Raw genomic sequence first — 52,719 nt, forward strand, 5'->3', positions numbered from 1 at the left:
TCAGCGCGGCGATGTACGGTGCCGGGTCGATCTTGTAGAGGCGCTGGCCAGCCTTGACGTCGGTGCCTTCGGTGAATTCACGGCGCAACACGATGCCGTCGACCCGCGCGCGCACCTGCGCGACGAGGAACGCACTGGTGCGGCCCGGCAGTTCGGAGAAGACCGGTACGGATTGCGGCTGGACGGTGACGACGCCGACTTCCGGCGTTTGCGGCGGCGGTGCCGATTCTTTTTTCCCGCACGCGGCCAGGAAAACGGCGGCCGTCGCGACAGTGATTAAGCGGTATGGAACCCGTTCGACGCGCATGGAGCGACCTCTGTGTATAACCAATGGAATAAGTGCCACACCCGACCGTCGGGAGTGCAACACGGATGCGCCTCGCGGCGCAGATCGAATACCTGAATTACTGGACTACTGGATACGGCACGTCGGCACGCGACCTCCATGCCGACGGGATGCAGCGAACTGCGGACTGGTGCTTGGGCGGGAATCAGCAGTGTGGGATATTAACTGATTGCCACTTGGGTCATTCGATCGTAGGGTGGTATTGTATATACATTCACGAATGTATGTAAAAAGCCCGTTTATGCCCCGCCAACGGTCCAGTCTTACGGATTGTTACCAATCGCAAGCATAGCCCGTCTGCACGACGGCGGCGAGGGTCACCGACCCTATATTCATCTACGATCGATCCAATCAGGCCTGCACATGGTCAGACGTACCAAGGAGGAGGCGCTCGAGACGCGCAATCGCATCCTCGACGCCGCCGAGCACGTGTTCTTCGAGAAGGGCGTGTCGCACACGTCGCTCGCGGACATCGCCCAGCACGCCGGCGTGACGCGCGGCGCGATCTACTGGCATTTCGCGAACAAGAGCGAGCTGTTCGACGCGATGTTCGACCGCGTGTTTCTGCCGATCGACGAGTTGAAGCGGATGCCGCTGGACGCGCCGGGCGGCCATCCGCTCGAGAAGATCCGCCAGATCCTGATCTGGTGCCTGCTCGGCGTGCAGCGCGACCCGCAGCTGCGCCGCGTGTTCAGCATCCTGTTCATGAAGTGCGAATACGTCGCGGACATGGAGCCGCTGCTGCAGCGCAATCGCGCGGGGATGAGCGAGGCGCTGCACGCGATCGACGCCGATCTGGCGGCGGCCGTGCGGCTCAAGCTGCTGCCCGAGCGGCTCGATACGTGGCGCGCGGCGCTGATGCTGCACACGCTGGTCAGCGGCTTCGTGCGCGACATGCTGATGCTGCCCGACGAGATCGATGCCGAGCAGCATGCGGAAAAGCTCGTCGACGGCTGTTTCGACATGATGCGCTACAGCCCGGCGATGCTGAAGGCCGCCGACTGACGGGCAGGGCCATCGCCTGCCCGCCGCGGTTTGCGTTTCTCCGGACGGCGGGCGGCAACGCGCCGCCCGCCCGGTTCAGGCCGCCTTCACGCGCCGCTCGCGGGCCCGCCCGTTCGACGCGACCACCGAATCGCACTGCGGCATCGGCGCGCCGGCCAGTCCGGCGATCCACGCGTCGGTCGACATCACGGCGGCAAAATTCGACTGGAACACCACCGCGTACGCGCGGTGAATCTCCTCGGCGCTCGCCGCGCCCGCTTCGTTCTCGTACGGCAGCGCGCCCGTCGCGTCGTTCAGGTATTCGACCTTCAACGCCGCGTGTGCCGCGTGATAGACCGTCGATGCATTGCAGTTGTGCGTCATGTAGCCGGCCACCGCCAGCGTGTCGACACCGTGCGCGTCGAGCCACGCGGCCAGATCGGTCCCGGCAAACGCGCTCGCCTGCGACTTCTCGATCAGATGCGCATACGGCCGGCTGGCGACCACCGCATGCAGCGCGGCGCCGTCGGAACCGGGCGCGAAGATCGGTGCGCCGGCCGGCGCGACGTGCTGGACGACGATCACCGGCACGCCGGCCGCATGCGCGGCATCGATCGCGCGGCCGATGTTCGCGAGCGACACGTCGAGCGGCGGATACTCGATCGGCAGGTTGCCCGTCACGTATTCGTTCTGGACGTCGATCACGATCAGCGCCCGGCGGGCGGCGGGACGGGAGGCGGATTGAGAGGCGGGATGCGGGACGGCGTTCGACATGGCGGGCTCCGGGTCGGTGGAGCGCGGCGCCGCCCCGGAACGGGACGGCCAGCCGCGCGATGCGATGCATTGTCGGGCCGCGTCGCCCACGCGGACAGTGGCCCGATAGCCATTCTTCGATAGAATCGGGCCATCGCCATTCCGGAGCCCGCCATGGCCGCCGCCGTCTCGCCCGCCCCGCCCCGCCCGACCGTCGTCGCCGTGATCGCGTACGACGGCGTCAGTCCGTTCCACCTGTCGGTGCCGTCCGTCGTGTTCGGCAAGGAACGCGACGCGGCCGCGTCGCCCGTGTTCGAATTCCGCGTCTGCTCGGCCGAGCGCGGCCCGCTGTCGACGACGGGCGGCTTCACGATCACCGCGCCGTACGGCCTCGACGGGCTCGACGACGCGGATATCGTCATCGTGCCCGCGTGGCGCGACCCGGACGAAGCGCCGCCCGACGAGCTGCTCGACGCCGTCCGCGCGGTTGCCGCCCGTGGCGCGCAACTCGTCGGGCTGTGCCTGGGCGCTTACGTGCTCGCCGCCGCCGGCCTGCTCGACGGCCGCCCGGCCACCACGCACTGGGCCTGGGCCGACGACTTCGCGCAGCGCTTTCCGCGCGTGAAGCTCGATCCGGACGTGCTGTACGTGGACGACGGCAACCTGATGACGTCGGCCGGCACGGCCGCGGGGCTCGACTGCTGCCTGCACGTCGTGCGGCGGCGCTTCGGCTCCGACGCCGCGAACCAGATCGCGCGCCGTCTCGTGATCCCGCCGCACCGCCAGGGCGGGCAGGCCCAATACGTGCCGCAGCCGGTTGCCGCGCACCCGCGCGACGCACGGCTCGCGGGCCTGCTCGACTGGGTGCGCGCACGGCTCGATACCGCGCACAGCGTCGATTCGCTCGCCGAACGCGTGCTGATGAGCCGGCGCACGTTCACGCGGCACTTCCGCCAGGCGACCGGCACGACCGTCACCGCATGGCTGCAGGCCGAACGGCTCGCACGCGCGCAACACCTGCTGGAAACCACCGGACAATCGATCGACGCGATCGCGCAGGCGGCCGGCTACGGATCGAGCGTGTCGCTGCGCCAGCATTTCGCGGGCGCGCTCGGCACGTCGCCGTCCGCGTATCGAAGGGAATTTCGCGGCGCCGGAAGCGGCGCCGAGGCAGGACGCTAGCGCCCGCCCCGCGAGCAACGGCGCAACGGGCAGGCCGTGAAGCAGCGCAGGCGGCCGAACGGGGCGGCCGCTCAGCCGCCGTTGATCCAGCGCGTCGCGTAAAGCAGCAGCGCGACGAACACGATCATCGCGGCCCACGCCCACACGGGCACCGTACCGGAACCGCGATGCGGGAGCGCGCTGGCCGCGCGCCCGGTCAGCGCGCCGCCGAGATGCGGCAGCGGACGCTTCGTCGCGGCCATCAGCGACGCCGGCCGCAGGAACACGTGCTGGCGCCGGTGCGCGGCCGAGCGCGCGCGATTCGGCGCGAGACCGTGCTTCGCCTGCACGACCGCGCAGAATTCACGGAAGAAATCGTCGGTCCATTCGCGCAGCGCGTTGTCGATCTGCCGCCCGGGCAGCTCCGCGAGCGGTCCGCTCGCCGTCGCCCAGACCACGTACGACAGACGCGTCGCGCCCGCGTCGTCATCCGGCATCAGCACGAGCTCGACCTGGCCGCGCAGCGCGCCGAGGCCATCGGCCCGCGCCTTGAAATTGATCACGCGGCGCGGCTGCCCTTGCGCGTCGTCCCGTTCGGCGGCCGCATGCGCCCGCACGTCGTAGCGGGCACGCAACGGGCCGAGCGGCACCGTGATCGTCAGCGCGAACTCGCCGTGCGCCAGCTTCGCGAACGATTCGCAATGGTCGAAGCTCGCCCGCAGCAATGCGAGATCCTCGAAAGCCTCCCGCACGACAAGCGGCGCGAGCGGTACGCGTAACGTGTCGTTCAGTTCCATGACGCCTCCCCGATGAACGCGCGCCGCATCAGGACGTCTCGACGAGACTGTCGATCCGTGCGACATCGAAGGCGACGTAGTGCGCGAGCGCGGACGCCGCCCCCTCCGGTTCTTCGTAACTCCATGCGGCGCGCTCGATCACGCCGTCTTCCGTCTGCAAATCGAAGTGCACGGCCTGCCCCCTGAACGGACAGGTCGTCGTGATGGCCGATTTCACGAGCCGGCGCATGTTGACGTCGCGGCGCGGCAGGTAGTGGATGTCCGGCAGTCCGGATTCGCGCACGGTCAGCGCGCCATGCGAATCGGCGTACGTGATGCCGCGATGGATCACGCGCACGCGATGGCGGTTCGGCACGATTTCGAGTCGAGGATCGGCGGCATCGGACATCGTTTCTCCTTCGGGCGGCCCGGCGGGCAGGCCGGGCGCAGGAAACGAAAAAGCCACGGCAGGGTGCCGTGGCTTCATTATGGGCGAAACTTCGTCCGAATGCGCGACCCGGGCCGGGGCCGCAGATAGCCGGCTACTGCGCGCTCCACTGGAACGCGGTTTTCGTGCCGCCCTTCGCCCCGACCGTGACGGCGTGCGATTCATCGTTGCCCTGATACGACGCATGCACCGTGTAACGCCCCGGCGGCACCTTCACGAGCATGTACGGCCCGCGCGCGTCGGTTTTCAGCACGTCGGCGCCCTTGCCGTCAACGATCCGCACGTGAACGTCGGCCAGGAACTCGCCGCCCTTGCCGGTGAAGCGCAGCGCCAGCGGCCATTTCGATTCGTTGCGCTGGAAGGCAGTCGACTCGTCCTGCCCGACGCCGCCGGACACGAAGCTGACGTCGCCCTGCTGGCGTGCGGCAGGCAAGCCGTCCTGCGCGTACGCGCCGGTCGCCCCGGCTGCGAGGCCGGCGGCCAGGGCCGCGGCGACGGCAAATCGGGACACGTTGCGTAGATGGTGCATGGCTCTCTCCTTGGGGTCGGAACAGGGGCCGGGCGCGGCGCCGCGCGAACGAACGGCGGCGGCGCCCGTCGTGGCCGGTCAGCTCAGGTCGACCGGCACGAAGATCTGGGCATTATCGCGCTGGATCAGCAACGCCAGGCTGTCGCCCGCGTTCTTGACCGCATCGCGCAACTGCTCGGGGCTCGTGACCGGGCGGCCGTTGACCGCGAGGATCACGTCGCCGGGCTGGATGCCCGCGTTGGCGGCCGGCCCACCGGCCTGCTGCACGATCAGCCCGTGCGACAGGTTGTCGGCACTGCGCTCCTGCGGCGACAGCGGCCGCACCGCGACACCCAGGCGCCCCTGCTCGACCGGCCCGCCGTCGTTCGACGCCAGCTTCGCGTCGGCCATCGCGCCGAGCGTCACGCTGACCGACTTCTTCGACTTGTCGCGCCAGATCTGCAGATCGGCCTTCGAACCCGGCTTCAGGTTCGCGATCTGCGCGGGCAGCGACGTCGAATCGGCGACCGGCGAGCCGTTGACCGACAGGATCACGTCACCCGGTTGCAGGCCCGCCTTCGCGGCCGGGCCGTTCGGATCGACCGAGCTGACGAGCGCGCCGTCCGGCTTCTGCAGCCCGAACGAACTCGCGAGCGTCTGGTTCAGCCCCTGCACGGCGACGCCGAGACGGCCGCGACTCACGTGCCCGGTCTTCACGAGCTCGTCCTTCACCTTGATCGCCTCGTTGATCGGGATCGCGAACGACAGGCCCTGGAAGCCGCCCGTCTGCGAGTAGATCATCGAGTTGATGCCGATCACCTCGCCCTGCAGGTTGAACAGCGGGCCGCCCGAGTTGCCGGGGTTCACCGGCACGTCGGTCTGGATGAACGGCGTGTAGTTCTCGTCCGGCAGCGCACGCGACTTCGCGCTGATGATGCCCGACGTGACCGTGTTGTCGAAGCCGTACGGCGAACCGATCGCGACGACCCACTGGCCGACCTTGCTCTGGCCCGGATCGCCGATCTTCACGGTCGGCAGGCCGCTCGCGTCGATCTTCAGCACCGCGACGTCGGACTGCTTGTCGGAGCCGACGACCTTCGCCCGGTATTCGCGCTTGTCGGTCAGCTTGACCGTGACGACGTTCGCGCCGTCGATCACGTGCGCATTGGTGAGGATGTAGCCATCGGAACTGATCACGAAACCCGAACCGAGGCTCGCGCTCGGCTGGTCGTCCTGCTGCGCGTCGCCGCCCATCCCCGGCACCTGGCCGTAGAAGTGCTTGAAGAACTGGTAGAACGGGTCGCTCGGATCGATCGGCAGTTGCGGCTGCGGCACGCGCCGCGACACCTGCTTCACGACGTGCTTCGCGCTGATGTTCACGACCGCCGGGCCGTAGGTCTCGACGAGCCCGGAGAAATCGGGGATGCCAGTCTTGGCGGCCGCTTCGGCCGGCATCAGCGCGGCGGCCTGCGCGGGCGTGATGATCTGCGGATCGGCGCGGCGGGTGCCGGCGACGTAGCCAGCGGACAGGGCAGCCGCCACGGCGACCGCGACGGCGCCGCGCGCAAGGAATCGGGTGTTCATCGTAGGACCTCCTCTTTGTTGGAATGCAGCGTAACGACCCTGACTTAAAGGAGGCTTAATCAGCCTTGAGCGAAGCTTAGGGCCGGCTCGCGCGCACAACGGGCTCGCGAACGCGCGTTGCCGGCCGCGGTGCCAGGCGCGCTCCGCTGCCCGGAACGATTCATCCGTGAGGCTGGCCCGCCATTCGCGCGCACAGGCCCCGGGCCACCGCCCGGAGCTCCCGTCAGACGGCTTCCTGCTCGCGCGGCGCCTGGGCCGGCAGGTCGGCGTCGCGGAACACGACGCTCACGAGCAGGCCGCCCGCGGCCGCGTCGCCGAGCGACACCGTCGCCCCCTGCTGCGCGGCCACGCGCTTGACGATCGCGAGCCCGAGCCCGCTGCCGGACACGTCGGTGCGCGCCCGCGCGGAGCTGTCGCGGTAGAAGCGGTCGAACACGCGCTCGCGTTCGTCGGCCGGAATGCCCGGCCCGCTGTCGCCGATCTGCACGCATGCGCGGCCGGCCGCGTCGCGGGTCAGCGACACGTCGATGCGGCCGCCGTCCGGCGTGTACTTCACCGCGTTGTCGAGCAGGTTGCCGAACATCACGCGCAGCGCGCCGACGTCCGCGACGACGCTCGCCGCACGCGCCTCCTCGAAGCCGAGATCGATATCGCGGCGCTGCGCGAGCGGCGCATGGGCGGCCACGCATTCGGCGAGCAGCGCCTGCAGATCGATCGGCTCGCGCATCGTCGCGCCGTCCGGTTCGGCGCGCGCGAGCGCGAGCAGCTGCTCCGCGAGGCGCGTCGCGCGCGTGACGCCGTCCTGGAGATCCGCGACCGCCTCGCGGCGGGACGCGTCGTCCTTCGCACGGGCGACGAGCTGCGCCTGGATCTGCACGGCCGCGAGCGGCGTGCGCAGTTCGTGCGCGGCGTCGGCCACGAAGGCCTTTTGTGTATCGAGCGCGGCCGACAGCCGCGCGAGCAGCCCGTTCAGCGCGCGCACGAGCGGCTGCACCTCGAGCGGCAGGCGCGCGTCGGGCAACGGATCGAGCGCTTCCGGCCGGCGCGCTTCCACCGCGCGCGTCACGCGGCCCAGCGGCGCAAGCCCGCGCCCGACGATCACCCACACGGCCGCGCCGAGGAACGGCAGCAGCACGATCAGCGGCCACAGCGTGCGCAGCGCGACGTTCGCCGCGAGGCGGTTGCGCACCGACACGGGCTGGGCGAGCTGCACGACGTTGTCGCCGACGATCGCGCCGTACACGCGCCATTCGCCGCGGTCGGTGCGCTCGGTCGAGAAGCCGAGCTCGGCGCGCGGCGCGATAGGCGCACGCGGATGCGAGAAGTACATCAGCACGCCGTTGCGGTTCCAGATCTGGATCACGATGCCTTCGTCGCCGTTGGTGCGCGAGCCGAACACCTGCGAGAAGGGCTCGGACGGCAGCGCCGCGGCGATTTCCTGCAACTGGTAGTCGAACAGTTCGTTCGCCTCGGCGAGCGCCTGCCGATAGATGAGCCAGCCCGCGATGCCCACGCCCGCGACGACGATCGCGAGTAGCCAGATCAGCAATTGATGACGAATCGACCTCACGCGTCAGCTTTCCTTGACGACCATGTAGCCGAGCCCGCGCACGTTGCGGATCAGGTCCGAGCCGAGCTTCTTGCGCAGCGCGTGGATGTACACCTCGACCGTGTTGCTGCCGATCTCCTCGCCCCAGCCGTACATCTTCTCCTCGAGCTGGCTCTTCGACAACACCGCGCCGGGCCGCGCGAGCAGCGCTTCGAGCAGCGCGAACTCGCGCGCGGACAGCGCGACCGGCGCGCCGTCGAGCGTCACCTGGTGCGAAGCGGGATCGAGCGTCAGCGCGCCGTGGCGAATCAGCGATTCGCTGCGCCCGGCCTGACGGCGGATCAGCGCGCGCATCCGCGCGCCCAGCTCGTCGAGATCGAACGGCTTGACGAGGTAGTCGTCGGCGCCCGCGTCGAGCCCCTTCACGCGATCGGCGACCGCGTCGCGCGCGGTGACGATCAGCACCGGCAGCGCCAGGCCGCGCGCGCGCAGCGTGCGCAGCACGTCGATCCCGTCGCGCTTGGGCAGGCCGAGATCGAGCAGCAGCAGATCGTACGTCTCGCCGCCGAGCGCGGTGAGCGCCGCGTCGCCGTCCTGCACCCAGTCGACCGCGCAGCCGTCCGAGCGCAGCGCCTTGCGCACGCCCTCGGCAATCATTCGATCATCTTCGACAAGCAGAATCCGCATCGGGACAGGCATCCATGGGGCGAGTCAAACACGCCGATCATTGTAGCGCCGCGAATCGCGTGCGCGGCATGCCCGTGGCAAAGATGCGCGCGGGCGCTTCTGCAATGCAACAGAAAGGTGGATTGCAAGGGGCCTGTCCGGACTTGTCTCTACAATGGGCGCTTCGGCGCCCCGCGCGCCCTGCCCGAACCCCGCGCTTCCCCCGTATTCGCCCATGCCGATTTCCGAACTTTCCACCCGGTTTGCCCCCAGCACCCGCGCCTGCCTGCGCGCGGCCACCGTCATCGCCACCTGCGCGGCCCTCGCCTTCGCGCCAGCCGCGCAGGCCCGCAAGAAATCCCACAAGGACGCGCACAAGACCGCCGTCGTGTCGCCGGCCGCGCGCGCGGCCGGCCTGCCGGCGTCCGTGCTCGTCGCGTTGCAGCGCGCAAAGGTGCCGGCGTCGGCGATGAGCGTCGTCGTCGAGCGCATCGGCGATCCGGAACCGCTGATCGCGTGGAATGCGAGCCGGCCGATGCTGCCGGCGTCGACGATGAAGCTCGTGACGACCTTCTCGGGCCTGTCGATCCTCGGTCCCGACTACCGCTGGCACACGACCGCCTACACGGACGGCACGGTCGACCCCGACGGCACGTTGCAGGGCAACCTGTACATCAAGGGCACCGGCGATCCGAAGCTCGTGCCCGAGGAACTGGTCGACCTCGTCGACAAGCTCCGCAAGGCCGGCGTCAAGCGCGTGGCCGGCGGCCTCGTGCTCGACAAGAGCTATTTCGCGCCGTCGACGCGCGACCTGCCGTCGTTCGACGACGATGCGAGCGCGCCATACAACGTCGGCCCCGATCCGCTGCTGTATGCGTTCAAGGCCGTGACGTTCACCGTCACACCGGGCGACGACGGCAAGGTGGCCGTCGACGTGCTGCCGCCGCTCGCGAACCTGTCGGTCGACAACCAGCTCGTCGAAGGCACCGGTTCGTGCAGCGCGGCCGCCGCGGCCGCGCGGCCGACACTGACGGACGGCGGCGGCGGGATCATGACCGCATCGTTCGCCGGCGACTATCCGCTGCGCTGCGGCGCGCACACGACCAACCTCGCGATCCTCGATCACACGACGTTCTTCGCACGCGGCTTCCTCGCGCTGTGGCAGCAGGACGGCGGCACGATCACGGGGCCCGTGAGCGAAGGCAAGGTGCCCACCACCGCGCGCCCGCTGGCCGTGCATCACAGCCCGGTGCTCGGCAGCATCGTCTACGACATCAACAAGTTCAGCAACAACGTGATGGCGCGCAACCTGTTCCTGACGATCGGCGCGGTCAGCGGCAAGCCGCCCGCGACACCCGAGCAGTCGAGCCGGGTCATCCAGGCGTTCCTGCAGAAGAACGGCATCGCGATGCCCGACCTCGTGCTCGAGAACGGTTCGGGGCTGTCGCGCGAAGAGCACGTGAGCGCGCTGTCGCTCGCCGCGCTGCTGCAGGCCGCGAACGCGAGCCCCGTTGCGCAGGCATTCATCGATTCGCTGCCGATCGCCGGCATCGACGGCACGATGAAGAACCGCCTCACCAACGCCGGCGTGCTCGGCAACGCGCACATCAAGACCGGCACGCTGCGCGACGTGCGCGCGATCGCCGGCTATGTCGCCGGCGCCGACGGCCAGAGCTACGTCGTCGTCAGCTTCATCAACGACGATCACGCGGAAGCCGCGCGCGCCGCGCACGACACGCTGCTCGAGTGGATCTACGCGGGCGCGCACTGACGAGCCGCGCGGGACGGCGCCGCCGGCTGCCGGCGTGCGTCGACCAGCGCCGCGCGGCGCGCCACCCCGTGCAACGGGCCGCCCGCGCGGGCGGCCCGCACCCCGATTCCCGCCCCCCCGCGGTTTGAAACGCGGGCCGCCACCGGTGCGCGACGCACCGCGCGCCAACCGCGCCCATAAAACAGGGCCATACCGCCCGCCCCCGTGCCACGCGGCTTCCGTAGAAACCCTGTCCTCAGAGGGAACCCTCTACGCTCCCCTCTCGCCTAGCGCGTGGCGATTGCGTAGGCTGTTGGCCTGACCGATATCTACAACGGGCCACACGCCCGGCCTCACGGCTTGCAGGGGAAAGAAGGAGACACGCCCATGCGATTCGACGTCGAATTGCTTCTGCTCGCGCTGGCGCCCGTCTTCCTGCTCTGTATCGCGTGGGAGGCCTGGCACCTCGCCCGCACTCGTGCGCAGGACCACGTCTATGCGTGGCGCGACACGCTGTGCAACGCGGCGCTCGCACTGATGCACCAGGGCGCCGACAAGCTCGCGTGGCTGTTCGTGATCCCCGTCTACGCATACTGCTACCGGCACTATCGCCTGTACACGTGGCACGACGGCTGGCTGTCGTTCGCGGTGCTGTTCGTCGCCCAGGATTTCCTCTACTACGTGTTCCATCGCGCCAGCCATCGCGTGCGCTGGCTGTGGGCCGCGCACGTCGTCCACCACTCGTCCGAGCGGATGAATTTCTCGACCGCGTTCCGCCAGAGCCTGATGTACCCCGTCGCCGGCATGTGGGTGTTCTGGCTGCCGCTCGCGTTCGCCGGCTTTCCGCCGCAGCAGGTCGTCGGGATCGTGCTGATCAACCTCGCGTTCCAGTTCTTCGTGCACACGCAGGCGATCGGCAAGCTCGGCTGGCTCGAATACGTGCTCAACACGCCGTCGATCCACCGTGCGCACCATGCGCGCAATCCGCGCTACATCGACCGCAATTACGCAGGCGTCCTTGTGATCTGGGATCGCCTGTTCGGCAGCTATGTCGAGGAAACGCCCGACGATCCGCCGCAGTACGGGATCGTCGAGCGGCTCGGCTCGAACAACCCGCTCGTCGCGACCTTCCACGAGTGGATCGCGATGGCCGCCGACGCGTTGCGCGTCGACGGCTGGCGCAACAAGCTGCGCGCGATTTTCGGCCCGCCCGAGTGGGCGAGCGCTTATCATGCGCAGATTGCCGAGGCCGCGAACCCCGATCCGCGCGCCGTGCCGCTTGCGGCTGCGCGCGACCGATAAACCGTTTCAGCCAACGGCCGCCGCGCAGCCCGGAACCGAGCAGGCACGCGGCAGATGAGAAACACATCAGGCCATATCTACGAGGAGATAGAACGATGCAGACACAACAACACGCACCTTTCCGCACCCGGCAGCGCATGCTGCGCACCGCGCAGGTCGCGATCGCCGGCGCCGCGTTCGCCCTGCTCGCCGCGTGCGGCGGCGGCGACGACAACAACAGCGGCAGCGCATCGAACACGCCGCCGTCCGGCGTGAACATGCAGATCGTATCGTTCGGCGACAGCCTGTCCGACGTCGGCACCTACTCGCAGATCAAGCTCGGCTTCGGCGGCGGCCGCTTCACGACCAACCCGGGCCAGGTTTGGACGCAGAACGTCGCGCAGTACTACGGCAATACGCTGCAGCCCGCGAACCAGGGCGGCTTCGGCATCCCGCTGCAGGCCACCGGCGGCCTCGGCTACGCGCAGGGCGGTGCACGCGTGACGCAGCAGCCGGGTATCGGCCATGCGGCCGCAAGCGTCCCGAACGCCGACTACGCACAGGCAACCACCACGCCGATCGCGAGCCAGCTCACGCAATACGTGCAGCAGCACGGCAGCTTCAACGCGAACCAGATCGTGCTGCTGAACGGCGGCGCGAACGACATCTTCTACCAGGTCGCGGCCCTGCAGGCAGGCGCCATCACGCAGGCGCAGCTGCAGCAGAACATCGGCACCGCCGCGCAGCAGCTCGCGGGCCTCGTGCAGCAGATCATCGCGTTGGGCGCGACCCACGTGTTCGTGTCGAACGTGCCGGACATCGGCGGCACGCCGCTCGCGGTCCAGGGCGGCACGCAGACGACCCTCACGCAACTGTCGATGCTGTTCAACGGCACGCTCGCCGCGACGCTGCAGGCGCTCAAGGTCGACACGACCAAGTACGTGCTGGTCGACACGTTCACCTGGCAGGACGGCATCCTCGCGAACTACCAGGCCAACGGCTTCTCGGTGTCGAACACCGGCACCGCGTGCAACCTGCAGGCGATGGTCACGGCCGCCACCCAGTACGGCGTGTCCGACCCGAGCGCGTTCGGCTCGTCGCTGTTCTGCTCGCCGCAGACCTACACGGCCGCGAACGCCGACCAGACCTACATGTTCGCCGACACGGTCCACCCGACGACGCACCTGCACGCACTGTTCGCGCAGTACGTCGAGCAGCAGATCGCGAAATCCGGCGTCGGCAAGTAAGCAGCCGCCCGCCCAAACAGAAACGCCCGACCGGTTCGCCGGTCGGGCGTTTTTTGTTTCCGGTGCGCCGGACTGCGTCAGTCGTGCGCTTCGAACGCGGCCGCCGCGCGGCCCAGGCGATCGTTGACCGCGATCCATTCGACGGTTTCCGGCAGCTTCTCGACGAGAATCCGTGCGACCTGCGCGCGGTCGAGCGCGCGCAGCATTCCGTACAGGTCGCGCGCGTAGGCCTGCGGATCTTCCGGCGCCGCGACGAAATGCACGCCGTCGGCCTGCGCCCAGCGTCCCGCACGCGACGCGCGCGCGACCAGCGCGACACGCTCGCCGTCGGTCTGGGCGGCCGCGAGCAGCGGCTCGAGCGTATCGAACGGCAGCAGCGCGAGCGGCGTGCGCGGCGCGTAATGCGCCTTCAGCGTGCCCGATGCACGCGGCGCGGTCGCGTCGCTGCCGTCCGGCAGCCGCGGCGCGCGGCCGAGCACGTCGGCGATCTGCTGCGGCGTCACGTGGCCCGGGCGCAGCAGCGCCGGGAAGCCGCGCGACAGGTCGAGAATCGTCGACTCGATGCCGACTTCCGAAGCGCCGCCGTCGAGCACGTGCACGGTGTCGCCGAATTCGTCGCGCACGTGCTGCGCGGTCGTCGGGCTCACATGGCCGAACCGGTTCGCCGACGGTGCGGCCACGCCGCCGTGCCCGCCGCGCCGCGCGCTGAACGCGGCCAGCAGCGCCTGCGCAACCGGATGCGACGGGCAGCGCAGCCCCACCGAATCCTGGCCGCCGCTCACGGCGTCCGGGATGCGCGCGTGACGCTTCAGGATCAGCGTCAGCGGCCCCGGCCAGAATGCATCGATCAGCGCCTGTGCGTCGGCCGGCAGGTCGTCGGCCCAATAGCCCGGGTCGCCGCCCGGCGGAAGGTGCACGATCACCGGATGATTCGCGGGCCGCCCCTTCGCCGCGTAGATCCGCGCGACGGCCTCGGGATTCGCCGCGTCGCCGCCGAGCCCGTAGACGGTTTCGGTCGGAAACGCGACGAGCTGGCCCGCGTCGAGCAGCGCGGCGGCCGCGTCGATCTGCGCGGGCGTCACGGAGGTCGGGAGATCGATGGACATCGGCCGGCGCCTCAGTCGAGCGGCACGCGCAGCAACTGCGCGCACGCGGTGGCCGCGGCAACGGCTTCGTCGCGCGTCGGTGCCGTGAAGTTCACGTGGCCCATCTTGCGGCCGACGCGCGCCTCTTCCTTGCCGTACAGGTGCAGGTGCGCGGTGGGCATCGCCGCGACCGTGTCCCACGGCGGCGTGACGGCTTCGGCCGCCGCACCGTCCGGGAACCACACGTCGCCGAGGATGTTCAGCATCGCGGCCGGCGAATGCTGGCGCGGGTTGCCGAGCGGCATGCGCGTCATCGCGCGCACCTGCTGCTCGAACTGGCTCGTTGCGCACGCATCGACCGTGTAGTGGCCGGAGTTGTGCGGGCGCGGCGCCATCTCGTTCGCGACGAACGAACCGTCTTCCAGCACGAAGAATTCGACGCACAGCACGCCGACGTAGCCGAGCGTATCGGCGATCCGCACGGCCGCCTGCTGCGCCTCTTCGACGCGCGCGGCATCGGCGGCCGGCGCCGGCACGACCGTCAGCGCGAGGATACCGTTGTGGTGCACGTTCTGCGCGAGTGGGAACGCGGCGGAGCGGCCATCCGCGCCGCGCGCGATCAGGGCCGACACTTCGTATTTCAGCGGCAGGCGCTTCTCGAGCACGCACGGTACGCCGTTCAGCGCCGCATGCGCGTCGCGCGCTTCCCGGGCGGTGCTCACGCGCACCTGGCCCTTGCCGTCGTAGCCGAGGCGCGCCGTCTTCAGGATGCCCGGCAGCACCGCATCGAGCGCGGCATCGTCGAGCGCGGCGAGCGCCGCCGACGATTCGATCACGACGTGCGGCGCGACGGGCACGCCCGACGCCTCGATGAAGCGCTTCTCCGCGATCCGGTCCTGCGCGACCGCGACGCAGCGGCCGGCCGGCGCGACGAACGTCGTGCGCGCGAGGAAATCGAGGCTCGCGGCCGGCACGTTCTCGAATTCCGTCGACACCGCGTCGCACAGGTCGGCGAGTTCGGCGAGCGCGGCTTCGTCGTCGTAGGCCGCGCGCAGGTGGCGGTCGGCGACCGCGCCGGCGGGGCTCGTCGGATCGGGATCGAGCACGGCGACGCGATAGCCCATCGACTGGGCGGCAAAGCAGAACATGCGGCCGAGCTGGCCACCGCCGACCATGCCCAGCCACGCGCCGGGCAGGATCGGGGAAACGAAATCAGGAGTTGCGGTCATGTCAGTGGTCGGTCGCGGCGGGCGCTGCCCGCCGCAGTGGGGAAGATCAGGCAGCCGCGCCGCGCGGCCGCCGGTGCGCCGTCATTCCAGCGGCGGCAGGACCATCGCGTGCGCGGCTTCGTTCTGGCGCACGCGGAACGCGGCGAGCCGGTTCGCGTAATCGACCGACGTGCCCGACAGGATCGACACCGCGAACAGTGCGGCATTCGCGGCGCCGGCCTCGCCGATCGCGAACGTCGCGACGGGCACGCCCTTCGGCATCTGCACGATCGAGTGCAGCGAATCGACTCCCTTCAGATACTTGCTCGCAACCGGCACGCCGAGCACCGGCACGGTGGTTTTCGCGGCCAGCATGCCGGGCAGGTGCGCGGCGCCGCCGGCGCCCGCGATGATCGCGCGCAGCCCGCGCTCGCGCGCTTTCTCCGCATAGTCGAACATTTCGTCGGGCATCCGGTGCGCGGACACGACCTTCGCTTCGTACGGCACGCCGAATTCCTGCAGGATGGCGACCGCGTGCTTCATCACGTCCCAGTCGGAACTCGACCCCATCAGCACGCCGATAAGCGGCGCGCTGTGCGTGTGGGCAGTCTGAACTTCACTCATTTCGTGGATTCCCTGTCGACCGGAGTTAGCGCTTTAGCGCTTACTCCGGTCCCATGCAAAGCGGTCGACCCGAGTTGGCGCTTTAGCGCTTACTCCGGTCCCATGCAAAGCGGTCGACCGAAGCTGGCCCTTCAGCGCTTGCTCCGATCCCCTGCAAGGCAGTCAACCGAAGCGGGCCCATCAGCGCCTGCTCCAGCCTCCTGCCACGCTCGATCACGCGAGCGACTGGCCCGTGATGCGTTCGAGCGCTTCCTGGTACTTGGCGGCCGTCTTCTCGACGACGTCGGCCGGCAGCGCCGGCGCCGGCGCCGTCTTGCCCCACGGCTGCGCCTCGAGCCAGTCGCGCACGAACTGCTTGTCGAACGACGGCGGGTTCGTGCCGACCTGGTACTGGTCGGCCGGCCAGAAGCGCGACGAGTCGGCCGTCAGCACTTCGTCCATCAGGTACAGCTTGCCGTGGTTGTCGAGGCCGAATTCGAACTTCGTATCGGCGATGATGATGCCGCGCGTCGCCGCGTAATCGGCCGCTTCCTTGTAGAGCCGGATCGAGATGTCGCGGATCGTCGCGGCCAGCTCGGTGCCGATGCGGCGCTCGGTTTCCTCGAACGTGATGTTCTCGTCGTGCTCGCCCATCTCGGCCTTCGCCGCCGGCGTGAAGATCGGCTCGGGCAGCTTCTGCGCGTTCTGCAGGCCTTCCGGCAGCTTGACGCCGCACACGGCGCCGCTTGCCTGGTATTCCTTCCAGCCGCTGCCGGCCAGATAACCGCGCACGACCGCTTCGATCATGATCGGCTCGAGGCGCTTGACGACCACGCCGCGACCCTTCACCTGCTCGACCTCGTCGGCCGCGACGACGGCTTCCGGCGCATCGCCCGTCAGGTGGTTCGGCACGATGTGCGCGAGCTTGTCGAACCAGAAGTTCGCCATCTGGTTCAGCACGCGGCCCTTGTTCGGAATCGGCTCGCCCATCACCACGTCGAATGCCGACAGGCGGTCGGTCGTGACGATCAGGAGCTTGTCGTTGCCGACCGCGTAGTTGTCGCGGACCTTGCCGCGACCGAGGAGCGGCAGCGAGCGGAGCGTGGATTCGTAGAGGGTAGACATCGTCTTTTCGCAGATAAGGAGCCAAACAAAAAGGGAAACGCCGTTCCCCGCGGCAGGCGGGAACGGCGGCCTTGCAATACGTCGGCGAACCGGCCGGGCGACGGCGTCCGGGCGGTTGCCGGCCGGCCCTCGTTCGGCCGGACGGAACGGCTGTCGGGGCCGGATCGGATCCGGCAGCCGGGCAGCCAGCCCCGGCCTTTCGGCGGGGCAATCGTACTACAGTCTCAACGCACGACCTGCGCGAGCGCGCCGGACTTGTACTGCTCGGCGATCTTGTCGAGCGACACCGGCTTGATCTTGCCGGCCTGGCCTTCGCAGCCGAACGCGAGGTAGCGGTCGACGCACACCTGCTTCGCCGCTTCGCGCGCCGGCTTCAGGTAGTCGCGCGGGTCGAACTTGCCCGGGTTCTCGAACAGGTAGCGGCGGATCGCGCCGGTGATCGCGAGACGCAGGTCAGTGTCGATGTTGATCTTGCGCACGCCGTGCTTGATGCCTTCCTGGATTTCCTCGACCGGCACGCCGTAGGTTTCCTTCATGTCGCCGCCGAATTCGCGGATCTCGGCCAGCAGTTCCTGCGGCACCGACGACGAACCGTGCATCACGAGGTGCGTGTTCGGGATGCGCGCGTGGATTTCCTTGATGCGCTCGATCGACAGGATGTCGCCCGTCGGCTTCTTCGAGAACTTGTACGCGCCGTGCGACGTGCCGATCGCGATCGCGAGCGCATCGCACTGCGTGAGCTTCACGAAGTCGGCCGCCTGCTCCGGATCGGTCAGCAGCTGCTCGCGGGTCATCGTGCCTTCCGCGCCGTGGCCGTCTTCCTTGTCGCCCTTCATCGTCTCGAGCGAGCCGAGCACGCCGAGTTCGGCTTCGACCGTCACGCCGATCGAGTGCGCCATCTCGACGACCTTGCGCGACACGTCGACGTTGTATTCGTACGACGCGACCGTCTTGCCGTCGGCCTCGAGCGAGCCGTCCATCATCACGCTGGTGAAACCGCTGCGGATCGCGGCCATGCAGACCGCCGGCGACTGGCCGTGATCCTGGTGCATCACGACCGGGATGTGCGGGTACGACTCGACTGCCGCTTCGATCAGGTGGCGCAGGAACGGCTCGCCCGCATACTTACGCGCGCCGGCCGATGCCTGCATGATCACGGGCGCGCCGACCTGGTCCGCCGCCGCCATGATTGCCTGGACCTGCTCCAGGTTGTTCACGTTGAAGGCCGGCAGGCCGTAACCGTGCTCTGCCGCGTGGTCCAGCAATTGACGCATTGATACGAGAGGCATTGTGGAACTCCTTGGAATGAAAACCGGTGCGCCCTGACGCCGGCGCGGCGCTCGCTCCCGGTCGAACCCGGGGTGGCGCGGCGCGGCTGAGCGTCGAATAGCCGCATTTTATCGCGAAGCGCCTCCGATTCCGACCGCCCCGTGGCACCTGCTCGCAATTTGTTACGTTCGCACGGCACAATCCGGGCAAAAAACAGAAAAAAAGCCGCGCGGGGCGCCAGGCCCCGCGCGGCTTTCGTCTGAAAAAACGGTGCCAGATCGAAACCGGACTATCCGGGCAGCCGGCCCGCTGGCCGGCCGGCGCTCAATAGTGTTCGCCGACCCGCACGATCTTCAGCGTATTGGTGCCGCCCGCCTGCCCCATCGGCTCGCCGACGGTCAGCACCACCATGTCGCCGTGCTGCACGTAACCCTGCTTGACGACGATCTCGAGCGCCGCCTGCAGCGCGGAATCGCGATCGCTGTTGAAGTCGACGTGCAGCGGCGTCACGTTGCGGTACAGCGCCATCGTGCGCTCGCTGCCGACGCGCGGCGTCAGCGCGAAGATCGGCACGTGCGTGTAGTGGCGCGACATCCACAGCGCGGTCGCGCCCGATTCGGTCAGCGCGATGATCGCCTTCGCGCCCAGGTGGTACGCGGTGAACAGCGCGCCCATCGCGATCGACTGGTCGATCCGCGTGAACGTGCGATCGAGGAAATCCTTGTCCAGCTCGACCTGCTCGGACTTTTCCGCCTCGACGCAGACGGCCGCCATCGTCTCGATCGTGACGACCGGATACTTGCCGGCGGCCGTCTCGGCCGACAGCATCACCGCGTCGGTGCCGTCGAGCACCGCGTTCGCGACGTCCGACACTTCCGCGCGGGTCGGCACGGGCGCGTGGATCATCGATTCCATCATTTGCGTCGCGGTGATCACGAGCTTGTTCGACTCGCGCGCCATCCGGATCATCCGCTTCTGCAGCGCCGGCACGGCGGCGTTGCCCACTTCCACCGCGAGGTCGCCGCGCGCGACCATGATGCCGTCGGATGCGTCGAGGATGCTCTGCAGTGCCGGGATCGCCTCCGCGCGCTCGATCTTCGCGATCATCTTCGGCTTGATGCCGTAAGGCGCGCCCGCGATGTTCGCCAGCTGGCGCGCCATTTCCATGTCGGTCGCGTTCTTCGGGAACGACACGGCGACGAGGTCCGCGCCGAGCGACATCGCGGTGCGGATGTCTTCCATGTCCTTCGCGGTCAGCGCGGGCGCCGACAGGCCGCCGCCCTGGCGGTTGATCCCCTTGTTGTTCGACAGTTCGCCGCCCACCTTGACGGTCGTGTGGATCTCGTCGCCGAGCACGCGCTCGACGGTCAGCACGATCAGGCCGTCGTTCAGCAGCAGCAGATCGCCCGGCTTCAGGTCGCGCGGCAGTTCCTTGTAGTCGAGGCCGACGCGCTCGTCGTTGCCGAGCTCGCAACCGGCGTCGAGGATGAACGGCTGGCCCGGCGTCAGCGTCGTCTTGCCGTTCTCGAACTTGCCGACGCGGATCTTCGGGCCCTGGAGGTCGGCCATGATCGCGATCTCGCGGCCGACCCTGCGGGCGGCCTCGCGCACCATTTCGGCGCGCTGGCGGTGATCGTCGGCCGTGCCGTGCGAAAAATTGAGCCGCACGACGTCGAGGCCCGCCTGCATCATCTGCAGCAGAATCTCCGGCGAACTGGAAGCCGGGCCGATCGTGGCGACTATCTTGGTGGCGCGCTGCATGAAACTCCTCATCTGGATCAAGGTGGATGCGCTGGGTGAAACGCTGCGAGAGCCGGAAGCGGCGGGCCCAGCGGCGGCCGTTCCGGGGGGCGTGCCGGTGCTTGCGCCCGGCATCGCTTTGTTCTGAATCTCGTGGTGCTGCCCGACCGCGTCGCCGGCGGCCGCCGGTGCGCGCGAGGTGGAGTTCGCCCGCGCGGGCGCGCGTTTGCGCTTGCCCGCGCCGGCCGCCGGCTCCGCTTTCGCGGAGCGCGCGGCCTTCGTCACCCCTGCGCGCGCCGCCACGCTCAGGCCGCCCGCGTTTCCAGCACTTCCACCGCCGGCAGCTTCTTCCCCTCGAGGAACTCGAGGAAGGCGCCGCCGCCCGTCGAGATGTAGCTGACCTGGTCGTGGATGCCGTACTTCGCGATGGCCGCGAGCGTGTCGCCGCCGCCCGCGATCGAGAACGCGGACGATTTGGCGATCGCTTCGGCGAGCGTCTTGGTGCCGTTGCCGAACTGGTCGAACTCGAACACGCCGACCGGGCCGTTCCACACGATCGTGCCGGCCTTCTCGAGCTGGCTCGCGAGCGCCTTGGCCGTATCGGGGCCGATGTCGAGGATCATGTCGTCCGCCTCGATGTCGGCGACTGCCTTCACCGTGGCCGCGGCCGTCGGCGAGAATTCCTTCGCGGTGACGACGTCGGTCGGGATCGGCACCGACGCGCCGCGCTCGCGCGCTTCGTCGATGATCGCCTTCGCCTCGTTGACGAGGTCGGCTTCCGCCAGCGACTTGCCGATCGACAGGCCGGCCGCGAGCATGAACGTGTTCGCGATGCCGCCGCCGACGATCAGCTGGTCGACCTTGCCGGCCAGCGACTTCAGGATGGTCAGCTTGGTCGACACCTTCGAGCCGGCGACGATCGCCACCAGCGGGCGGGCCGGGTTGCCGAGCGCCTTGCCGAGCGCGTCGAGTTCGGCGGCCAGCAGCGGGCCCGCGCACGCGACCGGCGCGTACTTCGCGATGCCGTGCGTGGTCGCTTCCGCGCGGTGCGCGGTGCCGAACGCGTCGTTCACGTACACGTCGCAGAGCTTCGCCATCTTCTGGGCGAGTTCGTCCGAATTCTTCTTCTCGCCCTTGTTCACGCGGCAATTCTCGAGCAGCACGACCTGGCCGGGCGCGACGTTCACGCCGTTCTCGACCCAGTTGGAGACGAGCGGCACGTCGCGGCCGAGCAGCTCGGCGAGACGCTGCGCGACCGGCGCGAGCGAGTCTTCCGGCTTGAATTCGCCTTCGGTCGGGCGGCCGAGGTGCGACGTGACCATCACGGCCGCGCCGGCGTCGAGCGCCGCCTGGATGGCCGGCACGGATGCGCGCACGCGCGTGTCCTCGGTGATGTTGCCCTGGTCGTCCTGCGGGACGTTCAGGTCGGCGCGGATGAATACCCGCTTGCCGGCGAGCTGGCCGGCGGCGATCAGGTCGGTAAGACGCTTGACTTGGCTCATGTTGAACAGATTGAAGTGGTGGATGGGGAAAGGGGGTTCACGCTGGACGTGCGCGGGCTGCCGCAAAAGGGCGCCGGATGCGGCCGTGGCTGGCGGTTCGCATGACGCGCACGGGTAAAAAATCTCGAACGGGCATTCTAGCCGATCCGCCCGGCAGACTGACCCGTGCAGCGGCGAATTCCGCCTATTTGGGATCGCGCGGGGCAACGGACACATTGCCGCAACGCGGCACCGCACGCGTGCGGGCGGCCGGCGCCCCGCAGGTGTGAGCGGCGGCCCATCAGAAGACGAGGCGCAGCACGGTGAACACGAGCATGCCGACGACGATCGTGCCCAGCATGCTGCGCCGCCACAGGAACCAGCCGAGGCCGGCGAGCGCCGCGTAAAACGGATGGTTGGACAGCGCGAACGACAGCCCGGCCGGCGTTTCGAGCACGTCGGGCAGCACGACGGCGACCAGCGCGGCGGCCGGCGCGTAGCGCATGGCGCGCTGCGCGCGCTCGGGCAGCACGGTGCGTTCGCCGCCGATCAGGAACAGCGCGCGCGTGAGGGCCGTGACGACCGTCATCCCGATGATGACGATCCAGATTTCCGTCGCGCTCATTCGCGTTCCCTTTCTTGCACGGTTTCGGTGCGGATGCGCCGCCAGTCGGCCCGCTCGACGAAGAAATCGGTGGAGCAGCCCGCCGCAAGCGCGGCGAGCACCGCGAGCGGCAGCGCGAGCCGGTACGGCAGGTCGAACGCGACGAGCGACACGACGCCCGCGACCGCGACGGCCGCGAGCGTCGAGCGGTTCGCCACCGCCGACACCATGATCGGGATCAGCGCGAGCGTGCCGGCCAGCTCCAGCCCCCAGCTCGCGGGAAAGACGCTCGCGAGCAGGATGCCGGCGAGCGACGACACCTGCCACGACAGCCAGCTCGCGAGCGCCATCCCCCAGAAATACGCTTCCTTGCCCGGCACGCGGCCGTATGCGAAGCCCTGTTTCTGGAACAGCAGATAGATCACGTCGCCGTTGAAATAGCCGATCGCGAGACGCCGCCACAGCGGCAGGTAGGAAAAATGGGGCGCCAGCCCGGCGCTGAAGATCACGAAGCGCGTGTTGACCATCGCCGCCGTGAGCAGCACGGTCCAGATCGGCAGCTTCGCCGCGAGGAGCGGCAGCACCGCGAGCTGCGACGAGCCCGCGTAGACGAGCAGCGACATCGCGCTCGCCTGCCCGATCGTCATCACCGACTTGCTCATCGCGATGCCCGTGACGAGCCCCCACGAGAAAATCGCCATCAGCGTCGGGGAATAGTCGCGCGCGCCCTGGATCAGCGCGAAGCGGTCGGTGGCGGACAATCGAGCGAGCATGGGCAGGCGGGCCGCGGCGGGCGGTTCGTCGGGACGCCGGCGCCTCCTGCCGGTGCGGCCCGTCATTATTGGAATCGGTACCGGACGATTATAGCGCCGCCCCCGCGCGGTCCGACCGGATCGTCGCCAAATGACGCTAAAATGAGCGTCTTTCCGGCTCAACGCTGCATACAACCGCATCCCAGGAGAAATCTATGTCAATGGCCGACCGCGACGGCAAGATCTGGATGGACGGCAAGCTGATCGACTGGCGCGACGCCAAGATCCACGTCCTGACCCACACGCTGCACTACGGCATGGGCGTCTTCGAGGGCGTGCGCGCGTACAAGTCGGCCGACGGCAGCACCGCGATCTTCCGCCTGTACGAGCACACGAAACGTCTGCTGAATTCGGCGAAGATCTTCCAGATGGACGTGCCGTTCGACCGCGAAACGCTCGAAGCCGCGCAGCTCGAGGTCGTACGCGAGAACAAGCTCGAATCGTGCTACCTGCGCCCGATCATCTGGGTCGGCTCGGAAAAGCTGGGCGTGGCCGCGAAGGGCAACACGATCCACGTCGCGATCGCCGCATGGCCGTGGGGCGCGTACCTCGGCGAGGACGGCCTCGCGAAGGGCATCCGCGTGAAGACGTCGTCGTTCACGCGCCACCACGTGAACGTGTCGATGGTGCGCGCGAAGGCGTCGGGCTGGTACGTGAACTCGATCCTGGCGAACCAGGAAGCGACGGCCGACGGCTACGACGAAGCGCTGCTGCTCGACGTCGACGGCTACGTGTCGGAAGGCTCCGGCGAGAACTTCTTCCTGGTGAACAACGGCAAGCTGTACACGCCCGACCTGTCGTCGTGCCTCGACGGCATCACGCGCGACACCGTCATCACGCTCGCGCGGGACGCCGGCATCGAGGTCATCGAAAAGCGCATCACGCGCGACGAGGTCTACACGGCCGACGAAGCGTTCTTCACCGGCACGGCCGCCGAAGTCACGCCGATCCGCGAGCTCGACAACCGCACCATCGGCAGCGGCGCGCGCGGCCCCGTCACGGAAAAGCTCCAGTCGGCGTTTTTCGATATCGTGTCGGGCAAGAATGCGAAGTACGCGCACTGGCTGACGAAGGTCTGAGCGCGCCGCGCCACCGACCGCCCCACAAAAGAGTGATAAGAGAAAGTCTCATGAGTGAAATCAAGGAAATGCCGCTGGTCGAGCTGACGGCCAAGGATCTTCCCGCCTACTGCCCGAACCCGGCCATGGCGCGCTGGAGCGCCCACCCGCGCGTCTTCATCGACGTTTCGCACGGCGAGGCGCGCTGCCCGTACTGCGGCACACGCTACAAGCTGCGCGACGGCGAGGTCGTCAAGGGCCACTGAGCCCCGGCGTCCGGGCCCGTGGGCCCGCCGACCCGCAAGGCGGCGCAGCCGGATTTCCGGCGCGCCGCCGTTCTCCATTCTGGCAACCCGAACGCGGCGCCCGAGCGCCGCGCTTCATCAAGACATCGGAAGTCGACCTGATGCGTCGAGCGCTGGTTATCGCACCGAACTGGATCGGTGACGCATTGATGGCGCAGCCGCTTTTTGCGCTGCTGAAAAAGCTCCATCCCCGCATCGCGATCGATGCCGTCGCACCCTCGTGGGTCGCGCCCGTGCTCGAGCGGATGCCCGAGATCCACGATGTCTACGCGACCGACCTCGCGCACGGCAAGCTGCAGCTGCTGCGCCGCTGGCAGCTCGCGAGCGACCTGCGCGACGTCGGCTACGACGCGGCGTACGTGCTGCCGAATTCGCTCAAGTCCGCGGTCGTCCCGTGGCTCGCGAACATCCCGCTGCGGATCGGCTACACCGGCGAGCACCGCTACGGGCTGTTGAACGTGCGCCACGCGAACCCCGACAAGTCGGGCGAGCGGCCGCCGATGACGACCCACTACGCGGCACTCGCGTACGCGCCGGGCGCGAAGCTGCCCGAGTCGATGAAGACGCTGCCCGCGCCGCGCCTCGACGCCGACCTGAACGAGACGGCGCGCGTGTCCGCCCGTTTCAATCTCGATACGCGCAAGCCGCTCGTCGTGTTCTGCCCGGGCGCCGAATACGGCCCGGCCAAGCGCTGGCCGCCCGAGCATTTCGCGTCGCTCGCCAACATCGTCCACCAGTCGTTCCCGTATACGCAGATCGTCGCGCTCGGCTCGCAGAAGGACGCCGCCGCCGCGCAGGCGATCGCCGACCATGCGCCGAACGTGCGCAACCTGTGCGGGCAGACGTCGCTGTCCGAGGCGTGCGCGCTGATCGCGCGCGCGAATGCGGTCGTCACCAACGATTCGGGGCTGATGCACGTGGCTGCCGCGCTGCGCCGGCCGCTCGTCGCGTTGTACGGATCGACCGATCCGCGCCACACCCCTCCGCTGTCGGACCTGGCGAAGGTACAATGGCTGCATCTCGAATGCAGTCCCTGCTTCGAACGCGAGTGCCCGCTCGGCCACCTGAAGTGCCTGCGCGAACTCGGTCCCGAGCAGGTATTCGGCGATTTGCGCGGCATGCTCGTCGGGCAGCGCTGACCCTGGCCGGCAGCGTCGCACGACGCGCCGGGCAATCCGATTCACCGGTGTGCGGCGGCCCCATGCGGGCCGCCGTGCTGAATACGGCGCGCGACGCGCGCGAGAGATAACCCCGATGCCACGTTTTGCCCGCCTCTTCGAAGCCGCCGCCGATACGCTGAACGCCTACTACCAGGCCGTCGCCGATGCCAATCTCGACGCGCTGCTGGGATTGTGGATCGACGAGGATTTCGCCAGCTGCGTATGGGCGGACGGCGAGCATCTGCACGGCCTCGACCAGATTCGCAGCGGGCTCGCCAACCGGCTCGCCACGCGCCCCGTGACGATCGAGCCGCTCGACATCCGCGTGTACGACAGCCTCGGCACCGTCGTCTATACGATCGCCGAGGCGCATCAGCAGGCCGACCTGACGGCCGAACCCGACATGGTTTTCGCGACGTACGTGATGATTCACGAACGCGGCGAGTGGCGCATCGCGCATATTCACGCGAGCCCGATTCCCGAACAGGCGGCCGGGCAGTTCGCCGCCAAGATCCGTCATGGTCAGGGCCCGCTGCACTGACGAAAAGACGCAACAACGCATACGCGGGGCGATCATGAGTACGGCTTCTCCGCCCACCTCGCCGCTGACCGGGGCCCCGGCCCCCGACGACGACACACTGCGCTATCGCGCACCGCGCTGGCTGCCCAACAGTCATGCGCAAACCATCGTGCCCGCGCTGTTCGCGCGACGCCCGGTCGTCGCCTACCGACGAGAGCGCTGGGAAACCCCCGATCACGACTTCATCGATCTCGACTGGGTCGCCCATCTCGACAGCGCGGCGCCGCCGCCCGACGCGCCGCTGTTCGTGCTGTTCCACGGCCTCGAAGGCAGCTCCGGCTCGCACTACGCGCTCGCGATGATGGCCGCCGCGCGCGCGAAGGGCTGGCATGCCGTCGTGCCGCACTTCCGCAGCTGCAGCGGCGAGATCAACCGCCAGCCGCGCTTCTACCATCTCGCCGACAGCGCCGAAGTCGACTGGATCCTGCGCCGGCTCGCCGCGCAGCATCGCGGGCCGCTGGTCGCGGCCGGCGTGTCGCTCGGCGGCAACGTGCTGCTGCGCTGGCTCGGCGAGCATCGCAGCGACACGTCGATCCTGCGCGCCGCCGCCGCGATCTCGACGCCGATCGACGTCCACGCGGGCGGCCGCGCGCTGTCGCAGGGGTTCGCGATGGTCTACACGCGCAGCTTCCTGAAGACGCTCAAGCGCAAGGCGCTCGCGAAGCTCGACCAGTACCCGGGGCTGTTCGACCGCGAGGCGATGCTGCAGTCCGTCACGATGCGCGACTTCGACGAGGTCGTGACCGCGCCGCTGCACGGCTTCGCGAACGCGGACGACTACTGGACCAAGGCGACGACGCGGCCGCTGCTGCCGGCGATCGACGTGCCGACGCTGATTCTCAACGCCCGCAACGACCCGTTCCTGCCCGAATCGGCGCTGCCGGGGCCGGCCGACGTGTCGCCGGCCGTCGAGCTCGACCAGCCGGCGGACGGCGGCCACGCGGGATTCATGACCGGGCCGTTCCCCGGCCGTCTCGACTGGCTGTCGGCGCGGGTGTTCGGCTATTGCTCCAAATTCGTCGACCATGGATGACATCGTCAGGCAGGCAATCGCGAAGTGGCCGAACGTGCCGCACTGCACGGGCTGGCTGCTGCTCGACCGGCGCGGCGAGTGGCGGCTGCGCGACGACGCGGCGCAGGCGGCCGGCGAGCTCGGCTCGCCCATCCGGCATGCGGCGCTGAACGCGTTCATCGGCCGCAACTACGAATGCGACGCGCAAGGCCGGTGGTTCTTCCAGAACGGGCCGCAGCGCGTGTACGTCGAGCTTGCCTATACGCCGTGGGTCGTCCGGCTCGCCGAACGCGACGGGGCGCTCACGCTCGCCGACCAGACCGGCGCGCCGTTCGAGCCGGATGCAGGATGGCTCGACGACGCGGGCGGCGTGCTGTTCCGCGCGGCCGGCTCGCCGGCGCGGGTCGCGGCGCTGCACGATCACGACCTCGGGCTGTTTGCCGACCACGCGGATTTCGACGCCGCGCCACCCGTGCTGCGCTGGCGCGACGGCCGCACGCTGCCGCTGGGCAGCATCGCGTGCGCTGACGTGCCCGCGCGGTTCGGCTACGTCGCAAGCCCGGCGCGGCAGGCATGCGACGCAGCCGGCGACGGCTGACCCGCAGCCCGCCCCGCGCGCAGGCCGCTACCCGCGGCCGTTCTTCTCGTCGTCGCGCTCCTCCTTGTAACGCGCCTCGAATTCCAGCAGCCGCGCGCCGATGATCGACTGCTCGTAGAACGAGACGTCCTTCGTGTCGCGCGCTTCCTTCAGCTGGCGAATGGCCGACGGCCAGGCGCCGTCGAGCGCGAGTTTCTCCGCGAGCGCCCGGCGCCGCGCGAGCACGTCGCCCTTGCCATCGCTCGCCTTCGCGAGATAGTCCCACCAGTCCGGCTGCTCGGGATCGGCCTTCGCCTGCGCGCGGGCGAGCGCCTGCGCTTCGGCGAAGCGGCGCGCGGCGATCAACGCCTGCAGGTGCGCGACGATCGCCGCGTGCGACGCCGGCCAGCGCCGCTGCGCGAGCGCCGCGAGCCGCACCGCGTCGTCGGTCCGCCCCGCGCGGCGCGCGATCTCGGCGGCCAGCACGTCGAGGCTCGGCGAACTCGTCGCCGGATCGTCGTCGCGCCGCTCGCGCGCCTCGAACGCGGTGCGCGCCGACGCGAGCGCCTTGCCGGCCGCGTCGTATTCGCCGAGCTGCGCGCTCGCGAGCGCGATGCCGTACCAGTTCGCCGCGACGTTCGGCGCCGTGCGATCGCCGATCTCGAACTGCATCCGGCGCGCCTCGACCGCGATGTCGGTCGGCGCGCGGTTCTGCAGGACGCGCAGCCGGGCGCGCACGAAGCCGTACTCGGCCGACTGGCGCGGCTGCCGGTAAGGCGCGCGGCGCGCGCGATCCTCCATGTCGGCGATCCGTTCGCCGGTCAGCGGGTGCGTGCGCGCATAGGCCGGCACGCCCGCATCGCCCATCGACGCACGGTCGAGCCGTTCGAAGAAGCCCGGCATCCCGTAAGGATCGTAGCCCGCGCCCGCGAGCAGCTGGAAACCGACGCGATCGGCCTCGCGCTCGGCCGACCGCGAGAAACGCAACTGGTTGTCCACCGCGTAGGCCTGCCCGCCCACCGCGATCGCGCTGCCGAGGTCGCCGCTTCTCGCGAGCACGCCGGCCAGCACGCCGAGCAGCATCGTCGCGAGCGCCGTATAGCCGGTCTTCTCGCTCGCGCCGATCATCCGCGCGATGTGCCGCTGCAGTACGTGGCCCATCTCGTGGCCGACCACCGACGCCAGCTCCGACTCCGTCTGCGTCGTGACGACGAGCCCGCTGTTGATCCCGATGAAACCGCCCGGCATCGAGAACGCGTTGATCTGCGGATCGCGCACCGGGAACAGGTCGAAATCCGGCATATAGCCGCCGATGAAGCGCGCGGCGGCCGCGGCCGCGAGCCGCACCGCCATCGCGTTCAGATAGTCGCGCACGAGCCAGTCGTCGAGATAGTCGGGATCGCGCCGCACCTCGCGCATCACGCGCTCGCCGAGCTGACGCTCGGCCCGGGGCGTCAGCGAGCCGCCGGAACCGTCGCCGAGATCGGGCAGTTCGAGCGCGCGAAGCGGCGCGCGCAGGCTCGCGGCCGGCGCCGACGCGCCGCCCGCGCCCGACAACCGGCTCTCCGCGCCGCCGTACGTGCCGAACACGCCGGTCGCGATGCCGGACGGCACGGTGGAAATCGACGGCGCGCCACCGGCCCCCGGCTCGAGCGGCGGCGCGGACGCACGCTGCGCATGGCTGCTCGGCGGCAATGCGAGCACCGCCGACAGCGACACGGCAAGCAACTGTTTGACACGCATGGCAGGATGAAAACGACGCCGTCCGCGCGCCGGGCGCGCATCGCGGCGTTTGGTCTGAATATTCGGGTCATTGTACCGGCGGCGCGGCGACTGTCCCGTGTCGCACGGGCGTCGTCTGCGCCCCCGTCAACGCGGACGCCGCTGCTATGATAGGCGCCCGTTGCAACGGAGCACGACATGTCAGGACTCACCCATTTCGATGCCGCCGGCCATGCGCACATGGTCGACGTCGGCGACAAGCAGGAAACCCGGCGCATCGCGATCGCGCGCGGCACGATCCGGATGCTGCCGGCCACGTTCGCGCTCATCCGCGACGGCAAGGCCAAGAAAGGCGACGTACTCGGCGTCGCACGCATCGCCGCGATCCAGGGCGCCAAGCGCACGGCCGACCTCATCCCGCTGTGCCACCCGCTCGCACTGACGCGCGTGGCCGTCGACTTCGAACTCGACGACGCGCTGCCGGGCGTGCACTGCGTCGTGCAGGTCGAGACGTTCGGGCGGACCGGCGTCGAAATGGAAGCCCTGACCGCCGTGCAGGTCGGGCTGCTGACCGTCTACGACATGTGCAAGGCCGTCGATCGCGGGATGGTGATCACCGACGTGAGCGTGCGCGAGAAACGCGGCGGCAAGTCGGGGGACTGGAAAGCCGAAGACGTGGCGGGTTGAACGCCAGTGGCCGCGACGGCGGCCACTCACGGAGCAACGTCGGCCGTAACGATTGCCCGTTCGAACGATAGAAAACCACAAGAACAGTCACAACAATGAAGAATCCCGCGCTGAAATACGCCGCACCGCTGCTGTGCGCGCTCTCCCTGCTGCCGGTCGCCGCTTCGGCCGCCGGCGCCTGCCCCGCCGCCGACACCGCCGCGCGCGCGGCCATCGACGCGCAGCACCGCGTACAGAAGATCCGCAATCCGCAGAGCGACGGCGGCGGCGTCCCCATTTCTCCGCCACTGCGCGACGCACTGCGTGCGTACAAGCAGGCGCTCGTCGGCGCGATCGATGCGCGGCTCGCGTGCAGCGACGAACAGGCCGACCCGGCCGTGCTGAAACGCACGCTCGCAGCTGCGCTCGGCGTGCCGGCCCGGCCCGTCCAGCCGAAAGACGGCGAATCGGCGTTCGGCCGCAATCCCGAGATCGAAGTCGAACGCGGCGGCACGTCGCGCCCGCTGATCTTCGTGCGCGCCGGCTTCGACATCGAATGCGGCGACGACAACCTGCTGACCGCCTACGCGTGGGAAAGCGGCGGCTGGCGGCGCGTGCTGCGCTGGCAGGCCGACGACTACAAGGACATCGACGGCGCGTACGGCAGCGGTTTCTGGTTCTCCGCGCTGCCCGGCGGGCAGGTCGCGGTCGTCCACGGCACGCCGTGGTGCGCGTCGCGCTGGAGCCAGTTCGGCGCGGACGTGATCGCGCCGGCCAACGGCTCGACCGCGCAACGCACGCTGTTCCATTCCGCGAACGACTACGTGATCGACGAAAACCCGATCCGGTTCAAGGTGCGCCCCGACGGCTTCGAGGTGCGCATGATGGTCAGCTCGAGGGACACCGAGGTGATGACGCGGCCGGGCATCTTCCGCTATCGCGTCGACGGCGGCGCCGTGCAGCGCGTACAGCCCGTCGCCGTCAACGGCCGCGATTTCGTCGACGAATGGCTGAAGGTCGACGATGCGCAGGCGCGCGAATGGAGCGAGCCCACCACCGCCGCCGCCGCGCAGAAAGGCCGGCAGGCATTCGACAAGGCCAGCAAGGTATCCGGTATCGGGTTCGCGTACGGCCCGGTGCGCAGCTGCTCGGACAGCAAGGACCGCTTTCAGGTCGAACTCGACCTGACGGGCACGACCGGGGACACGATTGCGCGGCACTATGCGCTGATTCGCCAGGAACGCAACGGGTTCACGCTGCTCGGGCTGAGTACGACGGCCGAGCCGGCTTGCCGCGGCGCGGACCTGATGCCGAAGCGCTGAACGTCGGGCGCGCGCCGCAACGACTGTCGACGGCGACGCCCGCTGGCGCGGCTGGCCGGGAACGAAGCCGGACGGCGCGCCGCCCGCACGTCATTCGCCGCGCTGCGGCTCGAATATGAACGGCTGGGTCAGCAGGAACGGGTTCGCGGTCGCGCCCGTCTGCACGCAGGTCGCGTGCGTCATTGCGTCGACGGCCGCACGATCGGCCGCCGCATTGCGGCTGCTCGTCGTCACGGTGACGTTCTGCGCTTCGCCGGACGTCGTCATCAGCGCGCGCACCAGCACGGTCGCCTGGCGCGTGAGCGGCTTCGCGGTGTCCGGATAGACGGCGCGCGGAATGTGGCAGGTCAGCTTGCTTTCCTGCGACGACGACAGCATCGCGCAGCCGGAAAACAGCATCGCGACGGCTGGCAGGATCAGGTAGGTCGGGCGAATGGCCATGGTCGAATATCGTGCTTCAGCACTGTTTCGGACGATCGCGCCGCGCACCGGAGAACATTGCCCGGTACGCATCGCATGCGTCACACCGCGCCGCGGCCATCGGACCGGCGCCCCGTTACGGCCGCACGGCCGATCGATGCCCGGCCGCGATCCTGCGTAGCGACTTCCCCGGATGGCCGGGGTGTTGCCTGTACGTGCGCCGGCCGGACCTCATGCGGGCCGGCCCGCGAACGCTTGCGCGCATTGTGCACGCGCCCTTCGATACATGGCGGCGATTTGACAATGGTTGACGCGAATCGCCGCACATTCGGCCGGAATCCGCGCAAACCACGAGGTAATCGCTGCCGGGCCGGATTCTCGCCGGGCTGCATGGCCCGACACGCGCGCCCGCTTCATCGCGAAACCGCGAACGCCGGCACGCCCGCTCCGGCAAACGCCGCGCGCGTCAATCCGAATCGTCGTCGTCCGTATCGTCGGCCGCGTCGTCCGGCACCTCGCCGTACTTCGCGACGACGGCCGCCTTGAACGTCTTCAGTGCCGGCTGCTGGTCGCACAGCCTGTACAGCGACGCCAGCTGTTGCGGCCAGTCCTTCAGTTCCTTCGCAAACACGTGCAGGCGCGCGACGGTATCGAGCGCGTCGGCCTGGCGGCCCGCCAGCGCCTGCAGCACCGCATAGCGGCGCAGCACCGTCTCGCCGGGCAGCAGCGCGATCGCACGCTCGTGCGCGGCGAGCTTGGCCGGCAGGTCGTCCGGCGAAAGCGGCAGCAGCGTCGCCGCGCCGTAATTGCCCCAGGCGCCGAACAGCAGCGACGGCGCGTCGCGATATTGCGCGGCCGGATCGCTGCCGTAATACAACACTTCCGCGCGCTGGTAGTCGCGCAGCACGGGCACCGCCGCCAGCACGCCGCCGACCGACAGCACCGCGAACAGCCCGAACGCCGCGCGCCCCGGCAGCAGGCGCAACGGCTTCACGTCGAGCAGGCCGATCACGAACATCGCCGGCAACAGGAAGAACATGTACTGCTGCGGATACTCGACCAGCGCATGCATCAGCACGATGCCGATCAGCGCGAAACCGAACACGCGCATGCTCGACTGCGGCGCGCGCAGCGCGCGCACGAACCACATCACGAGCGTGACGACGAGCACGCCCAGGCCGACGAGCCCGGACTTCGCGAGCAGGTCGATGAAGATGTCGTGCGAGTTGTTGGCGATCTCGACGCCGCCGAGCGCGCGCACGAGCGCGAACTGGTGCGACGGGAATTCGCCCCAGCCGACGCCGAGCAGCGGATGCTCGCGGAACATCGCAAGCCCGTACTTCCACAATGCGAGGCGAGGCGCGATCTGCCCTGCGTCGCGCATCCGGTCGGCCGCCGATTCCGCGAGATTCAGGTGATAGTGCAGGTTGGCCCAGCGCACCGCGACGTTCACCACGACGAACATGAGCGCGAGCACGACCGGTATCAGCCAAGCGCGCGCATTGCCCGGCGCGCGGCGCGATTCGAGCCGCGCCATCCAGAAGCCCGCGACGACCGTCACCGCGACCTGCAGCCACGGCCCGCGCGACACCGTCAGCGCGAGACCGACCGACAGCACGACCGACAGCGCGAACCACGCCCATACCGCGAGCCGACGCGTCTGCACGAGATACAGCGCGCCCGCGAGCGCGAACGCGATGTAGCTGGCCAGGTGGTTCGCCTGTGCCATGTTGCCGTACGGGCGGCGATCGACCGCGACGTTGTACATCACGACGAACGGCGTCAAAACCGATTCGAGGTGAAACAGCTGCGCGATCTGGGTGCCGACCGCGAACACGCCGCCGATGAGCAGCGCGCCGGCCATCATCCGCGACACGGCCTCGGCCAGCCCGTCGCGCGCCAGTGCATAGCCGGACTGCATCGCGACCAGCGCGGCCGCCAGATAGCCAACCGCCAGCCAGTTCATCGACGGCACCTTGAGCGGGATCAGCGCGACCTGCGCGACCAGCACCACGGCGAATCCGAGCGGCGCGAGGAACGCCGCCGGTGCGGCAAACGGCTCGGCCGGACGCCCCGTGCGCGCGAGCAGCATGACGGACACGCCCACCAGCAGATACAGCACCAGCGCGGAAAACTCGGAATAGAAGGTCGGGATCGGATACGTGTGATTCGTGATCGCGTACGGCACGATCAGGGCGACAGCCAGCGCAACGAGCGGCAACGAACGGGAAAAAGTAGAAGGCATGAGCGAACCGGATGTCAGCAACCGGCGCACTATACAAAACTTTCCCTACTCTGTGCGGTGCCGTCGCACCGCGACGCGACTCCCGGCTGGCGCCCCGGTCGACCGAAGCGCCAGCCGGCGAGCCGCGCGCGCCGCGCCTCACCGCCGCCGGCCCTACGCGCGGCACTCGGCCGGCGCGTATTTCGCGGGCAGCGTCGCGGCGTCGCCCGGCAGCGGCCCGGCGCCCGGCGCCGGCAGCGACGACGCATCCTTGCCGGCGGCGAAGCATTCCCACGCGATCGCGCCGGCCTGCATCGCGCCCTTTTTGAGGGGTACGCGCGCGGAAGGCGCGTCGGCCTTGTCGGGCGCCGACGGCACGAGCACCAGCGTATTCGCGCCGGCCGCGGCGACGCGGGTGGTGAACGCAACCGTGATCTGACCGGTCTCGCCGTCGATCGCGACGGATTCGACGTTGCGGGTTGCAGTCGGCGGGTTGTACCCGCCGTCGAGGCTCGCGCCGCTCGCGGCGTTGTCGGCAACCGCGAGCCGCGCGGACGACGCGAGCGCCAGCCCCTCGCCGACGCGCGAACGCGCCAGGTAATCCTGGTACGCGGGAATCGCATAGGCCGCGACGACGCCGACGATCGCCAGCACGATCATCAGTTCGATCAGCGTGAAGCCGGCCGGCCGCCAGCGCGGCACAGGCCGGTTCGCGCGCCGCAGATCGGCGACGACGCGACGGAACAGGGAAACGGAAAAGGCTTCGAACATGGCAGGCTCCGGAAACGAAAAACGCCTGCCGATGGAGGCAGGCGTCTCGATCGTAGCCAGCGGGCCCCGAATCCGGCAGTCGGCCGGATGGCCAGTGTCAGCGCGCGTGCGGTGCGTCGCCGCGCCGCCTCAGCGCGGAGCCGATCGCCACGACGAACAGCGCGCCCGCGATGCTCGCGCCATAGAGCGCCGTGGGCGTATCGAGCTCCGGCCAGCGATCGCCGACCGGGTCGTTCACGATCAGCCCGCCCGCGATCCAGCCGAGCAGCGCCGCGCCGAACGTGACGACGATCGGAAAGCGGTCGAGCAGCTTCAGCACCAGCGTGCTGCCCCACACGATGATCGGCACGCTGACGACGAGCCCGAAGATCACGAGCGCGATCCGGTGCGACGGATCGGCCTGCTCGGCCGCGCCGGCGATCGCGATCACGTTGTCGAGGCTCATCACCGCATCGGCGATCACGATCGTCTTCACGGCATCCCACAGGCGGTCGGCCGGCTTGATGTGATCGTGCGCGTCGGCGGCCGGCGCCATCAGCTTGATGCCGATCCACAGCAGGAGCAGCCCGCCGCCGAGTTTCAGGAACGGCACGTCGAGCAGCGCGACCGCGAACGTGATCAGCGCGATGCGCAGCAGGATCGCCCCCGCGGTGCCCCAGATGACGCCGCGCAGCCGCTGGTTGGCCGGCAGGTTGCGGCAAGCGAGCGCGATCACGACCGCGTTGTCGCCGCCGAGCAGGATATCGATGATGACGATCTGGAGAACGGCGCCCCAGTGCAGCGACGTCAGGAATTCGAGCATGGCGGTGACAGGCAGGACGACGGCCGCCCGGCGGGCGACCTGGTTCATCGCCGGCACATGCGTGATACATGCCCGGCGCTTACAAAATCATTGCGCGAGCATAACAAAAAACGCCGGCAAAGCCGGCGTTTTCTGCAGGACGAAACCAGCGGAAATATTACAGCGCCTTTTTCAGCAGGCGCCCCATTTCCGACGGGTTGCGCGTGACGGTGATGCCGCACGCTTCCATGATTTCCAGCTTCGCCTCGGCCGTATCCGCACCGCCCGAGATCAGCGCGCCGGCGTGGCCCATGCGCTTGCCCGGAGGCGCCGTGACACCGGCGATGAAGCCGACGACCGGCTTCTTCATGTTGTCCTTGATCCACTCGGCCGCATTGGCTTCGTCCGGACCGCCGATTTCGCCGATCATCACGACCGCATCCGTATCCGGATCGTCGTTGAACATCTTCATGACGTCGATGTGCTTCAGACCGTTGATCGGGTCGCCGCCGATGCCGACTGCCGACGACTGGCCGAGGCCGAGTGCCGTCAGCTGCGCAACGGCTTCATACGTCAGCGTGCCCGAACGCGACACGACGCCGATGCGGCCCTTGCGGTGGATGTGACCCGGCATGATGCCGATCTTCAGTTCGTCCGGCGTGATCGTGCCCGGGCAGTTCGGCCCGAGCAGCAGCGTCTTGCGGCCTTCGCGACGCATGCGGTCCTTCACTTCGATCATGTCGCGTACGGGGATGCCTTCCGTGATGCAGATCGCGAGATCGAGGTCGGCTTCGACCGCTTCCCAGATCGCAGCGGCTGCACCTGCCGGCGGAACGTAGATGACCGACACGGTCGCGCCGGTTTCCGCCTTCGCTTCCTTGACGCTTGCGTAGATCGGAATGCCTTCGAAATCTTCGCCGGCCTTCTTCGGGTTCACGCCCGCGACGAATGCTTCGCGGCCGTTTGCGTATTCACGGCAGGCGCGCGTATGGAACTGACCGGTCTTGCCGGTAATGCCCTGCGTGATGACCTTCGTGTCCTTGTTGATCAGAATCGACATGTATTTTGACCTCTGTTCGATTGGCGTCGCGAGCTGACCGCGCCGCCATGCGTGTTCATTGAGCGCGCGCTTACTTGCCTGCGGCAGCCGCGACCACCTTCTGCGCGGCTTCTTCCATGCTGTCCGCCGAGATGATCGGCAGGCCCGAGTCGGCCAGCATCTTCTTGCCGAGGTCCTCGTTCGTGCCCTTCATGCGCACGACGAGCGGCACGTTCAGGTTCACGGCCTTCGAACCGGCGATCACGCCTTCCGCGATCACGTCGCAGCGCATGATGCCGCCGAAGATGTTCACGAGGATCGCCTTCAGATCCGGGTTCTTCAGCATCAGCTTGAACGCTTCCGTGACCTTCTCGGTCGTTGCGCCGCCGCCGACGTCCAGGAAGTTCGCCGGTTCGCCGCCGAACAGCTTGATGGTGTCCATCGTCGCCATCGCGAGGCCTGCGCCGTTCACGAGACAGCCGATGTTGCCGTCGAGCGAGATGTACGCGAGGTCGAACTTCGACGCTTCGATTTCAGCCGGATCTTCTTCGTCCAGATCGCGGTACGCGACGATTTCCGGGTGGCGGAACAGCGCGTTCGAGTCGAAGTTGAACTTCGCGTCGAGTGCGGTGACCGTGCCGTTGCCGGAGACGTTCAGCGGGTTGATTTCAGCCAGCGACGCGTCGGTTTCCCAGAATGCCTTGTACAGGCCTTGCAGGATCGCGCGTGCTTGCGGAATCGAAGCAGCCGGCACGCCGATCTTCGCGGCGAGATCGTCGGCCTGGGCGTCGAGCAGACCGGTCGACGGCTCCACGATGACCTTGTGGATCAGTTCCGGGTGCTTCTCGGCCACTTCCTCGATGTCCATGCCGCCTTCGCTCGAACCCATCAGGACGATCTTTTGCGACACGCGATCGACGACGAGGCTGACATACAGTTCCTGCTTGATGTCGGCGCCTTCTTCGATCATCAGACGGTTGACCTTCTGGCCTTCCGGACCGGTCTGGTGCGTGACGAGCTGCATGCCGAGGATCTGGTTCGCGTATTCGCGGACCTGCTCGATCGACTTCGCCACCTTCACGCCGCCGCCCTTGCCGCGGCCACCCGCGTGAATCTGGGCCTTCACGACCCAAACCGGGCCGCCCAGCTCTTCCGCCACCTTGACGGCTTCGTCCACCGAGAACGCCGGCTTGCCGCGCGGTACCGCGACTCCGAATTTCCGCAGGATTTCCTTACCCTGGTACTCGTGAATCTTCATGCGTGATTCCCTTCAGTCTGAGAGTTGGATGAAAAGTCGCTTAAGACGCTTCTTCGAATGATTTCCGTTCATTCCTTCGTGCTGCCCTCACCGGGCAGGTCCGGCCGGCTCGCGCCATACCAGCGCGGGTAGTACTGCCGCACGACCTCGCCGTCGAACCGCAGCGCCCGGCAGCGGCCGAGCTGGAAAGGCGGTTCGGCATGCACGCCGTCATGATCCGGCCCTTCACCGCCCTCCTCGCGCACGTTCCACACGTCACCGGCGAACGCCTGGATCGCTGCGGTCGGCAGCACGGCGCACAGTTCGGTGAGATGGGAACAGCCTGCGACGCCGGCGAGAAGCCGGCTCGCATCGCGGCGGAAATGGCGGAAGAGATTGAGCCCGATGAGGGCCCGATAGGCGGGAGGAGCGGATTGACACTGACCGGGATAGGGCACCCATTCCGAAGACGCTTCGGCGTCGACGACATTGAGTTCACGATCGATAGTCACGCGCAGCCAGAGTTCGTGGATCGGCAGGCCCTGGGGCCGGATGCCCGACGCAAGCGCGACATCGCGCGGCTTGTGGTCGGTCAGGCAGGCTTCGATATCCCACAAGCCGTCGCCGCGCTCGTAAGCTTCCGCTCGGATTGCGCGTCGATGTCGCAACTGACGGGGCACGGGCTCGGATAGCGGCATGCTGGAGGTTGAGGCCGAAGAGGAAAACCCATGAATTTTAGCATATTGGGTATTTGAGACAGTTTGACGCGACGGCGGGTATTCCCGCCTGTCCGGAAGCGGTTGCATTGCAGCAAAATCGCGCGCCACGCGCGCGATCGGCCTGCTCAGTCGTCGATCGGGAAATCGTCGCCGACCTTCAGCAACTTCACGATGGTCGCGCTCGAGAAGCCGCGCGCGGCCAGAAAGCGCGCCTGCTTCGCACGCTCGGCCGGCGTTTGCGGCAGTGCACCGAATTTCTTGCGCCAGACGGCCTGCGCACGCGCCCATTCGGTCTCGCGAAGCTGGGTACTCACCTCTTCGACGAGCGTGTCGCCGACCGCATGGCGCTTCAGTTCGCTGACGATGCGCGCGACGCCGACACGCGACCCGCGGCGATGCACGAGGCTCTCGGCAAAGCGCGCGTCGGACAGCCAGCCTTCCTTTTCGAGTGCATCGAGCACCGGCTCGATGGATTCGTCTTCGCCGGCGTAGGGTGCGAGCTTGCGTGCGAGTTCCGCGCGGCTGTATTCGCGCCTGGACAGATAGCCGAGCGCGCGGCCCTTCAACGACCGCGGCGGCTTCGACGATTTGCGCTCGCCCGTGCCCGGCGCATCGCCGGACGAAGCGCCGGCGGAAGTGCCGGACGCGCGGCGCGTGCGGCGCGGATGTTGGCTGCTGCGCGTATAGACGTCTTCCCTGGCCGGCGACGCCGCACCGGATGCACGATCGCCCGGAAAACTGACGCCGGAAACACGCCGACGGGAGCGGTCGTGCGCATCGAACGATTCGTCGTCGTCGAACGGATCGTCCGGCGCGGCAATCTCAAACGAAACGAGGGCATCGTCGGATGCCCTCGTCGCGGTGCGGCCTGCGGCATCGCTGCCTGCAGGCCGCCGGTTGGCGCCCGAGGATCCCGCTCGCCGGCCGGAGCGACCCGCCGCTTCGGGCGCGTCGCTCTCTTCCGGTTCGCCAGCCTGACCTCGGCGCCCGACCATCACTCTTCTTCGTCCATCGCCTCGGCTTCGTCGTGGCCGACACCATCCGGCATGGCGGCAACGCCGAGCGATTCACGGATGCGGTTCTCGATCTCGAGCGCGATTTCCGGATTCTCGCGCAGGAATTCACGCGCGTTGTCCTTGCCCTGACCGATCTTCTCGCCGTTGTAGCTGTACCAGGCGCCGGCCTTGTCGACGATCTTCGCCTGCACGCCGAGATCGATGATTTCGCCCTGACGCGAGATGCCTTCGCCGTACAGGATGTCGAAGATCGCTTCGCGGAACGGAGGCGACACCTTGTTCTTGACGACCTTCACGCGGGTTTCGTTGCCGATCACCTCGTCGTTCTTCTTGATCGAGCCGATCCGGCGGATGTCCAGACGCACCGACGAGTAGAACTTGAGCGCATTGCCGCCCGTCGTGGTTTCCGGGTTGCCGAACATCACGCCGATCTTCATCCGGATCTGGTTGATGAAGATCACGAGGCAGTTCGTGCGCTTGATCGTGCCGGTCAGCTTGCGCAGCGCCTGCGACATCAGGCGGGCCTGCAGACCCGGCAGCGAATCGCCCATCTCGCCTTCGATTTCGGCCTTCGGCACGAGCGCCGCGACCGAGTCGATGACGATCATGTCGATCGAGCCCGAGCGCACCAGTGCGTCGGTGATTTCGAGCGCCTGCTCGCCGGTGTCCGGCTGCGAGATCAGCAGCTCCGGCACGTTCACGCCGAGCTTCGCGGCATATTGAACGTCGAGCGCGTGCTCGGCGTCGATGAACGCCGCGGTGCCGCCGATCTTCTGCAGTTCGGCGATGACCTGCAGCGTGAGTGTGGTTTTACCGGACGATTCCGGACCGTAGATCTCGACGACCCGGCCGCGCGGCAGGCCGCCGACGCCCAGCGCGATATCGAGACCGAGCGAGCCCGTGGACACGACCTGGATGTTTTCGGTCGCCTCGCCGTCGCCCATGCGCATGATCGAGCCCTTGCCGAACTGCTTCTCGATCTGGGCAAGCGCGGCGGCCAGCGCCTTGCTCTTCTCGGCGGTCATCCCGGAGCCCTTCTTGCTATCTTCCATGAATCGTCCTTTGCTATGATGAGCAGCGTCTGTTAAAGGCGCGCCCGCTTTCAAGCGCCGCCCACGAATGCAGACACTGTATAAAAAAACAGTGTTTTGTGCAAGCCCGCAATGCAGGCTGCGTTGTACACGAATCACTTCGGAGACAGCCGGCCGGCGCGAACGCCCTGCCGGCCATCGGTCAGCACCATGCGAATTCTCATCGCGGAAGACGACAGCATACTCGCGGACGGCCTCACCCGGTCACTCCGCCAATCGGGCTATGCGGTCGACCACGTGAAGAACGGCGTCGACGCCGATACGGCGCTGTCGATGCAGACCTTCGACCTGCTGATCCTCGATCTCGGGCTGCCGAAGATGTCAGGGCTCGAGGTGCTCAAGCGGCTGCGCGCCCGCAATTCCAACCTCCCCGTGCTGATCCTCACCGCCGCCGACAGCGTCGACGAGCGCGTGAAGGGGCTCGACCTCGGCGCCGACGACTACATGGCCAAGCCGTTCGCACTCAACGAGCTCGAGGCGCGCGTGCGCGCGCTGACCCGGCGCGGCGCGGGCGGCGGCCCGACCGTCGTGCGCCACGGCTCGCTCGCGTTCGACCAGGTCGGCCGCATCGCCTATGCGAACGATCACGTGCTCGATCTTTCGGCGCGCGAACTCGGCCTGCTCGAAGTGCTGCTGCAGCGGATCGGCCGGCTCGTGTCGAAGGAACAGCTCGTCGACCATCTGTGCGAATGGGGCGAGGAAGTCAGCAACAACGCGATCGAAGTCTACGTGCACCGGCTGCGCAAGAAGATCGAACCGAGCGGCGTCCGGATCTCGACCGTGCGCGGCCTCGGCTATTGCCTCGAGAAAGTCGCGCCCGCCGCGCCGGCCGACGCGACGGCGCCCCAGCCCGCGGTGGCCGGCACGCCGCTGCGCTGACACCGCGCGTCGTCGCGATGGCCACGCCGGCCCCTTCCCGCCACTCGACCGGCGCGCCGCAGTCGGCCGCCGACGAGGCGCGCGACGCGCGCTACGAGAACCCGTTCGCGCCGCCCGACGCAACCGATGCGCCCGAGGCGCCGCGCCCGCGCTCGCTGTTCGGCGAGATCCTCGACTGGATGCTCGCACCGCTGCTGCTCCTGTGGCCGATGAGCATCGCCGTCACCTATCTCGTCGCAAAAACGATCGCGAACGGCCCGTTCGACCGCTCGCTCGAGACCAACGCCTACGTGCTCGCGCGGCAGATTCATCCGGTCAACGGCGTGGCCGAGCTGACGCTGCCGGAGCAGACCCGCGACTTCCTGCGCGCGGACAACGTCGACAGCGTTTACTTCCAGGTGCTCGGCACGCGCGGCGAGCTGGTCGCGGGCGAGGCAGACATGCCGCTGCCGCGCGACGAGGACCGCCCGCCGCCCGGCGTCGTCGTGTTTCGCGACGACCTGCTGCGCGGCAACGACGTGCGCGTCGCGTATACGACGGTCGCGCTGCCGCAAGCGAGCGGCACGCAGCCCGTGCTCGTGCAGGTCGGCGAAACGCTGGACAAGCGCAACGCGCTCGCGAACGACATCATCAAGGGTGTGATCCTGCCGCAGTTCGTGATCCTGCCGCTCGCGATCCTGCTGGTCTGGTTCGGCCTGTCGCGCGGGCTCGCGCCGCTCAACGCGCTGCAGGCGCACATCCGCGCCCGGCGGCCCGACGACCTGTCGCCCGTCGAGGCGCAGCGCGCGCCGCCCGAGATCGAGCCGCTCGTCACGTCGTTCAACGACCTGCTCGCGCGCCTCGAACAGAACATGGCGCTGCAGAAGCGCTTCATCGCCGACGCCGCGCACCAGATGAAGACGCCGCTCGCGGGCCTGCGCACGCAGGCCGAGTTCGCCCTGCGCCACCCCGTCCCGCCCGACGTGCAGCGCTCGCTCGAACAGATCGCGACGAGCTCCGAACAGGCCGCGCGGCTCGTCACGCAACTGCTCGCGCTGGCGCGCGCCGAGAACCGCGCCAGCGGGCTGACCTTCGAGCCGGTCGAGATTGCCGCGCTGGCGCGCCGCGCCGTACGCGACTGGGTGCAGGCCGCGCTCGCGAAGCGGATGGATCTCGGCTACGAAGGGCCGCCCGACGATGCGCCGCTCGACGTCGACGGCAATCCGGTGATGCTGCGCGAGATGCTCGGCAACCTGATCGACAATGCGATCCGCTACACGCCCGAAGGCGGCCGCATCACCGTACGCGTGCACGCCGACCCGACCGCGCGGTTCGCGCATCTCGAAGTCGAGGATACGGGGCCGGGCATCCCGGCCGCCGAACGCGAGCGCGTCGTCGAGCGCTTCTACCGGATCCTCGGCCGCGAAGGCGACGGCAGCGGCCTCGGGCTCGCGATCGTGCGCGAGATCGCCGCACAGCACGGCGGCACGCTGACGCTCGACGATCACGTCTACCAGCACGCGCCGCGCCTCGCCGGCACGCTCGTGCGCGTCAGCCTGCCGCTGGCAGGCACCGCCCCGGATTAACCCTGACGCGCACCGCCACGGCCCGCCGCGATCGCATCGAAACCGGCGTTTTACACGACGTTCGCACCATGATCCACACAAAAACCGGCCGATTCCGCGCGGGTTAACGCGCATTCGTTTTGTACGCGCGAGTCAGTCCGCCGTAAGTTTCCATACCAATAATCGTCGACAGGCCCGCCCACCCACGGCGGCCGCACATCTATATCAAGCGACTTGGAGACGATTCATGGCAACGTTAGGCGGGCAAATTTCGCACTCGCCGATGACGGGCGAAGAGAAGAAGGTGATCTTCGCGTCGTCGCTCGGCACCGTGTTCGAGTGGTACGACTTTTACTTGGCCGGCTCGCTCGCGGCCTACATCAGCAAGAGCTTCTTCTCCGGCGTCAATCCGACCGCCGCCTTCATCTTCACGCTGCTCGGCTTCGCGGCCGGCTTTGCGGTGCGGCCGTTCGGCGCGATCGTGTTCGGACGGCTCGGCGACCTCGTCGGCCGCAAGCACACGTTCCTCGTGACGATCGTGATCATGGGCATCTCGACGTTCGTGGTCGGCTTCCTGCCCGGCTACGCGTCGATCGGCATCGCCGCGCCCGTGATCTTCATCGCGATGCGGCTGCTGCAGGGCCTCGCGCTCGGCGGCGAGTACGGCGGCGCGGCGACCTACGTCGCCGAGCATGCGCCGGCGAACCGCCGCGGCTTCTACACCGCGTGGATCCAGACGACCGCGACGCTCGGCCTGTTCCTGTCGCTGCTCGTGATCCTCGGCGTGCGCACGTTCATCGGCGAGGAAGCGTTCGGCAGCTGGGGCTGGCGCGTGCCGTTCGTCGCGTCGATCCTGCTGCTCGCGGTATCGGTGTGGATCCGGATGCAGTTGAACGAGTCGCCGGTGTTCCTGCGCATCAAGGCGGAAGGCAAGACGTCGAAGGCGCCGCTGACCGAAGCGTTCGGCCAGTGGAAGAACCTGAAGATCGTGATCCTCGCGCTCGTCGGCCTGACGGCCGGCCAGGCCGTCGTGTGGTACACGGGCCAGTTCTACGCGCTGTTCTTCCTCACGCAGACGCTGAAGGTCGACGGTGCGAGCGCCAACATCCTGATCGCGATCGCCCTGCTGATCGGTACGCCGTTCTTCCTGTTCTTCGGTTCGCTGTCGGACAAGATCGGGCGCAAGCCGATCATCCTCGCGGGCTGCCTGATCGCGGCGCTGACCTACTTCCCGCTGTTCAAGGCGCTCACGCACTACGCGAACCCGCAGCTCGAACTCGCGACGCAGAAGGCGCCGATCACGGTCGTCGCCGACCCGGCCGCCTGCTCGTTCCAGTTCAACCCGGTGGGCACGTCGAAGTTCACGAACTCGTGCGACATCGCGAAGAGCGCGCTCGCGAAAGCCGGCCTGAACTACGAGAACGTCGCGGCGCCGGCGGGCGCGATGGCCGAGATCAAGGTCGGCGACACGGTGATCCCCGCGTATGACGGCAAGGCGACCGACGCGAAGGCGCAGGGCGCGGCGTTCGACAAGACGCTCGCGTCGACGCTGAAGGCGGCCGGCTACCCGGCGAAGGCCGACCCGGCGCAGCTCAACTGGCCGATGACGATCGTGATCCTGACGATCCTCGTGATCTACGTGACGATGGTGTACGGCCCGATCGCCGCGATGCTGGTCGAGATGTTCCCGACGCGGATCCGCTACACGTCGATGTCGCTGCCCTATCACATCGGCAATGGCTGGTTCGGCGGGTTCCTGCCGGCGACCGCGTTCGCGATCGTCGCGGCGAAGGGCGACATCTATTCCGGGCTCTGGTATCCGATCGTGATCGCGCTGGCGACGTTCGTGATCGGCCTGCTGTTCGTCAAGGACACGAAGGACTCGAACATCTACGCGCAGGATTGAGGACGTAGCGGCGGGTGGTTGCCGGTTGCCGGGCATGCGTTCCGGCGGCTGGCGGCCGGCGCTGGAACGAGGCCGCGCGGGTGCGTCGGTCACTTTTTTTACGAAAGATGAAAAAAGGTGTTGACAGCCGGGCGGTCGATCCGCATAATTCAATTCTTCGGCGAATTAGCTCAGTCGGTTAGAGCGACGGAATCATAATCCGCAGGTCCGGGGTTCGAATCCCTGATTCGCCACCAGCTTCACCAAAAAAGCCGCTGTTCCGTAAGGTTCAGCGGCTTTTTTGCTTTCCGAGCCGCGCAATTCACCTAAAACGGACGCCAACAGGCGAACATTTTAGGCGCGAGGCGGTTTTGGGAGCGTGGGTGCTACACGCCACTGCTACCTTCCGTGGAGAGCACACCGTGAAACACCCCTACCTGACCATCCGCGCCGATTCCCGCCACTTCTACTTCCGCCGCAAGGTGCCGCTCGAGCTGCGCGCCCTGTGTTCGACAAGACCGAAATCTGGCTGAGCCTCAACACGCCCGGCAAGGAGGTCACTCTCACGCGCCTGCCGCTGGCCGCCCACGAATATGGACGCCTGGTCGCCCCGGCCCGGGCCGTAGCCGACACGACCGGCGAGCGCTGGCTGCCGCATGGCCTGCGGCCCGCGAGCGACGACGCGCCCCACCCGTACCACCCGACCGTCTGCCCTGCCGGCTGGACCCCCACTGGCCGACGCCCAGATGCCGCGACTGCTCGAGCGGTATCGCGCCCACGCACTCGCGAGCGAACGCGAGTACCCTAGCGCACACTCCCATTCAAGCGCGGTGAAGCTGCCAGCATATTCGCCTGAAAGGCAGCGCCCTCCGTGCCGTGCTGCAACCGCCTGCATCATCGCCAGCGTATTGCGCCGCCTGGAATGACTACAGTGCGGGCACCATTCACCCTGTCTAATAGCTGCGGGAGTCGTACACCAACGATGTCCCTTGGCACATTGCCACTCTAGCGGCACCCCCGAGTGAGCATATTTTTCGGAAAGACATGCACCGTCTTTGCTTTCAGCAAGGCGGTGCATGTCTTCGATGGTTTTCTTCGTAGTCGTCTACAGCAAACTCGTTGATAAACCGTCCCGTGTTTGGATCGTAATACCGAGGCTCCTTGACCCGTCCAGCAGCCGGCCGATCGGGTCACAAGGATAGGCGTTCGCCGCTTGCGTTGCTACATTATTCAACAACCGCTTTGTTTAGCGCCGAAAGCATATGTTCAAATCGTTCTTTTTGCTGCTCAGCGTAGGGCCAATTTGGATACTTATCGCACGCACGCTTATTCATCCATAACTGATCTAATATTGCCGTCTTTGCTCGCCCAAGAAGCTCAATATTGATCTGACCAACGATCTTCAGCTGCCCAAAGGCCGTAGCAACGATAGCTCGACAGTCACTCTGGAAATACACCTCGTGCATATCGTCTTTGTCTAGCCACTGACGCCGCATCTCCAGATCATCACGAGTTTTCTCCCAAGGCACATCCAACCCCCAACCGGCAAGGTGGTCAGTTAAAAATTCCGTGATGCTCTGATCATCTTCTACCCCTCGATACCAGGCTTCCAGCGCCCGCAACGTGTCATGACCGTCATCACTACCAAAAGGGCTGAAATCGTCGATCACGGAATAATAAAAATACTCAGACGCGAGAGATACAAAGCGAGGATGGCTGGTCTCGCAAGTAGGCCCTTGCTCAGCAGCATCATAGTAACGTCTTTCATTTCCCATGCCAAAATCCGCCCCATATCAAACTATAGATTCACAAAACACCTTGGATCGATAAGGTAGATTTAAAAACCCCATTTCGTCAATCACTCCCACATTCTCATCAACAACCCCAATACATCTGAAATAAGTTAAATTTGGCAAATGCCTAATAAAATCAATACTTTCCGCCACCTCGAGCCATACGGTTTTAAGATTAATTTTTTTAGACAAAAAACTCCAATTTTTAATTCCACGGAACTTCTCAAACATTATGTGCTCAATCGATTTCGCCTCTAATAACGCACTAACATCCGCAAGTCTTCGACAAGAAACAACATGAACTATTGCCAAGTGCGAGAGCCGCTCAATGCCATGAAGACTTCTAACCCCTCCCTCAACAAGACACAATCTCTTTAATTTATTAAAGCCCGCCAAAGGCATAAGATCTTTCCCCGGGTAGTGATAGATAGCCAAATCCACAATATCGGGAAACCGCCCAATCCAAAACAAATCAGATTCGGAAAATAATTCGACAGCGATTTTTTTCAAGAAAGGCAATTTATCGCTTAATGGCAATCCCTCCGGAAAGCCATCTCTCACCGAGATTTCTCGTAAATTTTCGAAAACCAAGTCACTCGGAAATTTTAAAACATCACCCCTTTGTAAATTCAAATAAAGGCGCTCAATAAATTTTACTTCCACCCTCCCAAAATCAAAAATGATCGAATCGGAAGAATTATGTGAAATAGACAGTATTTTTATTTTGAAATTTGAAAGAAAATCCACATAATCATCAATTGGTGAGTTCATTATGGAAAATGAAACAAATTCCCCCAATTCGTCCTTTGCAATAGTAATCTCACCATTCTCCGAAACCATAACGGGACCATCCGGTCCCAAAAAATCAGTTCCAAATAATTTCACATTTTCCGATGACATATTACACCCCAGAGCCAACCGGTTTCACCGGAAGATTTGCAAGCAAGACTGCCGTATCCTTTGCAACCGAAGAGGACAAAGCCAAACACCCTCCCGCCTTAATCGCCTCCGCAGCTTTTTTCCAGGAGAATCAATTCTATTTAATGTTGGCTTTACCCCGGGCAAAGTCGGATACAATCTCATCGCCGCACCATCCACTATCAGCACATAATCGTCTTCTGAGACATTTACACACGGAGATTTAGTATCTATGTGCGTCCCACGAGAAACACCAGAAGGCCCGCCAGCCTCTCTATTTACCGAAGATTTATAACGGTTGCAGCCTCCCTTACCGATATAAGCCTCGCCTGAAGTCGTTTCAAAAACATAGACCCCATTGAGCCCATAAGGGTCAATCCAACTTACAGGGTTGCTGCCGTATTGATAGACGTTGATCCCGGCGGTCAGATCGATTGGATCCTTCGAGATAAACCGTCCGCTACTCGGATCGTAGTACCTGTACCGGTTATAGTGCAGCCCCGTTTCCTCGTCGCAATACTAACCTTGGAAGCGAATCGGAGTGGCACCTCCATGGTGGCAGGACTTTCCTGCCATGTGCCCCTCCTGCCACACCTCCTCTCGCCTGGCGACCAAGCACTTGCACCGACCTCGCCCTACACCGTCTGCGGCATTAATTCACACTTAACTATCCCCAATCAATCCTTGAATTTCTAAAGCCACTCTTTCTATCAATTTATCATCTACCACTATGGAAAAGTCCCAAACTTCCGGATCCTCACCAATAAGTATGTAAACACCGCTATCTTCGCCTCGCTTCCAATGAACAGGACTATTGGCCGATTCCCCAGCCAACACATAATCAATTGCCCTCCCGCCGAAATTGATCACTGCCCCAGCATCTGCAATAGAAACAAATACGTTTAATTCAACTATTGAGGCCGAAAATTTTACAAGAACAGCCTTTCCGCCATTTCGATAAAATGCGTGATCAACATAAACATCAAAATCGTCGCTCATTTATTTCACCTCAATGCGCGTTATCCACATCGATCCCAAGCCCTTCTAGCCGTCCAGCACAGTTGCACGGATCACGCTTTGACGCTCCAACAGATTTTAACCCTGACACACAACTCATCAAATTCTCTTCCGCATGCTTGCTCTTGGAAGTCGGAACCCGCGTTATTCCGAGGCTATCAGCCTTATCTCTTTTCCCGACTTCAAACCCATTACTACTGCCGGCAAACAGGACTCCTGATTCATCCTGTCCAACGGTAATCCCCCCATTTTCCACGGGGTTCAGAAGTAGGAACTAAGCGGCCATGGCCAGCCGCTGCTTTGGCGTAAATCCGCCCAGGGCCATGTTGGGGCGGTCATGATTGTAAGTCCACATCCAGTCGGTTGCGAACTGCTGCACCTGATCGAGATTTTCCCAGTGGTACAGCGATAGCCATTCGTAACGCACGGTCCGATTGAATCGTTCGACATAGGCGTTCTGTTGCGGCTTGCCTGGCTGGATATATTCGAGCTTGATGCCATTGACCGCCGTCCAGGCCGTTATCGCTCCCGACAGATATTCAGGGCCGTTATCGCACCGAATCGCCGCAGGCTTCCCGCGCCAGCCAATGATTTGGCGTAGCGCACGGATCACTCGCTCCGACGGCAGAGAGAAATCGATTTCGATGCCCAGCGCTTCGCGATTGAAGTCGTCGATCACGTTGAACAGCCGGATACTGCGACCGTCGCTTAACTGGTCATGCATGAAGTCCATCGACCAGACCTGATTGACGGCCAGCGGCACCGCTAGTGGTTCCGGTACTTGCCTCACCAGCCGCTTGCGTGGCTTGATCCGCAGGTTCAGCTCCAACTCGCAATAGATCCGGTACACCCGCTTGTGATTCCAGCCGAAGCCTTTCACATTGCGCAGATACAGGAAACACAAGCCGAAACCCCAGTTCCGGTGGTTGTCGGTCAGGCGCAGCAGCCAGTTCGCAATCTCGTCGTTCTCGGCATTCCGCTTGCCGACGTACCGGTAGCAACTCTGACTGATCCCGAACGCCTCACAGGCCAACCGGATCGATACGCCTCGGCTGGATACCGCATGCATGGCCATCTCGCGTCGGCAAGATGGCCTCAGTCTTTTTTTGCGAGTGCCTCCGCAACGATCTCCGCCTTGATCTTTTCCTCGACGTACATCTTGCGCAGCCGGGCATTCTCAGTCTCCAGCTCCTTCATCCGCGCAATCAGCGAGGTATCCATGCCGCCGTATTTCGAACGCCATTTGTAGAACGTCGCCGTGCTGATCCCCAGCTCTCGACACAGGTCCGGCACCGTCAGCCCAGCCTCCACGCGCTTCAGCGCGTCCATGATCTGGCTGTCCGTGAATCTCGACTTCTTCATGCAGTAGAACTCCCTTAACGAGAAAATTCTACTTCTAATCCCGAGGGTTCTGCGGGGGGATTACCGAAGGGCACCACAAAACTCACGCTGAACTGGAACTGCTGATCACCACCACAACATGAACAAGGGACCGCATCTGCGGCCCCCTTTTTCTACTAACGCATGTAGATTGTCTTTAGAAGCTCACCTTCTTCAACGGCGTACACATATGTCACTCCACGACCGTTCTTATACATCCCTTGATCTGCGATCTCAAACGGCACTCCATTGATCTCGTAAGCCGGAAGAGGAGTAAATGAAACGGCAACTAAATCCCTACTTTTCCCAAAATCAACTGAAACTTTATAGTCACCCAAAGACCACTTGCTCTTTGAGAGCCTTCTAAATTCCGCCAAAGCCAGACCAAATATCTCGAAACAATCTCCACGACAAGAGAAATCACTCGGATACTTAGTTGCCAACTCGAGAATATCGTCTTGACTATAGATCACGAGCACCTCCCATAACTGTATAGACCTTGATCTTACCACTTGGCGTACCCAAGTATGAGCGATGACATTTGTTCTTGAGTGCGGCAAGAGCACTGATCTCTTTATCTCTTCTTGAGAAATCGTCGCTATTGAAATCATCCCTGCTTGGATCTGACGTTCTGACAACCTCTCCGTTCGCTCCCAGTACGGAATAATCTCCATGCGTATGATAATCACCTACGATGGTCGCGCCCTTCGGTACTTGTGGCAATGCCAAAGCAGGAATGAAGGTTCGGCCCGTACCAGGAACAGGGATCGTCGCAAAATACTGCCCCCCTTTTTCATAGACTAAGCCACCGAACTCTTTGTTCATCCGGATAGACTTACCCATGACAGATTCGAGTGCGCTACGTGCGGCAGCATCGGCACACCCTCCACTATGGGGCGTTCGAGCCAGCCCAAGCGGATCAGTCCAATGAACGGGATTGTTGGCGTATTGATAGACGTTGATGCCGCCCGCCAACCCGATCGGGTCTTTCGAGATGAACCGTCCCGAGTTCGTGTCGTAATACCTGTGCCGGTTGTAGTGAAGGCCCGTCTCATGGTCGAAGTACTGCCCCTGGAAGCGGATAGGGTTGCGGATACCCGCCTTGCGCGCCGCCTCGCTGATGACTTCCTTCGCTTCACCCCACGCCTTGTAGCACGCTGACCAGGCAACCTCGCCCACCTTGTCGGCCACCTCATGCGGCGCCCCTAGATGATTCTTCCGTTACGTAAGAACGCCCACATTCAGAAATTTAATCCTTTGAATAAATTAGAATCTCCCCATCTGGAAACTCACCCTTCCATCCACAAGGAATACCACCACCCTGATAGATTTCATACATCCTATCGGCAAGCGGAAGCTGCTCATCAAAAAACGTCTTGTTTACAAGGAAAATATAGAAATTTCCACAAATAACGTCAACAATCGAGCTCGACACTCCAAATTCCTCACCCTTCGAAATTAGAGCAGACATCAACTCGCCATCAAATATTTCAGAAATATTTAGAGAAAATTCATCACCCAAATCCAAACTATCCTGCAGATCCATTTGCTCAATAGTTCTCGAATTATTCTCCAGAATACCAGTCCAATACTGATACTCACCACCTTTAATTACATCAACATCCTGATCGCAAGCAAAAATTTCCGCATCTTTTTCATTCGTTACGAGAACTTCACCTTTGCGAGGCACGACTCCACCGCGCAAAAATTTTGGTCCATTTATCAGAGAAAGAAGCTCCTCAGCACATACACGAAGCCTCATTACATACCGTTCCCGAGTAGTCACAGCACATCTCCAAATTAAAATTTACTTAAAATATCATTCCACGCTGACTGACTAGCCCCTTGGCCGTTAACTATTGGATTATCACTTCGCCTAAGTGCCGACCTCAGTGTTTCCTGCATCCCTCTCAAGGCCAATTTTCGAGAAGCACAACTCTTTATAGCACCAACCCGATCAAGCGTTGACTTAATTGCCCTGTCGTACATAGGGTGTTGCGTATTATGTTGAGACCTCCCAAAATAGCGCCCTGTTCTTGCACCTGCATTAGCTCCATCCTTGGGCAAGCCAATCATGTTGTCAGGATCATCCACACCCATGCCAGCACAAGCCAGCACAAGCCAGCATTTTCGAGTACTTGGGATCATTAAATATGTTCTGAGGAATGATGTGGTGGACTTGATACTTATCCCTTTCGGCCCCACCAACTGCATTCCAAAATACATCGCGATAATTTTCCAGGTCTAATGGGTCGATCCACTCAACAGGATTCGGAGCGTATTGATAGACATTGATCCCACCCGCCAGCCCAATCGGGTCCTTGCTGATGAACCGTCCCGACGTCGGATCATAGTACCGATGCCGGTTATGGTGCGGGCCCGCCCGTATCCGTCCTACCTTGCCTTCGCATTGCATCAGCGGGCAACTGCCATGTTGCCCGCCAACCAAGAAATCAATACAGCACTGCTACATTCAATTCAATTCAATTCAATTTAGACAGAACGAATGAAGCCCTCTCCTTAATTTTATCTGAGACATCCCCTTGCATCGCAACAAGCCGAGAAATAATTTCAGCCGCCCCCCTCCATCGCCCAGTCTTAAATTATTGATCAACACATTCCG

The 52,719-nt window shown here is 65.9% G+C and carries 50 protein-coding genes, 1 tRNA gene and 4 pseudogenes; 18 read left to right on the forward strand and 37 right to left on the reverse strand.

Annotated features, from left to right (window positions below; genetic code table 11):
• Positions 1–307, reverse strand: a pseudogene (locus GQ57_RS32255) (biotin/lipoyl-binding protein); the annotation flags it as partial.
• A 402-nt stretch (positions 308–709) separates the two neighbouring features.
• On the opposite strand from GQ57_RS32255, the gene GQ57_RS32260 reads away from it, so the two are divergent.
• Entirely contained in the window at positions 710–1,351 is a 642-nt protein-coding gene (locus GQ57_RS32260) for a TetR family transcriptional regulator (RefSeq protein ID WP_031402598.1), read from the forward strand.
• 75 nt (positions 1,352–1,426) lie between these two features.
• Here GQ57_RS32260 and GQ57_RS32265 read toward each other — a convergent pair whose 3' ends face one another.
• Positions 1,427–2,104 (reverse strand): cysteine hydrolase family protein, encoded by a 678-nt coding sequence (locus tag GQ57_RS32265; RefSeq protein ID WP_034200016.1) that lies wholly within the window; start codon positions 2,102–2,104, stop codon positions 1,427–1,429.
• A 153-nt stretch (positions 2,105–2,257) separates the two neighbouring features.
• Here GQ57_RS32265 and GQ57_RS32270 point away from each other — a divergent pair, with 153 nt between their 5' ends.
• Entirely contained in the window at positions 2,258–3,265 is a 1,008-nt protein-coding gene (locus GQ57_RS32270) for a helix-turn-helix domain-containing protein (RefSeq protein WP_034200002.1), read from the forward strand.
• Between the two features lie 71 nt (positions 3,266–3,336).
• On the opposite strand, the gene GQ57_RS32275 is transcribed toward GQ57_RS32270, so the two are convergent.
• The 6 genes from GQ57_RS32275 to GQ57_RS32300 form a co-directional block, all read right to left on the reverse strand.
• Positions 3,337–4,041, reverse strand: a complete 705-nt coding sequence (locus GQ57_RS32275; protein WP_034200003.1) for a CoxG family protein — start codon at positions 4,039–4,041, stop codon at positions 3,337–3,339.
• Positions 4,042–4,069: 28 nt separating this feature from the next.
• On the reverse strand, positions 4,070–4,429 hold the full coding sequence (locus tag GQ57_RS32280) for a DUF427 domain-containing protein (protein ID WP_031402594.1): 360 nt from the start codon (positions 4,427–4,429) through the stop codon (positions 4,070–4,072).
• Positions 4,430–4,562: 133 nt separating this feature from the next.
• Positions 4,563–4,997 (reverse strand): carboxypeptidase-like regulatory domain-containing protein, encoded by a 435-nt coding sequence (locus GQ57_RS32285; RefSeq protein WP_031402593.1) that lies wholly within the window; start codon positions 4,995–4,997, stop codon positions 4,563–4,565.
• Positions 4,998–5,075: 78 nt separating this feature from the next.
• Entirely contained in the window at positions 5,076–6,560 is a 1,485-nt protein-coding gene (locus GQ57_RS32290; RefSeq protein ID WP_031402592.1) for a DegQ family serine endoprotease, read from the reverse strand.
• A 223-nt stretch (positions 6,561–6,783) separates the two neighbouring features.
• On the reverse strand, positions 6,784–8,130 hold the full coding sequence (locus tag GQ57_RS32295) for an ATP-binding protein (protein ID WP_031402591.1): 1,347 nt from the start codon (positions 8,128–8,130) through the stop codon (positions 6,784–6,786).
• Between the two features lie 3 nt (positions 8,131–8,133).
• The gene (locus GQ57_RS32300) at positions 8,134–8,796 is read right to left on the reverse strand and encodes a response regulator (protein ID WP_031402590.1); all 663 of its coding nucleotides are present in this window, start codon (positions 8,794–8,796) and stop codon (positions 8,134–8,136) included.
• A gap of 214 nt (positions 8,797–9,010) precedes the next feature.
• Here GQ57_RS32300 and dacB point away from each other — a divergent pair, with 214 nt between their 5' ends.
• The 3 genes from dacB (at position 9,011) to GQ57_RS32315 (ending at position 13,053) form a co-directional block, all read left to right on the forward strand.
• Positions 9,011–10,546, forward strand: coding sequence for a D-alanyl-D-alanine carboxypeptidase/D-alanyl-D-alanine endopeptidase (dacB, locus tag GQ57_RS32305; protein ID WP_034200004.1), 1,536 nt, complete (start codon positions 9,011–9,013; stop codon positions 10,544–10,546).
• A gap of 366 nt (positions 10,547–10,912) precedes the next feature.
• Positions 10,913–11,827: a sterol desaturase family protein gene (locus tag GQ57_RS32310; protein WP_034200005.1), complete on the forward strand. Its 915-nt coding sequence runs from the start codon at positions 10,913–10,915 to the stop codon at positions 11,825–11,827.
• A gap of 95 nt (positions 11,828–11,922) precedes the next feature.
• Positions 11,923–13,053, forward strand: a complete 1,131-nt coding sequence (locus GQ57_RS32315; RefSeq protein ID WP_031402587.1) for an SGNH/GDSL hydrolase family protein — start codon at positions 11,923–11,925, stop codon at positions 13,051–13,053.
• 77 nt (positions 13,054–13,130) lie between these two features.
• Here the strand turns inward: GQ57_RS32315 and GQ57_RS32320 are convergent, their stop codons facing one another.
• The 6 genes from GQ57_RS32320 to pyk all read right to left on the reverse strand — a co-directional run bounded on the left by GQ57_RS32320 (position 13,131) and on the right by pyk (position 20,104).
• Complete coding sequence (locus tag GQ57_RS32320; RefSeq protein ID WP_031402586.1) at positions 13,131–14,159, reverse strand: L-threonylcarbamoyladenylate synthase; 1,029 nt, start codon at positions 14,157–14,159, stop codon at positions 13,131–13,133.
• 11 nt (positions 14,160–14,170) lie between these two features.
• Positions 14,171–15,367, reverse strand: coding sequence for a 5-(carboxyamino)imidazole ribonucleotide synthase (locus GQ57_RS32325; RefSeq protein WP_031402585.1), 1,197 nt, complete (start codon positions 15,365–15,367; stop codon positions 14,171–14,173).
• Between the two features lie 81 nt (positions 15,368–15,448).
• The gene (gene purE / locus GQ57_RS32330) at positions 15,449–15,970 is read right to left on the reverse strand and encodes a 5-(carboxyamino)imidazole ribonucleotide mutase (protein WP_031402584.1); all 522 of its coding nucleotides are present in this window, start codon (positions 15,968–15,970) and stop codon (positions 15,449–15,451) included.
• Between the two features lie 213 nt (positions 15,971–16,183).
• On the reverse strand, positions 16,184–17,074 hold the full coding sequence (locus GQ57_RS32335; protein WP_031402583.1) for a phosphoribosylaminoimidazolesuccinocarboxamide synthase: 891 nt from the start codon (positions 17,072–17,074) through the stop codon (positions 16,184–16,186).
• Between the two features lie 224 nt (positions 17,075–17,298).
• On the reverse strand, positions 17,299–18,363 hold the full coding sequence (gene fba, locus GQ57_RS32340; protein WP_031402582.1) for a class II fructose-bisphosphate aldolase: 1,065 nt from the start codon (positions 18,361–18,363) through the stop codon (positions 17,299–17,301).
• A 304-nt stretch (positions 18,364–18,667) separates the two neighbouring features.
• On the reverse strand, positions 18,668–20,104 hold the full coding sequence (pyk, locus tag GQ57_RS32345) for a pyruvate kinase (protein WP_031402581.1): 1,437 nt from the start codon (positions 20,102–20,104) through the stop codon (positions 18,668–18,670).
• Here pyk and GQ57_RS44195 point away from each other — a divergent pair.
• Positions 20,103–20,231, forward strand: coding sequence for a hypothetical protein (locus GQ57_RS44195; RefSeq protein WP_021164118.1), 129 nt, complete (start codon positions 20,103–20,105; stop codon positions 20,229–20,231). The genes pyk and GQ57_RS44195 overlap by 2 nt on opposite strands.
• A gap of 157 nt (positions 20,232–20,388) precedes the next feature.
• On the opposite strand, the gene GQ57_RS32350 is transcribed toward GQ57_RS44195, so the two are convergent.
• The 3 genes from GQ57_RS32350 to GQ57_RS32360 all read right to left on the reverse strand — a co-directional run bounded on the left by GQ57_RS32350 (position 20,389) and on the right by GQ57_RS32360 (position 22,941).
• Positions 20,389–21,585 carry a phosphoglycerate kinase gene (locus GQ57_RS32350; RefSeq protein ID WP_031402580.1) on the reverse strand — a complete coding sequence of 399 codons (1,197 nt, stop codon included), beginning with the start codon at positions 21,583–21,585 and terminating at the stop codon, positions 20,389–20,391.
• A 280-nt stretch (positions 21,586–21,865) separates the two neighbouring features.
• Positions 21,866–22,189, reverse strand: a complete 324-nt coding sequence (locus GQ57_RS32355; protein WP_034200006.1) for an AzlD domain-containing protein — start codon at positions 22,187–22,189, stop codon at positions 21,866–21,868.
• Positions 22,186–22,941 (reverse strand): AzlC family ABC transporter permease, encoded by a 756-nt coding sequence (locus GQ57_RS32360; protein ID WP_031402578.1) that lies wholly within the window; start codon positions 22,939–22,941, stop codon positions 22,186–22,188. The genes GQ57_RS32355 and GQ57_RS32360 overlap by 4 nt, the downstream gene beginning before the upstream one ends.
• Positions 22,942–23,135: 194 nt before the next feature.
• Here GQ57_RS32360 and GQ57_RS32365 point away from each other — a divergent pair, with 194 nt between their 5' ends.
• From GQ57_RS32365 to GQ57_RS32390, 6 genes are all read left to right on the forward strand, one after another.
• Positions 23,136–24,059: a branched-chain amino acid transaminase gene (locus GQ57_RS32365; RefSeq protein WP_031402577.1), complete on the forward strand. Its 924-nt coding sequence runs from the start codon at positions 23,136–23,138 to the stop codon at positions 24,057–24,059.
• 50 nt (positions 24,060–24,109) lie between these two features.
• Entirely contained in the window at positions 24,110–24,304 is a 195-nt protein-coding gene (locus GQ57_RS32370) for a zinc-finger domain-containing protein (RefSeq protein ID WP_006749970.1), read from the forward strand.
• A 140-nt stretch (positions 24,305–24,444) separates the two neighbouring features.
• On the forward strand, positions 24,445–25,482 hold the full coding sequence (gene waaF / locus GQ57_RS32375; RefSeq protein ID WP_031402576.1) for a lipopolysaccharide heptosyltransferase II: 1,038 nt from the start codon (positions 24,445–24,447) through the stop codon (positions 25,480–25,482).
• A gap of 115 nt (positions 25,483–25,597) precedes the next feature.
• Positions 25,598–26,044: a nuclear transport factor 2 family protein gene (locus GQ57_RS32380; RefSeq protein ID WP_006749968.1), complete on the forward strand. Its 447-nt coding sequence runs from the start codon at positions 25,598–25,600 to the stop codon at positions 26,042–26,044.
• Positions 26,045–26,078: 34 nt separating this feature from the next.
• The gene (locus GQ57_RS32385; protein WP_031402575.1) at positions 26,079–27,116 is read left to right on the forward strand and encodes a hydrolase; all 1,038 of its coding nucleotides are present in this window, start codon (positions 26,079–26,081) and stop codon (positions 27,114–27,116) included.
• Positions 27,109–27,693 carry a DUF2946 family protein gene (locus GQ57_RS32390; protein ID WP_034200007.1) on the forward strand — a complete coding sequence of 195 codons (585 nt, stop codon included), beginning with the start codon at positions 27,109–27,111 and terminating at the stop codon, positions 27,691–27,693. Before GQ57_RS32385 ends, GQ57_RS32390 begins: the two co-directional genes overlap by 8 nt.
• A 27-nt stretch (positions 27,694–27,720) precedes the next feature.
• Here GQ57_RS32390 and GQ57_RS32395 read toward each other — a convergent pair whose 3' ends face one another.
• Entirely contained in the window at positions 27,721–29,415 is a 1,695-nt protein-coding gene (locus GQ57_RS32395) for a M48 family metalloprotease (protein ID WP_034200008.1), read from the reverse strand.
• A 177-nt stretch (positions 29,416–29,592) separates the two neighbouring features.
• Between GQ57_RS32395 and moaC the strand changes: the two genes are divergently transcribed.
• Together moaC and GQ57_RS32405 are read left to right on the forward strand one after the other, a co-directional pair.
• Entirely contained in the window at positions 29,593–30,081 is a 489-nt protein-coding gene (gene moaC / locus GQ57_RS32400) for a cyclic pyranopterin monophosphate synthase MoaC (RefSeq protein WP_031402572.1), read from the forward strand.
• Positions 30,082–30,176: 95 nt separating this feature from the next.
• The gene (locus tag GQ57_RS32405; RefSeq protein WP_034200009.1) at positions 30,177–31,382 is read left to right on the forward strand and encodes a hypothetical protein; all 1,206 of its coding nucleotides are present in this window, start codon (positions 30,177–30,179) and stop codon (positions 31,380–31,382) included.
• Between the two features lie 90 nt (positions 31,383–31,472).
• Here the strand turns inward: GQ57_RS32405 and GQ57_RS32410 are convergent, their stop codons facing one another.
• The 9 genes from GQ57_RS32410 to recA form a co-directional block, all read right to left on the reverse strand.
• Entirely contained in the window at positions 31,473–31,823 is a 351-nt protein-coding gene (locus GQ57_RS32410; RefSeq protein WP_031402570.1) for a TonB family protein, read from the reverse strand.
• Between the two features lie 445 nt (positions 31,824–32,268).
• Positions 32,269–34,047 (reverse strand): PglL family O-oligosaccharyltransferase, encoded by a 1,779-nt coding sequence (locus tag GQ57_RS32415; protein WP_034200010.1) that lies wholly within the window; start codon positions 34,045–34,047, stop codon positions 32,269–32,271.
• A gap of 153 nt (positions 34,048–34,200) precedes the next feature.
• Positions 34,201–34,797, reverse strand: a complete 597-nt coding sequence (locus GQ57_RS32420) for a pilin (protein WP_034200011.1) — start codon at positions 34,795–34,797, stop codon at positions 34,201–34,203.
• Between the two features lie 97 nt (positions 34,798–34,894).
• Entirely contained in the window at positions 34,895–35,599 is a 705-nt protein-coding gene (locus GQ57_RS32425; RefSeq protein WP_031402567.1) for a TerC family protein, read from the reverse strand.
• A 157-nt stretch (positions 35,600–35,756) separates the two neighbouring features.
• The gene (gene sucD / locus GQ57_RS32430) at positions 35,757–36,638 is read right to left on the reverse strand and encodes a succinate--CoA ligase subunit alpha (RefSeq protein ID WP_006477916.1); all 882 of its coding nucleotides are present in this window, start codon (positions 36,636–36,638) and stop codon (positions 35,757–35,759) included.
• Between the two features lie 70 nt (positions 36,639–36,708).
• Complete coding sequence (gene sucC, locus GQ57_RS32435) at positions 36,709–37,875, reverse strand: ADP-forming succinate--CoA ligase subunit beta (protein WP_031402566.1); 1,167 nt, start codon at positions 37,873–37,875, stop codon at positions 36,709–36,711.
• A 68-nt stretch (positions 37,876–37,943) separates the two neighbouring features.
• A complete protein-coding gene (locus GQ57_RS32440; protein ID WP_034200012.1) occupies positions 37,944–38,552 on the reverse strand; it encodes a DUF2889 domain-containing protein in 609 nt (202 codons plus the stop codon).
• 146 nt (positions 38,553–38,698) lie between these two features.
• Entirely contained in the window at positions 38,699–39,568 is an 870-nt protein-coding gene (gene recX / locus GQ57_RS32445; RefSeq protein WP_031402564.1) for a recombination regulator RecX, read from the reverse strand.
• On the reverse strand, positions 39,568–40,641 hold the full coding sequence (gene recA / locus GQ57_RS32450; protein ID WP_031402563.1) for a recombinase RecA: 1,074 nt from the start codon (positions 40,639–40,641) through the stop codon (positions 39,568–39,570). The genes recX and recA overlap by 1 nt, the downstream gene beginning before the upstream one ends.
• A 189-nt stretch (positions 40,642–40,830) precedes the next feature.
• Between recA and GQ57_RS32455 the strand changes: the two genes are divergently transcribed.
• The 4 genes from GQ57_RS32455 to GQ57_RS32470 all read left to right on the forward strand — a co-directional run bounded on the left by GQ57_RS32455 (position 40,831) and on the right by GQ57_RS32470 (position 45,245).
• The gene (locus tag GQ57_RS32455; protein ID WP_031402562.1) at positions 40,831–41,559 is read left to right on the forward strand and encodes a response regulator transcription factor; all 729 of its coding nucleotides are present in this window, start codon (positions 40,831–40,833) and stop codon (positions 41,557–41,559) included.
• A 17-nt stretch (positions 41,560–41,576) separates the two neighbouring features.
• Positions 41,577–43,124, forward strand: coding sequence for a sensor histidine kinase (locus GQ57_RS32460; protein WP_031402561.1), 1,548 nt, complete (start codon positions 41,577–41,579; stop codon positions 43,122–43,124).
• Between the two features lie 226 nt (positions 43,125–43,350).
• Positions 43,351–45,009, forward strand: a complete 1,659-nt coding sequence (locus GQ57_RS32465; RefSeq protein WP_031402560.1) for an MFS transporter — start codon at positions 43,351–43,353, stop codon at positions 45,007–45,009.
• A 159-nt stretch (positions 45,010–45,168) separates the two neighbouring features.
• Positions 45,169–45,245: transfer RNA gene (locus GQ57_RS32470), tRNA-Met, on the forward strand.
• A gap of 969 nt (positions 45,246–46,214) precedes the next feature.
• On the opposite strand, the gene GQ57_RS32480 is transcribed toward GQ57_RS32470, so the two are convergent.
• The 10 genes and pseudogenes from GQ57_RS32480 to GQ57_RS44470 form a co-directional block, all read right to left on the reverse strand.
• The gene (locus GQ57_RS32480; protein WP_031402559.1) at positions 46,215–46,763 is read right to left on the reverse strand and encodes a hypothetical protein; all 549 of its coding nucleotides are present in this window, start codon (positions 46,761–46,763) and stop codon (positions 46,215–46,217) included.
• Positions 46,764–46,781: 18 nt separating this feature from the next.
• Positions 46,782–47,681, reverse strand: coding sequence for a hypothetical protein (locus tag GQ57_RS42425; protein WP_152603408.1), 900 nt, complete (start codon positions 47,679–47,681; stop codon positions 46,782–46,784).
• 378 nt (positions 47,682–48,059) lie between these two features.
• Positions 48,060–48,236: pseudogene (locus GQ57_RS44460) on the reverse strand (RHS repeat-associated core domain-containing protein); the annotation flags it as partial.
• A 126-nt stretch (positions 48,237–48,362) separates the two neighbouring features.
• Positions 48,363–48,698: a hypothetical protein gene (locus tag GQ57_RS42430; protein WP_063962882.1), complete on the reverse strand. Its 336-nt coding sequence runs from the start codon at positions 48,696–48,698 to the stop codon at positions 48,363–48,365.
• Between the two features lie 292 nt (positions 48,699–48,990).
• A protein-coding gene (locus GQ57_RS32485; protein WP_152603409.1) for an IS3 family transposase occupies positions 48,991–50,078 on the reverse strand; the annotation gives its coding sequence in 2 pieces (ribosomal slippage) (positions 48,991–49,817 and positions 49,817–50,078; 1,089 coding nt in all).
• Between the two features lie 155 nt (positions 50,079–50,233).
• Positions 50,234–50,569, reverse strand: coding sequence for a hypothetical protein (locus GQ57_RS42435; protein ID WP_152601926.1), 336 nt, complete (start codon positions 50,567–50,569; stop codon positions 50,234–50,236).
• Positions 50,559–51,302: pseudogene (locus tag GQ57_RS40690) on the reverse strand (RHS repeat-associated core domain-containing protein); the annotation flags it as partial. The pseudogene GQ57_RS40690 and the gene GQ57_RS42435, both read right to left, overlap by 11 nt.
• A gap of 43 nt (positions 51,303–51,345) precedes the next feature.
• Entirely contained in the window at positions 51,346–51,882 is a 537-nt protein-coding gene (locus GQ57_RS42440) for a hypothetical protein (RefSeq protein WP_152601925.1), read from the reverse strand.
• A gap of 14 nt (positions 51,883–51,896) precedes the next feature.
• A complete protein-coding gene (locus tag GQ57_RS44465; RefSeq protein WP_081895004.1) occupies positions 51,897–52,322 on the reverse strand; it encodes an AHH domain-containing protein in 426 nt (141 codons plus the stop codon).
• 13 nt (positions 52,323–52,335) lie between these two features.
• Positions 52,336–52,476, reverse strand: a pseudogene (locus GQ57_RS44470) (RHS repeat-associated core domain-containing protein); the annotation flags it as partial.
• Positions 52,477–52,719: the final 243 nt, after the last annotated feature.

Origin of the sequence: Burkholderia sp. MSh2 (assembly GCF_000731655.1) — a bacterium.
GTDB classification, from domain to species: Bacteria; Pseudomonadota; Gammaproteobacteria; order Burkholderiales; family Burkholderiaceae; genus Burkholderia; species Burkholderia paludis.

Coding starts and splice junctions, on each gene's coding strand:
- GQ57_RS32310 (WP_034200005.1), top strand. CDS start 10,913: ATGCGATTCGACGTCGAATTGCTTCTGCTCGCGCTGGCGCCCGTCTTC.
- GQ57_RS32290 (WP_031402592.1), bottom strand. CDS start 6,560: ATGAACACCCGATTCCTTGCGCGCGGCGCCGTCGCGGTCGCCGTGGCG.
- GQ57_RS32385 (WP_031402575.1), top strand. CDS start 26,079: ATGAGTACGGCTTCTCCGCCCACCTCGCCGCTGACCGGGGCCCCGGCC.
- GQ57_RS32270 (WP_034200002.1), top strand. CDS start 2,258: ATGGCCGCCGCCGTCTCGCCCGCCCCGCCCCGCCCGACCGTCGTCGCC.
- fba (WP_031402582.1), bottom strand. CDS start 18,363: ATGCCTCTCGTATCAATGCGTCAATTGCTGGACCACGCGGCAGAGCAC.
- GQ57_RS32380 (WP_006749968.1), top strand. CDS start 25,598: ATGCCACGTTTTGCCCGCCTCTTCGAAGCCGCCGCCGATACGCTGAAC.
- GQ57_RS32360 (WP_031402578.1), bottom strand. CDS start 22,941: ATGCTCGCTCGATTGTCCGCCACCGACCGCTTCGCGCTGATCCAGGGC.
- GQ57_RS32280 (WP_031402594.1), bottom strand. CDS start 4,429: ATGTCCGATGCCGCCGATCCTCGACTCGAAATCGTGCCGAACCGCCAT.
- sucD (WP_006477916.1), bottom strand. CDS start 36,638: ATGTCGATTCTGATCAACAAGGACACGAAGGTCATCACGCAGGGCATT.
- purE (WP_031402584.1), bottom strand. CDS start 15,970: ATGAGTGAAGTTCAGACTGCCCACACGCACAGCGCGCCGCTTATCGGC.
- moaC (WP_031402572.1), top strand. CDS start 29,593: ATGTCAGGACTCACCCATTTCGATGCCGCCGGCCATGCGCACATGGTC.
- GQ57_RS44465 (WP_081895004.1), bottom strand. CDS start 52,322: ATGTATTTTGGAATGCAGTTGGTGGGGCCGAAAGGGATAAGTATCAAG.
- dacB (WP_034200004.1), top strand. CDS start 9,011: ATGCCGATTTCCGAACTTTCCACCCGGTTTGCCCCCAGCACCCGCGCC.
- GQ57_RS32455 (WP_031402562.1), top strand. CDS start 40,831: ATGCGAATTCTCATCGCGGAAGACGACAGCATACTCGCGGACGGCCTC.
- GQ57_RS32335 (WP_031402583.1), bottom strand. CDS start 17,074: ATGTCTACCCTCTACGAATCCACGCTCCGCTCGCTGCCGCTCCTCGGT.
- waaF (WP_031402576.1), top strand. CDS start 24,445: ATGCGTCGAGCGCTGGTTATCGCACCGAACTGGATCGGTGACGCATTG.
- GQ57_RS32265 (WP_034200016.1), bottom strand. CDS start 2,104: ATGTCGAACGCCGTCCCGCATCCCGCCTCTCAATCCGCCTCCCGTCCC.
- GQ57_RS32365 (WP_031402577.1), top strand. CDS start 23,136: ATGTCAATGGCCGACCGCGACGGCAAGATCTGGATGGACGGCAAGCTG.
- GQ57_RS44195 (WP_021164118.1), top strand. CDS start 20,103: ATGAAACTCCTCATCTGGATCAAGGTGGATGCGCTGGGTGAAACGCTG.
- GQ57_RS32390 (WP_034200007.1), top strand. CDS start 27,109: ATGGATGACATCGTCAGGCAGGCAATCGCGAAGTGGCCGAACGTGCCG.
- recX (WP_031402564.1), bottom strand. CDS start 39,568: ATGGTCGGGCGCCGAGGTCAGGCTGGCGAACCGGAAGAGAGCGACGCG.
- sucC (WP_031402566.1), bottom strand. CDS start 37,875: ATGAAGATTCACGAGTACCAGGGTAAGGAAATCCTGCGGAAATTCGGA.
- GQ57_RS32425 (WP_031402567.1), bottom strand. CDS start 35,599: ATGCTCGAATTCCTGACGTCGCTGCACTGGGGCGCCGTTCTCCAGATC.
- GQ57_RS32460 (WP_031402561.1), top strand. CDS start 41,577: ATGGCCACGCCGGCCCCTTCCCGCCACTCGACCGGCGCGCCGCAGTCG.
- GQ57_RS32420 (WP_034200011.1), bottom strand. CDS start 34,797: ATGTTCGAAGCCTTTTCCGTTTCCCTGTTCCGTCGCGTCGTCGCCGAT.
- pyk (WP_031402581.1), bottom strand. CDS start 20,104: ATGCAGCGCGCCACCAAGATAGTCGCCACGATCGGCCCGGCTTCCAGT.
- GQ57_RS32315 (WP_031402587.1), top strand. CDS start 11,923: ATGCAGACACAACAACACGCACCTTTCCGCACCCGGCAGCGCATGCTG.
- GQ57_RS32300 (WP_031402590.1), bottom strand. CDS start 8,796: ATGCGGATTCTGCTTGTCGAAGATGATCGAATGATTGCCGAGGGCGTG.
- GQ57_RS32415 (WP_034200010.1), bottom strand. CDS start 34,047: ATGCCTTCTACTTTTTCCCGTTCGTTGCCGCTCGTTGCGCTGGCTGTC.
- GQ57_RS32285 (WP_031402593.1), bottom strand. CDS start 4,997: ATGCACCATCTACGCAACGTGTCCCGATTTGCCGTCGCCGCGGCCCTG.
- GQ57_RS32395 (WP_034200008.1), bottom strand. CDS start 29,415: ATGCGTGTCAAACAGTTGCTTGCCGTGTCGCTGTCGGCGGTGCTCGCA.
- GQ57_RS32260 (WP_031402598.1), top strand. CDS start 710: ATGGTCAGACGTACCAAGGAGGAGGCGCTCGAGACGCGCAATCGCATC.
- GQ57_RS32325 (WP_031402585.1), bottom strand. CDS start 15,367: ATGACCGCAACTCCTGATTTCGTTTCCCCGATCCTGCCCGGCGCGTGG.
- GQ57_RS32275 (WP_034200003.1), bottom strand. CDS start 4,041: ATGGAACTGAACGACACGTTACGCGTACCGCTCGCGCCGCTTGTCGTG.
- GQ57_RS32440 (WP_034200012.1), bottom strand. CDS start 38,552: ATGCCGCTATCCGAGCCCGTGCCCCGTCAGTTGCGACATCGACGCGCA.
- recA (WP_031402563.1), bottom strand. CDS start 40,641: ATGGAAGATAGCAAGAAGGGCTCCGGGATGACCGCCGAGAAGAGCAAG.
- GQ57_RS42430 (WP_063962882.1), bottom strand. CDS start 48,698: ATGAGCGACGATTTTGATGTTTATGTTGATCACGCATTTTATCGAAAT.
- GQ57_RS32370 (WP_006749970.1), top strand. CDS start 24,110: ATGAGTGAAATCAAGGAAATGCCGCTGGTCGAGCTGACGGCCAAGGAT.
- GQ57_RS32480 (WP_031402559.1), bottom strand. CDS start 46,763: ATGGGAAATGAAAGACGTTACTATGATGCTGCTGAGCAAGGGCCTACT.
- GQ57_RS32410 (WP_031402570.1), bottom strand. CDS start 31,823: ATGGCCATTCGCCCGACCTACCTGATCCTGCCAGCCGTCGCGATGCTG.
- GQ57_RS32465 (WP_031402560.1), top strand. CDS start 43,351: ATGGCAACGTTAGGCGGGCAAATTTCGCACTCGCCGATGACGGGCGAA.
- GQ57_RS42425 (WP_152603408.1), bottom strand. CDS start 47,681: ATGTCATCGGAAAATGTGAAATTATTTGGAACTGATTTTTTGGGACCG.
- GQ57_RS32355 (WP_034200006.1), bottom strand. CDS start 22,189: ATGAGCGCGACGGAAATCTGGATCGTCATCATCGGGATGACGGTCGTC.
- GQ57_RS32405 (WP_034200009.1), top strand. CDS start 30,177: ATGAAGAATCCCGCGCTGAAATACGCCGCACCGCTGCTGTGCGCGCTC.
- GQ57_RS32320 (WP_031402586.1), bottom strand. CDS start 14,159: ATGTCCATCGATCTCCCGACCTCCGTGACGCCCGCGCAGATCGACGCG.
- GQ57_RS32350 (WP_031402580.1), bottom strand. CDS start 21,585: ATGAGCCAAGTCAAGCGTCTTACCGACCTGATCGCCGCCGGCCAGCTC.